52 protein-coding genes, 1 pseudogene and 1 riboswitch (1 of these 54 only partly in view) are annotated in these 57171 nt (G+C 62.8%); of the genes and pseudogenes, 24 read left to right on the top strand and 29 right to left on the bottom strand.

The window, feature by feature from the left end:
- Positions 1-573, bottom strand: the 5' portion of a protein-coding gene (locus I8N66_RS01215; RefSeq protein WP_291148701.1) for an ABC transporter ATP-binding protein. 153 nt of this gene lie to the left of the window's left edge; 573 of the gene's 726 nt are visible here — the first part of the coding sequence; its start codon is at positions 571-573; the stop codon falls past the left edge of the window.
- A gap of 65 nt (positions 574-638) precedes the next feature.
- Here I8N66_RS01215 and I8N66_RS01210 point away from each other — a divergent pair, with 65 nt between their 5' ends.
- Positions 639-1280 carry an arylesterase gene (locus tag I8N66_RS01210; RefSeq protein ID WP_113535360.1) on the top strand — a complete coding sequence of 214 codons (642 nt, stop codon included), beginning with the start codon at positions 639-641 and terminating at the stop codon, positions 1278-1280.
- Positions 1281-1394: 114 nt separating this feature from the next.
- A complete protein-coding gene (thpR, locus tag I8N66_RS01205) occupies positions 1395-1985 on the top strand; it encodes an RNA 2',3'-cyclic phosphodiesterase (RefSeq protein ID WP_113535361.1) in 591 nt (196 codons plus the stop codon).
- On the opposite strand, the gene I8N66_RS01200 is transcribed toward thpR, so the two are convergent.
- Entirely contained in the window at positions 1922-2398 is a 477-nt protein-coding gene (locus I8N66_RS01200) for a low molecular weight protein-tyrosine-phosphatase (RefSeq protein ID WP_291148695.1), read from the bottom strand. The genes thpR and I8N66_RS01200 overlap by 64 nt on opposite strands.
- 129 nt (positions 2399-2527) lie before the next feature.
- On the opposite strand from I8N66_RS01200, the gene I8N66_RS01195 reads away from it, so the two are divergent.
- The 7 genes from I8N66_RS01195 to I8N66_RS01165 all read left to right on the top strand — a co-directional run bounded on the left by I8N66_RS01195 (position 2528) and on the right by I8N66_RS01165 (position 8724).
- Complete coding sequence (locus I8N66_RS01195; protein WP_113535363.1) at positions 2528-2845, top strand: 4a-hydroxytetrahydrobiopterin dehydratase; 318 nt, start codon at positions 2528-2530, stop codon at positions 2843-2845.
- Between the two features lie 150 nt (positions 2846-2995).
- Complete coding sequence (locus tag I8N66_RS01190; protein WP_113535364.1) at positions 2996-3373, top strand: YkvA family protein; 378 nt, start codon at positions 2996-2998, stop codon at positions 3371-3373.
- A 395-nt stretch (positions 3374-3768) separates the two neighbouring features.
- On the top strand, positions 3769-4272 hold the full coding sequence (locus tag I8N66_RS01185; protein WP_113535432.1) for an invasion associated locus B family protein: 504 nt from the start codon (positions 3769-3771) through the stop codon (positions 4270-4272).
- A gap of 233 nt (positions 4273-4505) precedes the next feature.
- Entirely contained in the window at positions 4506-5741 is a 1236-nt protein-coding gene (gene rlmN, locus I8N66_RS01180) for a 23S rRNA (adenine(2503)-C(2))-methyltransferase RlmN (RefSeq protein WP_291148688.1), read from the top strand.
- A 144-nt stretch (positions 5742-5885) separates the two neighbouring features.
- Entirely contained in the window at positions 5886-6839 is a 954-nt protein-coding gene (locus tag I8N66_RS01175) for an ABC transporter substrate-binding protein (RefSeq protein ID WP_113535366.1), read from the top strand.
- A 215-nt stretch (positions 6840-7054) separates the two neighbouring features.
- Complete coding sequence (locus tag I8N66_RS01170; protein WP_291148684.1) at positions 7055-7933, top strand: ABC transporter permease; 879 nt, start codon at positions 7055-7057, stop codon at positions 7931-7933.
- Positions 7930-8724, top strand: a complete 795-nt coding sequence (locus I8N66_RS01165) for an ABC transporter ATP-binding protein (protein WP_113535368.1) — start codon at positions 7930-7932, stop codon at positions 8722-8724. Before I8N66_RS01170 ends, I8N66_RS01165 begins: the two co-directional genes overlap by 4 nt.
- A 58-nt stretch (positions 8725-8782) precedes the next feature.
- Here I8N66_RS01165 and I8N66_RS01160 read toward each other — a convergent pair whose 3' ends face one another.
- Positions 8783-9424, bottom strand: a complete 642-nt coding sequence (locus I8N66_RS01160; protein WP_291148679.1) for a LysE family translocator — start codon at positions 9422-9424, stop codon at positions 8783-8785.
- 171 nt (positions 9425-9595) lie between these two features.
- Between I8N66_RS01160 and I8N66_RS01155 the strand changes: the two genes are divergently transcribed.
- The gene (locus I8N66_RS01155) at positions 9596-10813 is read left to right on the top strand and encodes an argininosuccinate synthase (protein WP_291148677.1); all 1218 of its coding nucleotides are present in this window, start codon (positions 9596-9598) and stop codon (positions 10811-10813) included.
- Between the two features lie 60 nt (positions 10814-10873).
- Here I8N66_RS01155 and I8N66_RS01150 read toward each other — a convergent pair whose 3' ends face one another.
- The 5 genes from I8N66_RS01150 to I8N66_RS01130 all read right to left on the bottom strand — a co-directional run bounded on the left by I8N66_RS01150 (position 10874) and on the right by I8N66_RS01130 (position 15741).
- On the bottom strand, positions 10874-12112 hold the full coding sequence (locus tag I8N66_RS01150) for a multidrug effflux MFS transporter (RefSeq protein WP_291148674.1): 1239 nt from the start codon (positions 12110-12112) through the stop codon (positions 10874-10876).
- On the bottom strand, positions 12109-12612 hold the full coding sequence (locus tag I8N66_RS01145) for a MarR family transcriptional regulator (protein ID WP_113535433.1): 504 nt from the start codon (positions 12610-12612) through the stop codon (positions 12109-12111). The genes I8N66_RS01150 and I8N66_RS01145 overlap by 4 nt, the downstream gene beginning before the upstream one ends.
- A gap of 78 nt (positions 12613-12690) precedes the next feature.
- Complete coding sequence (locus I8N66_RS01140) at positions 12691-14517, bottom strand: ABC-F family ATP-binding cassette domain-containing protein (protein WP_291148668.1); 1827 nt, start codon at positions 14515-14517, stop codon at positions 12691-12693.
- Positions 14518-14520: 3 nt separating this feature from the next.
- Positions 14521-15171: a thiamine diphosphokinase gene (locus tag I8N66_RS01135; protein WP_113535434.1), complete on the bottom strand. Its 651-nt coding sequence runs from the start codon at positions 15169-15171 to the stop codon at positions 14521-14523.
- Positions 15172-15255: 84 nt separating this feature from the next.
- Positions 15256-15741 carry a GNAT family N-acetyltransferase gene (locus I8N66_RS01130; protein ID WP_113535373.1) on the bottom strand — a complete coding sequence of 162 codons (486 nt, stop codon included), beginning with the start codon at positions 15739-15741 and terminating at the stop codon, positions 15256-15258.
- 138 nt (positions 15742-15879) lie between these two features.
- Positions 15880-15997: riboswitch (TPP riboswitch) on the top strand.
- A 49-nt stretch (positions 15998-16046) separates the two neighbouring features.
- Between I8N66_RS01130 and thiB the strand changes: the two genes are divergently transcribed.
- From thiB to I8N66_RS01110, 4 genes are all read left to right on the top strand, one after another.
- On the top strand, positions 16047-17075 hold the full coding sequence (thiB, locus tag I8N66_RS01125) for a thiamine ABC transporter substrate binding subunit (protein ID WP_291148663.1): 1029 nt from the start codon (positions 16047-16049) through the stop codon (positions 17073-17075).
- Between the two features lie 7 nt (positions 17076-17082).
- Positions 17083-18708 carry a thiamine/thiamine pyrophosphate ABC transporter permease ThiP gene (gene thiP, locus I8N66_RS01120; RefSeq protein ID WP_291148660.1) on the top strand — a complete coding sequence of 542 codons (1626 nt, stop codon included), beginning with the start codon at positions 17083-17085 and terminating at the stop codon, positions 18706-18708.
- Positions 18705-19424, top strand: a complete 720-nt coding sequence (gene thiQ, locus I8N66_RS01115) for a thiamine ABC transporter ATP-binding protein (RefSeq protein ID WP_291148657.1) — start codon at positions 18705-18707, stop codon at positions 19422-19424. The genes thiP and thiQ overlap by 4 nt, the downstream gene beginning before the upstream one ends.
- 302 nt (positions 19425-19726) lie before the next feature.
- Positions 19727-21238 carry a M48 family metalloprotease gene (locus I8N66_RS01110; RefSeq protein WP_113535376.1) on the top strand — a complete coding sequence of 504 codons (1512 nt, stop codon included), beginning with the start codon at positions 19727-19729 and terminating at the stop codon, positions 21236-21238.
- A 218-nt stretch (positions 21239-21456) separates the two neighbouring features.
- Here I8N66_RS01110 and I8N66_RS01105 read toward each other — a convergent pair whose 3' ends face one another.
- The 8 genes from I8N66_RS01105 to I8N66_RS01070 form a co-directional block, all read right to left on the bottom strand.
- On the bottom strand, positions 21457-22323 hold the full coding sequence (locus I8N66_RS01105; RefSeq protein ID WP_113535377.1) for an RNA polymerase factor sigma-32: 867 nt from the start codon (positions 22321-22323) through the stop codon (positions 21457-21459).
- Positions 22324-22634: 311 nt separating this feature from the next.
- Positions 22635-23204: a CarD family transcriptional regulator gene (locus I8N66_RS01100; RefSeq protein ID WP_113535378.1), complete on the bottom strand. Its 570-nt coding sequence runs from the start codon at positions 23202-23204 to the stop codon at positions 22635-22637.
- 410 nt (positions 23205-23614) lie between these two features.
- Positions 23615-23953, bottom strand: a complete 339-nt coding sequence (gene fdxA, locus I8N66_RS01095; protein WP_113535379.1) for a ferredoxin FdxA — start codon at positions 23951-23953, stop codon at positions 23615-23617.
- Between the two features lie 306 nt (positions 23954-24259).
- Positions 24260-24673, bottom strand: a complete 414-nt coding sequence (locus I8N66_RS01090) for an RNA-binding S4 domain-containing protein (protein ID WP_291148651.1) — start codon at positions 24671-24673, stop codon at positions 24260-24262.
- An 8-nt stretch (positions 24674-24681) separates the two neighbouring features.
- Positions 24682-27726, bottom strand: a complete 3045-nt coding sequence (locus I8N66_RS01085) for a helicase-related protein (protein WP_291148648.1) — start codon at positions 27724-27726, stop codon at positions 24682-24684.
- A 664-nt stretch (positions 27727-28390) separates the two neighbouring features.
- The gene (locus I8N66_RS01080; protein WP_113535381.1) at positions 28391-29116 is read right to left on the bottom strand and encodes a beta-ketoacyl-ACP reductase; all 726 of its coding nucleotides are present in this window, start codon (positions 29114-29116) and stop codon (positions 28391-28393) included.
- A 17-nt stretch (positions 29117-29133) separates the two neighbouring features.
- Entirely contained in the window at positions 29134-29493 is a 360-nt protein-coding gene (locus I8N66_RS01075; protein ID WP_162768589.1) for a hypothetical protein, read from the bottom strand.
- 13 nt (positions 29494-29506) lie between these two features.
- Positions 29507-30688, bottom strand: a complete 1182-nt coding sequence (locus I8N66_RS01070) for an acetyl-CoA C-acetyltransferase (RefSeq protein WP_113535383.1) — start codon at positions 30686-30688, stop codon at positions 29507-29509.
- A 224-nt stretch (positions 30689-30912) separates the two neighbouring features.
- On the opposite strand from I8N66_RS01070, the gene phaR reads away from it, so the two are divergent.
- On the top strand, positions 30913-31491 hold the full coding sequence (phaR, locus tag I8N66_RS01065) for a polyhydroxyalkanoate synthesis repressor PhaR (RefSeq protein ID WP_113535384.1): 579 nt from the start codon (positions 30913-30915) through the stop codon (positions 31489-31491).
- A 95-nt stretch (positions 31492-31586) separates the two neighbouring features.
- Here phaR and I8N66_RS01060 read toward each other — a convergent pair whose 3' ends face one another.
- From I8N66_RS01060 to mtgA, 5 genes are all read right to left on the bottom strand, one after another.
- Positions 31587-31988 (bottom strand): hypothetical protein, encoded by a 402-nt coding sequence (locus I8N66_RS01060; RefSeq protein WP_113535385.1) that lies wholly within the window; start codon positions 31986-31988, stop codon positions 31587-31589.
- Positions 31989-32235: 247 nt separating this feature from the next.
- Entirely contained in the window at positions 32236-32421 is a 186-nt protein-coding gene (gene rpmF / locus I8N66_RS01055; protein WP_003543812.1) for a 50S ribosomal protein L32, read from the bottom strand.
- Positions 32422-32578: 157 nt separating this feature from the next.
- Positions 32579-33226, bottom strand: a complete 648-nt coding sequence (locus tag I8N66_RS01050) for a glutathione S-transferase family protein (RefSeq protein ID WP_291148640.1) — start codon at positions 33224-33226, stop codon at positions 32579-32581.
- A gap of 13 nt (positions 33227-33239) precedes the next feature.
- Positions 33240-33956 carry a DUF1868 domain-containing protein gene (locus tag I8N66_RS01045; RefSeq protein WP_291148637.1) on the bottom strand — a complete coding sequence of 239 codons (717 nt, stop codon included), beginning with the start codon at positions 33954-33956 and terminating at the stop codon, positions 33240-33242.
- Positions 33957-34059: 103 nt separating this feature from the next.
- Positions 34060-34806 carry a monofunctional biosynthetic peptidoglycan transglycosylase gene (gene mtgA / locus I8N66_RS01040; RefSeq protein ID WP_291148791.1) on the bottom strand — a complete coding sequence of 249 codons (747 nt, stop codon included), beginning with the start codon at positions 34804-34806 and terminating at the stop codon, positions 34060-34062.
- Between the two features lie 172 nt (positions 34807-34978).
- Between mtgA and I8N66_RS01035 the strand changes: the two genes are divergently transcribed.
- The 3 genes from I8N66_RS01035 to I8N66_RS01025 all read left to right on the top strand — a co-directional run bounded on the left by I8N66_RS01035 (position 34979) and on the right by I8N66_RS01025 (position 37678).
- A complete protein-coding gene (locus I8N66_RS01035; RefSeq protein WP_291148634.1) occupies positions 34979-35893 on the top strand; it encodes a polyprenyl synthetase family protein in 915 nt (304 codons plus the stop codon).
- Between the two features lie 4 nt (positions 35894-35897).
- Positions 35898-36953: a histidinol-phosphate transaminase gene (hisC, locus tag I8N66_RS01030; protein WP_291148631.1), complete on the top strand. Its 1056-nt coding sequence runs from the start codon at positions 35898-35900 to the stop codon at positions 36951-36953.
- An 83-nt stretch (positions 36954-37036) separates the two neighbouring features.
- The gene (locus I8N66_RS01025; RefSeq protein ID WP_291148628.1) at positions 37037-37678 is read left to right on the top strand and encodes a LysE family translocator; all 642 of its coding nucleotides are present in this window, start codon (positions 37037-37039) and stop codon (positions 37676-37678) included.
- Between the two features lie 33 nt (positions 37679-37711).
- Here the strand turns inward: I8N66_RS01025 and ispG are convergent, their stop codons facing one another.
- From ispG to I8N66_RS01005, 4 genes are all read right to left on the bottom strand, one after another.
- A complete protein-coding gene (gene ispG / locus I8N66_RS01020; protein ID WP_113535437.1) occupies positions 37712-38965 on the bottom strand; it encodes a flavodoxin-dependent (E)-4-hydroxy-3-methylbut-2-enyl-diphosphate synthase in 1254 nt (417 codons plus the stop codon).
- Positions 38966-39179: 214 nt separating this feature from the next.
- Complete coding sequence (locus tag I8N66_RS01015; RefSeq protein WP_291148622.1) at positions 39180-40367, bottom strand: MFS transporter; 1188 nt, start codon at positions 40365-40367, stop codon at positions 39180-39182.
- A gap of 29 nt (positions 40368-40396) precedes the next feature.
- The gene (locus I8N66_RS01010; RefSeq protein WP_113535392.1) at positions 40397-40780 is read right to left on the bottom strand and encodes a VOC family protein; all 384 of its coding nucleotides are present in this window, start codon (positions 40778-40780) and stop codon (positions 40397-40399) included.
- Positions 40777-41562 (bottom strand): DeoR/GlpR family DNA-binding transcription regulator, encoded by a 786-nt coding sequence (locus tag I8N66_RS01005; RefSeq protein ID WP_291148618.1) that lies wholly within the window; start codon positions 41560-41562, stop codon positions 40777-40779. The genes I8N66_RS01010 and I8N66_RS01005 overlap by 4 nt, the downstream gene beginning before the upstream one ends.
- A 25-nt stretch (positions 41563-41587) precedes the next feature.
- Here I8N66_RS01005 and I8N66_RS01000 point away from each other — a divergent pair, with 25 nt between their 5' ends.
- The 4 genes from I8N66_RS01000 (at position 41588) to I8N66_RS00985 (ending at position 44153) form a co-directional block, all read left to right on the top strand.
- Complete coding sequence (locus I8N66_RS01000; protein ID WP_162768591.1) at positions 41588-41839, top strand: hypothetical protein; 252 nt, start codon at positions 41588-41590, stop codon at positions 41837-41839.
- Positions 41836-42609, top strand: coding sequence for an amino acid ABC transporter substrate-binding protein (locus I8N66_RS00995; RefSeq protein WP_291148612.1), 774 nt, complete (start codon positions 41836-41838; stop codon positions 42607-42609). Before I8N66_RS01000 ends, I8N66_RS00995 begins: the two co-directional genes overlap by 4 nt.
- Positions 42610-42714: 105 nt before the next feature.
- Positions 42715-43395: an amino acid ABC transporter permease gene (locus tag I8N66_RS00990; protein WP_113535395.1), complete on the top strand. Its 681-nt coding sequence runs from the start codon at positions 42715-42717 to the stop codon at positions 43393-43395.
- A complete protein-coding gene (locus tag I8N66_RS00985) occupies positions 43392-44153 on the top strand; it encodes an amino acid ABC transporter ATP-binding protein (protein WP_291148607.1) in 762 nt (253 codons plus the stop codon). The genes I8N66_RS00990 and I8N66_RS00985 overlap by 4 nt, the downstream gene beginning before the upstream one ends.
- Positions 44154-44222: 69 nt before the next feature.
- Here the strand turns inward: I8N66_RS00985 and pyc are convergent, their stop codons facing one another.
- On the bottom strand, positions 44223-47681 hold the full coding sequence (gene pyc / locus I8N66_RS00980; protein ID WP_291148604.1) for a pyruvate carboxylase: 3459 nt from the start codon (positions 47679-47681) through the stop codon (positions 44223-44225).
- A gap of 119 nt (positions 47682-47800) precedes the next feature.
- On the bottom strand, positions 47801-48541 hold the full coding sequence (locus tag I8N66_RS00975) for an autoinducer binding domain-containing protein (RefSeq protein WP_113535398.1): 741 nt from the start codon (positions 48539-48541) through the stop codon (positions 47801-47803).
- Between the two features lie 387 nt (positions 48542-48928).
- Between I8N66_RS00975 and I8N66_RS00970 the strand changes: the two genes are divergently transcribed.
- Together I8N66_RS00970 and I8N66_RS00965 are read left to right on the top strand one after the other, a co-directional pair.
- Positions 48929-50686 (top strand): glucan ABC transporter ATP-binding protein/ permease, encoded by a 1758-nt coding sequence (locus tag I8N66_RS00970; RefSeq protein ID WP_291148600.1) that lies wholly within the window; start codon positions 48929-48931, stop codon positions 50684-50686.
- A 160-nt stretch (positions 50687-50846) separates the two neighbouring features.
- Positions 50847-51479 (top strand): LysE family translocator, encoded by a 633-nt coding sequence (locus I8N66_RS00965; protein ID WP_291148597.1) that lies wholly within the window; start codon positions 50847-50849, stop codon positions 51477-51479.
- 24 nt (positions 51480-51503) lie between these two features.
- Here the strand turns inward: I8N66_RS00965 and opgC are convergent, their stop codons facing one another.
- Together opgC and I8N66_RS00955 are read right to left on the bottom strand one after the other, a co-directional pair.
- Positions 51504-52658 (bottom strand): OpgC domain-containing protein, encoded by a 1155-nt coding sequence (gene opgC / locus I8N66_RS00960; RefSeq protein ID WP_113535400.1) that lies wholly within the window; start codon positions 52656-52658, stop codon positions 51504-51506.
- Positions 52659-53030: 372 nt separating this feature from the next.
- A pseudogene (locus I8N66_RS00955) lies at positions 53031-57171 on the bottom strand (protein ndvB); the annotation flags it as partial.

Here is a 57171-nt window from a genome sequence, read left to right as displayed (position 1 = left end):
ACGCTGTTCGGCGAAAAGCAGATCGGCGATCTGGCGTCCGGTTTCGGCGTCGAGGTTGCCGGTCGGCTCGTCGGCGATCAGCAGTGTCGGCGAAGGCGCCAAGGCGCGAGCGATCGCCACGCGCTGCTGCTCGCCACCGGAGAGCTGGCCGGGATAGTGGCTGAGCCGCTCGCCGAGACCGACGGCGACGAGTTCCTTGCGCGCAATCTCGAAGGCGCCCGAGACATTGGCGAGTTCGAGCGGCACGGCGACGTTCTCGAGCGCGGTCATGTTGGGGATGAGGTGGAAGGACTGGAAGACGATGCCGATGTTGCGCCCGCGAAAGTCCGCCACCCGGTCCTCGTTCAACCGATGCAACGGCGTGCCGTCGATGACGATCTCGCCGCGATCCAGCCGCTCGAGCCCGGCAAGCACCATCAGCAAGGTCGACTTGCCCGAACCCGACGGACCGACGATGCCCACGGACTGGCCGGCATCGATCGTCAGGTTCATGCCCTTCAGCACATGCACCGAGGCCGCCGCCTCCCCAAGGGTCAGATCCGCGTTTTTGAGTTCGATGATGGTGCTGGCCAAGCGAAACAACCCTATATGAACGAAGTGGGGAACAGAAACGGCATTCGGGATTTAGGAACAGGCCCATGGCATTAAAAGGATTTCAACGGGTTTTCTTGGCACTCATGATGACATTTGCGTTATCATCGACAGCACGCGCCGAGACGATCAGCCTCGTGGGGTTCGGCGACAGCCTGATGGCGGGCTACCAGCTCCCGCCGGAGGACGCTTTCCCCGCTCGGCTCGAAAAGGCGCTGAAGGAAAAGGGCCTGGACGTGACGATCACGAACGCCGGCGTTTCCGGCGACACTTCATCCGGCGGCCTTGCCCGCATCGATTGGTCCGTGCCTGACGGCACGAAGGGCGTGATCCTTGAACTCGGCGCCAATGACGCGCTGCGCGGTATCCCGCCGGAAGAGACCCGCAAGAACATCGAGGCGATGATCACCCGCCTCAAGGATCGCGGCATCGCGGTGCTGCTGGCCGGCATGATGGCGCCGCCGAACATGGGCGCCGACTATGCCGCCCGCTTCAACCCGATCTACCCCGAACTCGCTCAGAAATATGGGCTGGAGCTCTATCCATTCTTCCTCGACGGCGTAGTGACCGAGACCAAGCTCAAGCTTGAGGACGGCATGCATCCCAATGGCGATGGCGTCGGTGTCATGGTCGAGAAGGCACTGCCTGTCGTCGAGCGCTTCCTGGCAACACTGAATAAGACGGAGTGATGACACCATCCACAGTTAAGAGAACGTTAATATTCATAAGCGTCAAATAGTAGTTGCCTGCAGACTCGATGCGTGATTCGCTGAGACATCTGCAAGAGATTCGGGGAGCTCGCCATGCCGAGACTATTCACCGCCCTCGAAATTCCGCGCAATGCAGCAATGAGTCTTTCGTTGCTGCGCGGAGGACTTCCCGGAGCTCGCTGGATAGATGTGGAGAACTACCATATCACCTTGCGCTTCATCGGTGACGTCGACTGGCGCACCGCCGACGAGATCATCGACAAGCTCGATCGGATCGAAAGACCGGAATTTCCGCTTCAATTGACCGGCACCGGCGCCTTCGGCTCCAAGAAACCGCATTCGGTCTGGGCCGGCGTCACCAACCAGCCGGAAATGTATGCGCTGCAGGCCGAGATCGAGCGCATCTGCCAGCGGCTCGGATTGCAGCCGGATCCACGCAAGTTCACCCCGCATGTAACGCTCGCCCGGCTGCGTTCCAGCCGCGTCGAGGATGTCGTCGAATACCTTTCCGGGCGCGGAAACTTCATGACCTCGCCCTTCAACGTCTCCCGTTTCGTGCTTCTGTCATCGCGCGATTCGGTCGGCGGTGGACCTTACCTGACGGAAGAAGTCTTCCCGCTTCACGAGGCGCGTTCGCCGAACCTTACGAGCAACGACGAGCATCCGGCGTCGAGCATCTGGTAGAGCGCCTCGAAGGCTTCCGGCCCTTCGTAATAGGGATCCGGCACGTCCTCGCTGCGGCCTGAGGCATAGTCCAGGAAGAGACGCACCTTTTCTGCCGCACCTTCGGGCGCCAGCCGCTTGAGCGTGCGCACATTGTTCTCGTCCATGCCGAAGATCAGATCGAAATTCCGGAAATCTTCCGGGCGAACCTGACGCCCGCGAAGCTCCGAGATATCGATGCCGTGCCGTCGCGCAGCTTCTATCGAGCGGCGGTCTGGCGGATCGCCGATATGCCAGGCACCGGTTCCTGCCGAATCCACCTCTAGTGCCGGTGCCAGCCCCTTTTTCTCCGCCAAGGCGCGCAACACACCCTCGGCGAGCGGCGACCGGCAGATGTTGCCGAGACAAACGAAAAGAAGTCTGACCGGTTTCATGCTATTCAGTAGTCCAAGGTATTGCGGCGACCATCGCGTGTATTGAAAGACGCGCGGCGCTGTGGAGATGAGGCACGTTTATACGCGGCAGTTCGGCCTTCGAACAGGCTGATACGAGGGAGAGAAACGATGACAGCGGAGAAACTCGACGAGGCGACGATTGCCGAAAACCTGCACAAGATGGAAGGCTGGGTGCGGGCCGAAGACGGCAACTCGATCTGGAAGGCGTTCCGCTTCAAGAACTTCGTAGAGGCCTTCGGTTTCATGACCGAGTGCGCGATCGTCGCGGAGAAGCTCAACCATCACCCCGAATGGTTCAACGTCTACAATCGTGTCGACGTGACGCTGACCACCCACGACGCCGGCGGGCTCACGGAGCTCGACTTCAAGCTGGCAGCCCGCATGGACAAGGCAGCAGCCGGCCGCATGCCCGATCATTTGAAATAGAGGGGCCGATCACCATATCAAAGCATGTCGCGCAAAAGTGCGTAGCGGTTTTGCGGTAACGATATGCGAAAAATCAAATGCTTAAAGCGCAAGGAGCGAATCTGAAAGATCTCGGCGCTTTAGGAACGCTGCAACAGCGAAAGCGGGACGATGGACGACATCAAGATTGGCGAAATTCTCTTGCCTGGCGAAGAATCCGAGCAGGAGCGCAGGGAAAAGCGTGTAAAGCGCCGCTTCTGGCCGACCTTCCGCCGTGCCGCACGCCAGATCCCCTTCAGCCGCGATCTCGTCGCCGCCTATTATTGCGCCATCGACCCGCAGACGCCGACGCGCACCCGCGGCATCCTGCTCGCCGCGCTCGCCTATTTCGTGCTGCCGATCGACATCATCCCCGACATGCTGGCCGTGGTCGGCTTTTCCGACGACGTCGCGGTGCTGACTGCGGCCTTCGCCGCCATCAGCGGCCAGATCAAGGAAACCCATTACACCAAGGCCGACGAGACCCTTGCCGACGCTCCGCAAGACTGAACAGAGACCGGCCTTCCGGGTTGTGGCGCCCCATTCCCGCCCGAAAGTCAAACTCTTGCCCGATTCTTTGTGGCATAGACATGCGAATGACGGCGTTCGCGCGCTTTGGTGAGTCCGACGTCATTCAATGGCTTGGGGCAGGAATCCTTCTGGAGCAGCATTCCGAAGCGCGGCGCATCCGGCATCGGCCTCGGTTCGACGATAGTACGAATCACCGGTCGAAAGGCGCCGGGCAATGGAGCAAACCGCTCCGTTTCGGGGCTAAACCGGCGGTTTTCGGCCATCGTTGACGGTTTGGTAACCTGAATTAAGTCAAAACGAATTCAAATGATGACTACGCGTCGCCCGTCTGACCTGTTCGGGTGATCGAAGAGCAAAAAAAGCGGCAGGACCTCATGTTTGTAAGAAAGATCGCAACCGCAATCGCACTCGTTCTGGCGACCGCCAGCATGGCTGCCGCCCAGTCTCCGACGCGCATCCAGCAGTTCAACGCCTGGGGCGCCTATTCCTACAACGCCGGCGGCGGCAAGGTCTGCTACGTGCTCTCGGTTCCCAAGGATAAGAGCCCGGCCGGCGTCGACCACGGCGACATCTTCTTCCTGGTTTCCCAGCGCCCTGGCCAGAACATCAGCTACGAGCCGCAGGCCATGATGGGCTATCCCCTCCAGGAAAACTCCAAGGTCAACGTCGTCATCGACGGCCGCACCTTCGTGATGTTCACCAAGGGCAATTCCGCCTGGGTCGAGAACGCCGCCGAAGAACCGGCGCTCGTTGCCGCGATGAAGAACGGCAAGGCCATGTCGGTCAACGCCAAATCGCGCAAGGGCACGGCAACCTCCTACTCCTACTCGCTCTCGGGCATCTCCGCTGCACTGAAGCAGATCGAGGCCTGCAAGTAATCACGAGACGACACGTCACGTGCAAAGGGCCGGCTGCAAAGCCGGCCTTTTGCGTTCAGGAAGCCTGCCTCGTGACTCCCGGCCAAAACAATGCTAAAGCGCGGCCAACTTGAGAGCCTCCGCGCCACGATTGGCCGCTTTCGATGGCTCGACCGATTTCAATTCGCGCATCAGGACGATTTCCGGACCCGCTCTCCGGACGGCCTCACGCCGTATGACAGGACATCATGAGCATGGCAGCCACTGAAATTCTGAACCGGGTGGAAATCGCCAAGGCGCCGCAGGTGCGCACGGCCGCGCAGGCGGAGAAGCCGTCGCTGATCGGCCTGCTGCGCGAGGACATGGCGAAGGCCCTTGTCGAAAAGGGCGTGCCGGAGCGTCAGGTCAAGATGCGCGTCAGCCAGCTTTGGCATTGGCTCTATGTGCGCGGCGTCTCCGATTTCGACCATATGACGAACGTGTCGAAGGACATGCGCGAGATGCTGAAGCAGCATTTCACGATCGCCCGTCCTGAAATCGTCGAGGAACAGATCTCCGGCGACGGCACCCGCAAGTGGCTGCTGCGTTTCCCGGCTCGCGGCGCCGGCCGCCCGGTCGAAATCGAGACCGTCTACATCCCCGAGGAAGGCCGCGGCACACTCTGCATTTCGAGCCAGGTCGGCTGTACGCTCACCTGCTCCTTCTGTCACACCGGCACCCAGAAGCTCGTGCGCAACCTGACGGCCGAGGAAATCCTGGCACAGCTGCTTCTCGCCCGCGACCGCCTGGGCGATTTCCCCGAGCGCGACACCCCGCAGGGCGCGATCGTGCCGGCCGAGGGCCGCAAGATCACCAACGTCGTCATGATGGGCATGGGCGAGCCGCTCTACAATTTCGAGCAGGTGAAGACCGCGCTTCTGATCGCGTCCGATGGCGAGGGTCTGTCGCTCTCTAAGCGCCGCATCACGCTGTCGACCTCCGGCATCGTGCCCGAGATCTATCGCACCGGCGAGGAAATTGGCGTCATGCTGGCGATCTCCCTGCATGCGGTGCGCGACGACCTGCGCGACCTGCTCGTTCCGATCAACAAGAAGTATCCGCTGAAGGAACTGATGGACGCCTGCCGTGCCTATCCGGGTCTTTCCAACGCCCGCCGCATCACTTTCGAGTATGTGATGCTGAAGGACGTCAACGACAGCCTGGAAGACGCCAAGGAACTGGTGAAGCTGCTCAAGGGCGTGCCGGCGAAGATCAACCTCATCCCCTTCAACCCCTGGCCGGGCACCAACTACCAGTGTTCCGACTGGGAGCAGATCGAGAAGTTCGCCGACTTCATCAATCAGGCCGGCTATGCTTCGCCGATCCGCACGCCCCGCGGCCGCGACATCCTCGCCGCCTGCGGCCAGCTGAAATCGGAATCCGAGCGCATGCGCAAGGTCGACCGTCTCGCCTTCGAAGCGATGATGATCGCCAATCACGGCGAGGACTGAGACGGAGCGCCAGTCTGAAATCCACGGGCTCCTCGGTCCGCCGCCGCGTGATCAATGAAGAACTTTGATGGATGATGCAGATCCTATCGATTGATTTCATGTCACCGGTTTCCTAAGAAGGCGGAAATCAATTCAGGAGGACACATGCGCTCACTTCTCATCGCCCTTGCCGCCACGGTGGCATTCACCCTGCCCGCCCGTGCCGATGAGGTGACCGTTGCCGTGACCGCGATCGTCGAGCATCCGGCGCTCGATGCCGCTCGCGATGGCGTGAAGGATGCGCTGGCCGCCGCCGGTTACAAGGAAGGCGAAAACCTCAAATTCCTCTACGAATCGGCCCAGGGCAACCCGGCAACCGCAGCCCAGATCGCCCGCCAGTTCGCCGGCGAAGCCCCGAACGTGATCGTTCCGATCTCGACGCCGTCGGCCCAGGCGGTCGTTTCCTCGACCCGAGATATCCCGGTTGTCTTCACCGCCGTCTCCGATCCGGTCGGCGCCCAGCTCGTCAAGGACATGGACAAGCCCGGCGGCAATGTCACCGGCCTCTCGGACATGTCGCCGGTTGCCGAGCACGTCGCCCTGATCAAGGAAATCCTGCCGAACGCCAAGTCGATCGGCTACCTCTACAACTCCGGTGAAGCCAACTCCGTTTCGCTGCTCGCGGTGCTGAAGACCGAAGCCGAAAAGGCTGGCCTGACCGTCGTCGAGTCGGCCGCAACCAAGTCGGCTGAAGTCCAGGGTGCGGCCCGCGCGCTCGTCGGCCGCGCCGATGCGATCTACGTCCCGACCGACAACACGATCATCTCCGCGCTCGAAGGTGCCGTCGCCGTCGCCGAGGAAGCCAAGCTGCCGCTCTTTACCGCCGACACGGACTCGGTTGCTCGCGGCTCGCTCGCAGCCCTCGGCTTCAACTACTACGACGTCGGCAAGCAGACCGGCGAAATCGTCGTTCGCATCCTCAAGGGCGAAAACCCGGGTGACATCGCCGTGAAGGTCGCCGCCGGTTCCGACCTGGTGATCAACAAGAAGGCCGCCGAAAAGATGGGCGTCACCCTTCCTGAAAGTGTCGTAAAGCGCGCAACCCGCGTCGTTGAATAACGCTTTCGACCTTTTCAGGTTCAAGTTTGTTGCGTTTTGCCCGCCTCCGTTCCATACGGGGGCGGTTCGCTATGAGGGGCCCGCATCCTTGATTGCCAGGGCCGCTCCAAAGTTCAGAGCCGCACATGCGCCGGCCATCGCGCCCCATGTGCCAAGCGGGAGCGTCGCGCACATAACGACAACCACGCGCGACGGGTAGAAAAGAGGGTCTGGGGTTGAGTCTAATCGCTTTCTGGGGAGCCGTGGAACTGGGGCTGGTCTACGCCTTCGTCGCCCTTGGCGTCTTTCTCGCATTCCGTGTGCTCGATTTCCCCGACCTGACCGTCGACGGATCCTTTCCGCTGGGGGCTGCCGTCACCGCCGTGCTGATCATCGCCGGCGTCAACCCGTGGCTTGCCGCCTGCGTCGCCATGGCGGCGGGTGCCGCAGCCGGTATCGTCACGGCGATGCTCAACGTGCGCTTCAAGATCCTCAATCTGCTCGCTTCGATCCTGACGATGATCGCGCTGTTCTCGGTGAACCTGCGCGTCATGGGCAAGCCGAATGTCGCGCTGATCAATGCCGACACGATGCTGTCGCCCTTCTACGGCCTGGGCCTACGCGATTTCTATGTCCGGCCGCTGTTCATCGGCGTGCTCGTGATCGTCGCCGTCATCGTCGTCTGGCGCTTCCTTGAGAGCGATGCCGGCCTTGCGATGCGCGCCACCGGCGCCAATGCCCGCATGGCCCGCGCCCAAGGCGTCGACACCAACCGCCAGATCTATCTCGGCATGGCGATCTCCAACGCGCTCGTCGCCTTCGGTGGCGCGCTCTTCGCCCAGACCAACGGCTTCGCCGACGTCACCTCGGGCGTCGGCACCATCGTCGTCGGCCTCGCGGCCGTCATCATCGGCGAGACGCTGCTCGGTGCTCGCGGCATCCTGATCGCGCTGATCGGCTGCGTGCTCGGTTCGATCCTCTACCGCATCGCCATCCAGCTGGCGCTGTCGACGGACATGCTGGGGCTGCAGGCTTCCGACCTCAATTTCGTCACCGCGGCGCTCGTCACCTTCGCCCTGGTCCTTCCCCGCCTGCGTCGTGGAGGTGCGGCATGATCAGCGTCAACAACATCCAGGTCATCTTCGGCAAGGGCACCCCGCTGCAGAAGCAGGCACTGAACGGCGTCAGCCTGACGATCGAACAGGGTTCCTTCGTCACCGTCATCGGCTCCAACGGTGCCGGCAAGTCGACGCTTCTCGGCGTGCTCGCCGGCGACGTGCTTCCGAGCGCCGGCCAGGTGATGATCGGCAAGACCGACGTCAGCCGCAAAGGCACCGCCGCCCGCGCTGGCCTCGTCGCGCGCGTCTTCCAGGATCCGCTGACCGGGAGCTGCGGCGCACTCTCGATCGAGGAAAACCTGGCGCTCGCCGCCAAGCGTGGCGAGGCACGCGGCCTCGCCGCCGCCCTCGGGCCGAAGCGTCGCGAGCATTTCCGCGAGCGCATCGCCGAGCTCAATCTCGGCCTCGAAAACCGCATGGGCGACCGCATGGATCTGCTGTCGGGTGGCCAGCGCCAAGCGGTTTCGCTGGTCATGGCGACGCTCGCAGGCTCCGAAGTGCTGCTGCTCGACGAGCATACGGCCGCGCTCGATCCGGGCATGGCCGAGTTCGTGATGAACCTCACGCAGAAGATCGTCTCCGAGCGCAAGCTGACGACGATGATGGTCACCCATTCGATGCGCCAGGCGCTCGACTACGGCCACCGCACCGTCATGCTCCACGGCGGCGAGATCGTGCTCGATGTTGCCGGCGACAGCCGCAAGGAACTGCAGGTCGAGGACCTCATCGCGATGTTCCGCCGCATCCGCGGCCAGACGCTCGACGACGACGCGCTGCTGATCGGCTGAGTACAGATGGCCACTTCAAAACAAGGCCCGGACATCCACGATGTCCGGGCTTTTTTGTCTATCGAGCCGTCGTCATGAAGATCTTCACCGCGAACACCGAGAAGACGCCGGCGAAGCTGAAGTCGAGCGCCCGCATCGCACCCTTGTTGCGCTGCAGCCAGGAGGCGAGCCAGTCGGCGGTGAAGACGACCAGCATGTTCACCGGCATTCCGATGGTGATGAAGAACAGGCCGAGGAACAGAAGCTTGCCGGTGACCGATGGATCGTCGGCGCTGACGAACTGCGGCAGAAAGGTCATGAAGAAGATGATCACCTTGGGGTTCAAGAGGTTCACCCAGAAGCCCGCCGAGATGTTGGCAAGAGCCTTGCCTTCCGTCACTTCTACCTTCTGCACCGAGATGCTGGAGCCGAAGCGGATCGCCTGGATCGCAAGCCACAGCAGATAGGCGGCGCCGCCGGTCTTGAGGATGGTAAAGGCGGTCGGCGAAGCGGTGATCAGCGCCGAGATGCCAAAGGCGACGAGAAGCGTGTGCACGACGATGCCGAAGCTGGTGCCGAGCACGACGAAGAGCGCTGCCCTCTTGCCCTGGGCAAGCGCGCGGCTGATCGAAAGCGTCATGTCCGGGCCGGGTGTGGCCGCCAGAAGCAGCGTTGCGGCCGCGAAGGTCAGGAGGGTCGGCAGGCTGGGAATGAAGTCCATCATCGTTTCCTCGGCGCGGGGGTCGCCTCCAGTAATCCCGCGCCTGCGCTTTTGCCAGCGGATTCGCTCCGTCGGGCGTTCTAGCGCTTGTATCGCCGCAGGTTCTGGCTAAAGTGCCGCAGATTTGCACGCGGCATCGCCGCCCTCCCCAAGACCAGACGGACGGAAACCATGGCATCGCATAAAGACGTGAAAAAGGTCGTTCTCGCCTATTCGGGCGGTCTCGACACCTCGATCATCCTGAAGTGGCTGCAGACCGAACTCGGCGCGGAAGTCGTCACCTTCACCGCCGACCTCGGCCAGGGCGAAGAACTCGAGCCGGCCCGCAAGAAGGCCGAGATGCTCGGCATCAAGGAGATCTACATCGAGGACGTCCGCGAGGAGTTCGTCAAGGATTTCGTCTTCCCGATGTTCCGCGCCAACGCCGTCTACGAAGGCGTCTACCTGCTCGGCACCTCGATCGCCCGCCCGCTGATCTCCAAGCACCTGATCGACATCGCCAAGAAGACCGGCGCCGACGCGATCGCCCATGGCGCCACCGGCAAGGGCAACGACCAGGTCCGCTTCGAGCTTTCGGCCTATGCTCTGAACCCCGATATCAAGATCATCGCCCCCTGGCGCGACTGGTCGTTCAAGAGCCGCACCGACCTGCTCGAATTCGCCGAGAAGCACCAGATTCCGGTTGCCAAGGACAAGAAGGGCGAAGCGCCGTTCTCCGTCGACGCCAACCTGCTGCACTCCTCGTCCGAGGGCAAGGTTCTCGAAGATCCGGCCCAGGAAGCACCGGAATACGTGCACATGCGCACGATCTCGCCGGAAGCAGCTCCCGACAAGGCAACCGTCATCAAGATCGGCTTCGAGCGTGGTGACGCCGTTTCGATCAACGGCGTGCGCCTGTCGCCGGCAAGCCTTCTTGCCAAGCTCAACGAATACGGCCGCGACAACGGCATCGGCCGTCTCGACCTCGTCGAGAACCGCTTCGTCGGCATGAAGTCGCGCGGCGTCTACGAGACCCCTGGCGGCACCATCCTGTTTTCCGCTCACCGCGCGATCGAGAGCATCACGCTCGACCGCGGCGCTGCTCACCTCAAGGACGAGCTGATGCCGCGCTACGCCGAACTGATCTACTACGGCTTCTGGTTCTCGCCGGAGCGCGAGATGCTGCAGGCGGCAATCGACAAGAGCCAGGAACATGTCGAAGGCGAAGTGACGCTGAAGCTCTACAAGGGCAACGTCATGGTCACCGGCCGTGAGAGCGACAAGTCGCTCTACTCCGACAAGCTGGTCACCTTCGAAGACGACCAGGGCGCCTACGACCAGAAGGACGCCGCCGGCTTCATCAAGCTCAACGCGCTGCGCCTGCGCACGCTCGCTGCGCGCAACCGCTAAGCCGATACCCATTGAAAAAAGAAGCCTCCGCGACCCCGTCGCGGAGGCTTTTTCGTGTCCTTACTCCGCCGCTTGCCGCAACGGTTCCTCGCGCTCGGCCAGCGCGACCAGCGGCCGTAACCGAACCGTGCGGCGATACCAGACATAGCTGAGAATGCAGACGAGGCCGAAGCTCGGAATGATCGTACCGAGCGCCAGCGCCGGAACACCGACCACGGCAGCCAGCGCGCCGCCGAGAAGCCCCGATCCCATCTGGATGAAGCCCATCATCGCCGAGGCCGTGCCGGCGATATGCGGAAAGGGCGCCATCGCCGCGGTCATCATATAGGGCATCACGAAGGCAATGCCGAAGGCATAGATACCGATCGGCAACATGACCGAAAGGAAGCTCGGCGAGAGCATGTGCATGGTGTAGGCGAGGATCAGGCTCGCCGCACCGATGAAGACGAGACCGGCCGGCACCAGAGCCTGCGGCGTGAAAACGCGCATCAGCAGGCGCACCACCACCGTACCTGAAAAGAACAGGCCCGACTGCATCAACATGCCGACGCCAAACTCGGTTGGTGTCAGGCCCACCTCGTTGATCAGCACGAAGGGAAGCATCGTCGCCCAGGCATAGAGCGCACCGACCGCGCCGCCGATAACGAGCGTCGAGGACATGAAGCGGCTGTCGCTGACCAATGTGCGATAGGCCGCGACGATCGGCTTCAAGTGCCCCTTGCTCGGGTCCGGCGTTACCGTCTCCGCCATGAAGAATTGCACCGTGATGCAGGCCATGGCAGCGAAGCCGACCATCAGGAAGAAGATCGACTGCCAGCCGAAGAGGCCGAGCGCCAGGCCGCCGAGCGTCGGTGAGACCGCAGGACCGAGTGCCAGCATCATGCCGATCATGTTCATGATGCGCGCCGCTTCGGTCCCGGTGAACTGGTCGCGCACGATCGCACGGGCCACCGTCATGCCGACGGAAGCGCCGATGCCCTGCACCAGGCGCCCGGCCAGAAGCACTGCGATCGAGGGCGCCAAGGCCGCCATCAGGCTGCCGACCAGATAGATTGCCATGAAGATCAACGTGGCACGGCGCCGACCGATGACATCGGAAAGCGTGCCCGACACAAGCTGGGCGAAGGCGAATCCAGCAAAGTAAAGCGACAGCGTCATCTTGATCGCCGCCTCGCTGGACGAGAAGGCGCGCACCAGTTCCGGCATGGCCGGGGTGTAGAGCGCCATGGAAACGGGCCCGAGCGCGACCAGGAAGGCGCCGATGATGCTCGTGCGCCGTTCGCTCATGCGACGCGTCATCGCAAGGCTCCGGCCCGGTCTTCGGATTTTTCCACCATCTCCTTGCCTGCAAGGCAGGGATCGAGCTGGCGCAGGTTGTCGCGCAGGATACGCAGGTTGGAACAGAGAAACGCGCGCGTTTCCTCGTCGAGTCCCGCCGTATAGGCGTTCATCATCTCCCGCAGCCCCGTCATCAGCTCGGAAAGCAGCGGGCCGGCCTTTTCTGTGATGACGACGTTCTTGGCGCGGCGGTCCGCAGGATCCGGAACACGCGCGACAAGCCCGGTCGCCTCCAGTCGGTCGAGATAGGCCGACAGCGTCATCGGCTCGATGCCCATGCGTGTGGCGATCTCGGCCTGCTTGATGCCTTCGGTGAGCGCCACCTGGATCAGCGTGCGCGCCTCGCCGGGCGTGATGCCCAGATCCATGGCATTGACCTTGCGGTCGAACGCCCCGCGCAACAGGCGCGAGACATCGGTCAGAAGCATTCCAATGGTTTCGGATTCGAGTTTGAATGGCATCAGCATCGTTCACAAATGATATAATAAGCTTTACTTACCATATCAATCGACGCCATTCAACGTACCAGTGGCTGTGGCTTAGCCCTCGAGCTCCTCGCGCAGCATTTCGAGTTCCAGCCATTCCTCTTCCATGCGGGCAAGATCCGCACGAAGTTTCTCCAGTTCCTGCGCGAGCTTCGCAAAAGCATTTGGATCTTTTGTGAAAAGATTGGGATCGGCCATCTTTTCTTCGCGCTTGGCGGCCTCGGCCTCCGCCTTGGCAATTTCCTTCGGCAGATTTTCAAGCGCGTATTTCTGCTTGTAGGAAAGCTTGCCCTTGGCCGCCTTCGGCGCTTCGGCGGCAGGCGCAGCTGCGTCAGCCTTGGCCTTTTCCGCCTTTTCGGCCCTGCGCTTCTCCTCGATCGCACCCTTGCGCTGCGTCATCATGTCGGAATAACCGCCGGCATATTCGATCCAGCGTCCGTCCGGTGCATCCGGGTTCGCCGGCGCGATCGTCGAGGTGACGGTGCGGTCGAGAAAGTCACGGTCGTGGCTGACGAGGATGACCGTTCCGGCAAAACCGGCGACAATCTCCTGCAGGAGGTCGAGCGTCTCGATATCGAGGTCGTTGGTCGGTTCGTCGAGGATCAGAAGGTTGGTCGCCCGCGCCAGGATACGCGCCAGCATCAGCCTTGCCCGCTCGCCGCCCGAGAGTTCGCGGATCGGCGTGCGCGCCTGCTCCGGCTGGAACAGGAAATCCTTCATGTAGCCGGTGACGTGGCGCTGCTCGCCATTGACGAGCAGGCTCTCGCCGCGCCCATCCGTCAGGTAGTGCGACAGCGTGTCGTCCAGATTGAGATCTTCGCGTTTCTGGTCGAGCGTCGCCATTTCGAGATTGGTGCCGAGCTTGACCGTGCCCGTATCCGGCTCGATCTGACCGGTCAGCATTTTCAGGAGCGTCGTCTTGCCGGCACCGTTCGGGCCGACGAGACCGATGCGGTCGCCGCGATGCACGCGGATCGAAAAGGGCGCAACGATGGTGCGGTCCCCATAGGCCTTGCTGATCTTCTCGGCCTCGATCACCAGCTTACCCGATTCCTTGGCGTCGGCGGCCGTCGCCTGCACCGTCCCTTGCGGCCCCTTGTGGCCGCGATAGACGGCCCGCATGTTCTGCAGCTCACCGAGGCGGCGCATGTTGCGCTTGCGCCGGGCCGTCACGCCGTAGCGTAGCCAGTGCTCCTCACGCTCGATCGCCTTACCGAGCTTGTGCTGTTCCAGCTCTTCGGCCTCAAGCACCTCGTCGCGCCACGCCTCGAAATGGCCAAAACCGCGATCGAGCCGGCGCGACTGGACGCGATCGAGCCACACGGTGGCGGTCGACACCTTCTCGAGGAAGCGCCGGTCGTGCGAGATCAAGACGAGCGCCGAGCGGCTGCGGGTCAGTTCGTCTTCCAGCCATTCGATCGTCGGCAGATCGAGATGGTTGGTCGGCTCGTCGAGCAGCAGGATATCCGGCTCCGGCGCCATGACGCGGGCGAGCGCTGCCCTGCGCGCCTCGCCGCCCGAGAGCTGCTTCGGATCCTCGTCGCCTGTCAGCCCCAGGTGCTGCAGCAGATAGGCGACGCGATACGGGTCGTCGCTCGGCCCCAGGCCCGCCTCGGCATAGGCCTGCACCGTGTCGTAGCCGTCGAAATCCGGCGCCTGGTGCAGATAGCGGATGGTCGCCGACGGATGACGGAACACCTCGCCCGACTGCGCCTCTGCAAGCCCGGCGGCGATCTTCATCAGCGTCGACTTGCCCGAGCCGTTGCGCCCGACCAGGCAGATGCGGTCACCCGGCTCCACTTGCAGGTTCGCGCCGGCCAGAAGCGGCGTGCCGCCAAAGGTAAGGAAGATATCGTCGAGTTTCAGAATGGGAGGCGCCAAGGCTCAGGCTCCGGAAAGATCATAAGGGCGGGCAAGCACGATGGCGCGACCGCTCTTGAGAGTGAAGCGAAGGGGACCCTCCGCAACGTTGGAAACGGTTCGGGACGAGCCGAACGGCAGGGTGAAATCGTCGAGCGGATAGCGCGCATTGACGATCGAAAGGCCGGTAAGTTCGGTCAGACCTAGCACCGAGAAGAGGCAACCCTTCGGCAGGTCGAGCTCGAGCGGACCGGCAAGCAGCGGATAGGCCTCTTCCTCGCCCGAGGTCATCAGCACCGGAAGCCCACGCTCGGCAAGGGCGACAGCATGCAGCAGATGCATGAAGGCGTGGTCGCTGCGGGTGCCGCCGAGCGCGCCCGCGAAAATCAGCCGATCGGCGCCGCGCGATAGCGCTGCCTCAACCGCGATCTCGCCATCCGTCGCCGCCTTTGCCGCCGGATAGGGCTCGCGTGGAACGGAGGCGAACTCGGAAAGCAACGCGTCTTCGGTCGAATCGAAATCGCCGACCCAGACATCGGGTACGACGCCGAGCAAACGGGCATGGCGCATGCCGCCGTCAGCTGCAACGAAGCGGCTTCCGCTCAGCTGTCGTGTCAGCCGGTCGGTCAGCGAAAGGGCGCCGCCAAGCAGAATGGTGAAGGTCGATCGAGCCATGGCAAAGCCCATAGCGCAAAGGACCGCGGAAGGAAAACGAAGAAAACCGTTGGACGACCGGTTCTCGAAATTTTGCTGAAGCCGTCAGTGCCCTTCCGGCACCGGATCTGGAAACAGCATGCCGGCATAGATGCCCGGGGTCGAATCCGGAATCTCGAACGCACCGGCTACCCGCTCGTAGAACTTCGCCGGTCCGACGCCGCCGATGACTGCATAGCCATAGCCGGCCTCGCGCATCGCCGTCAGGCTGGCGATCAGCAGCGCCTCGCCAATCCCCTGGCCGCGCATGCCTTCATCGACGCCAGTCGGACCGAAGAAGCCGAGCGCGGTCACGTCGTGGCAGGCAAAGCCGACGATCTTTTCCTCGTGCACCGCGACATGCATGCGCGTCGGGGTGGAAGAGAAGGCCGCTTCCGCCTCGCCCGCCCAGCCGGCACCAAAGGTCTTCTCGATCCAGGAGACGACCAGGCGGCGCTCCGGCGCCATGGCACGGCGAATGCTGATACCCGCTCCAAGCCTCGACTGAGGCTGAGACGGCAGGGCGTAAAGTCGAACGAGCATATCTGGCATGGCGTTTCCTCCTCGCTGCAGTGGTGTAGCGCAGTTGGCGGCTTACGCAAATACGAGCCAATGCCCCGCTCCAAGGCGCCACTTTCGGCTCCCCCCAAACATCGCTTGCCATGGAACCAACGTGGCGGTAAATCTTTTGCCGCTCTAACGGGGTGCCTCCCGACCGCATAGCGGCCGGAGGCTGAGAGGCGTGCAACGCCAACCCGCGGAACCTGATCCGGCTCATACCGGCGGAGGGATTAGACGCGATCGGATCGATACGCCCTTTTCCCATGCAACAACGAACTTTGGGAGAGGTGCCTGCCATGTCCAATTTATCGCAACACAAACTGTTTAGCCGGCTAGCTCTGGCTGCTACCGCAAGTCTCGTCTTCGCCCACCATGCAACGGCAGCCGACAAGACGCTGACGGTCTATACCTATGAGAGCTTCATCACCGAATGGGGCCCGGGCGCCAAGGTGGCGGAAGCCTTCGAAAAGACCTGCGAGTGCAAGGTCAATTATGTCGGCGTCGCCGATGGTGTCGAATTGCTCACCCGCCTGAAGCTCGAAGGCGACGCCTCGAAGGCCGACATCGTGCTCGGCCTCGATACCAACCTCGTGGCGGAAGCCAAGGCGACCGGCTTCTTCGCGCCGCACGGCGTCGATGCCAAGGAGCTGAAGGTTCCGGGCGGCTTCTCCGACGATACCTTCCTTCCCTATGATTACGGCCACTTCGCCGTCGTCTACGATACCGAAACGTTGAAGACGCCACCGAAGAGTCTGAAGGAGCTCGTCGAAGGCGACCCGTCACAGAAGATCGTCATCGAGGACCCGCGCACCTCGACGCCGGGCCTCGGCCTGCTGCTCTGGGTCAAGGCCGTCTATGGCGACGAGGCCGGCGCTGCCTGGGCTAAGCTCAAGGACCGCGTTCTGACCGTCACTCCCGGCTGGTCGGAAGCGTACGGCCTCTTCACCAAGGGCGAAGCACCGATGGTGCTCTCCTACACCACCTCGCCGGCCTATCACATGGTCGCGGAAAACAACGAGCGCTACCAGGCGGCGGCCTTCTCCGAAGGCCACTACATCCAGATCGAAGTCGCCGGCATGACCAAGCATGCCAAGGAGCCGGACCTGGCAAAACAGTTCCTGAGCTTCATGACCGGGCCGGAGTTCCAGTCGATCATCCCGACGACCAACTGGATGATGCCGGTCGGCGTCACCAGCGAGCCGCTGCCGGATGCCTTCAACAAGCTGGTCAATCCGGAGAAGACCTTCCTGCTGCCGTCGGAAGAAGTCGCGAAGAACCGCAAGGCCTGGATCGACGAATGGCTTGCCGCCATGAGCAAGAGCTGAGGCCGGATTGTTCGCACTGCGCGAAAACCGCATGACTGTTGTCGCCGGGGCGCTCTGCCTCGGCGCCTTCCTGCTCTTCGTCGGCCTGGCGATCGCAGCCTTGCTCGCCCAGACCGCCGGCACGAACGAAGGCAACCTGTTCGACGCCTATATCTGGCGCGTCACCCGCTTCACGCTGCTGCAGGCAACCCTCTCGACGCTGCTGTCGGTGCTGTTCGCCATTCCCGTGGCGCGGGCACTGGCGCGGCGGCCTCGGTTCTTCGGTCGCATCTGGCTGTTGCGGCTGATGGCGCTGCCGCTCGGCCTGCCCGTTCTCGTCGGCGCGCTCGGTCTGATCGAGATCTGGGGACGCCAGGGCTTCCTCAACTCCGGCCTGCGCTGGCTCGGCCTCGAGCAGCCGATCAGCATCTATGGCCTGTTCGGCATCCTGCTCGCGCATGTCTTCTTCAACATGCCACTGGCAGCACGCCTGTTCCTGGCCGGGCTTGAACGCATTCCCGCCGAATACTGGCGTAGCGCCGCCAATCTCGGCATGCCGTCCCGCGCGCTTTTCCGCTTCATCGAATGGCCTGTCCTGCGTGGCTTGCTGCCGGGCGCGGCCGGCCTCGTCTTCATGCTCTGCGCCACCAGCTTCACGCTCGTGCTGACGCTTGGCGGCGGTCCCGCGGCCAGCACCATCGAGGTCGCGATCTACCAGGCCCTGCGCTTCGACTTCGACCCGCCGCGCGCGATCGCGCTATCCGGCCTGCAGATCGCCATGACCGGCGCACTGCTCCTCATTCTGCGGCGTCTGGCAACGGAGCCGGAAGAGGGCATGACCGGCGGTCGCACGGTTCGCCGCTTCGATGGCGCAAGGCCCGTCGCACGGCTTAACGATAGCGCCTGGATCATTCTCGCATTGCTCTTCCTCATTGCCCCGCTGATCGCGGTCGTCGTCTCGGGCCTGCAGGCCGATCTCCTCAAGCTTGCGCGCGATCCTAACGTGCATCGGGCACTGGTGACGAGCGCTTCGATCGCGCTTGCCTCGGCGCTCGCCTCCGTCGCCGTGGCTGCCGTGATGATTCGTGCTGCGGCCACGGTTACCGCCCCACGCCATACAGGCGCGTTGGCACGCGGCTTTGCCGGTACGATCGGCGCCAGCACCTCGCTGATCCTGCTGGTGCCGCCAGTTGTGCTCGGCGCCGGCTGGTTCCTGCTCCTCCGCCCCTTCGGCGATGTCGCGCGCTTTGCGCCTGTCATCGTCGTGGCGATCAATGCCCTGATGGCCCTTCCCTTCGTCCACCGGATCCTCGCGCCGGCCATGGCCACGCACGCGGCGCGCTCCGAACGGCTGACGGCAAGCCTTGGCATCCGCGGCTTTCATCGCCTGCGATGGATCGATCTTCCCGCCCTTCGCAAACCATTGCTGATGGCGCTCTCCTTTGCCATGGCGCTATCGCTCGGCGATCTCGGCGCGGTGGCCCTCTTCGGCTCCCAGGACATGGTGACGCTTCCCTGGCTGCTCTATAGCCGCATGGGCAGCTACCGCACCGCCGATGCGGCCGGCCTCGCCCTCTTCCTCGGGCTTCTCTGCCTGATCTTCACCATTCTCGGTACGGCGAATGACAGCCGGCGGGAAGGACGCACCGCATGACCGACCCCACCGCCGCCATCGAACTGCGCCATGTCGAGGTTCGTTTCGAAACGGCCGCGCTGCACTTCGATTGCACCATCGCCACCGGCGGCATCGTCGCCGTTGCCGGCGCCTCCGGTTCCGGCAAGTCGACGCTCTTCCACCTGATCGCAGGCTTTGAAGACCCTGACCGCGGCGAGATCCGCATCCTGGGCGAAGAGGCTGCCAGCAAGCCGCCCTCGGAACGGCCGATCTCCATGATCTTCCAGGACAACAATCTCTTCGCCCATCTCGATATCGCGACCAATGTCGGTCTGGGCATCAACCCGGCGCTTGCCCTGACGGACGAAGATCGAACGACGATTGAGGACGCACTTCGGCGCGTTGGGCTTGAAGGCTTCACACGCCGGCTGCCGCCCACGCTTTCCGGCGGCGAGCGCCAGCGTGTCGCACTCGCCCGCGCGCTCGTGCGGCATCGCCCTCTGCTGCTGCTGGACGAACCTTTCGCCGCACTCGACCCCGGCATGCGCGCCGGCATGCGCACGCTGCTCAGCGAGTTGCATGCGGAAGAAGGCAACACCATCCTGATGATCACACACCATCCCGAAGACGTGAAGGCGCTGGCCGATAGCGTGCTTTTTCTCGACCAGGGGCGTATCATTGCACACGATACACTCGACCGCTTCCTGGAGCGGCGTGACAATGCGGCGATCGACCGCTTTCTTGGCAACGCCTGAAGGGGGGCCTGGTTTCTCGTCGGCCCCAGCCGATTGCCACAATTTGACCGCGGCGCCATGCGACGCGCGAATTATCCGGCGAAGGCGTGAATATTCGCGCACCCGTTGCCGTGATACCACGGGGCAACTATTTCTACCGAGACAAACTAGGCAGGTGGCGCTGAAATCAGATACAGCAAGACCAGGGCTGAACAGTCGCGGCGAAGCAACGCTGCCGGACTGAAAAAGTAGGACTTTCAACGCTGTCGCTCCATCGACCCGCCGTATGCGGGCGGAGCGGCAGACGGGAAACGGGCTGAGGCATGGAGAGGCATACAGTCACACACGACCGGTTCCCGCCGAAGCGCGGACGGCTGCGTGCACGCGTCGTGGTTGCATTGCTTGCGACCACGCTTCTCTCCGCATGCCAGTCTGTGATCGAGCAATCCTACGAGCCGACGGTTTCGCCCTCGTCCAATCCGCAGATTGTCGACGAGGTCCAGAAGAACGATCCCCGCGCCAAGATGGGCGCACGTGAACATCCGCGCATCGTTGCGAGCTATGGCGGCGAATACAAGGATGCAAAGACGGAACGGCTGGTCGCCCGCATCGCCGGCGCGCTGACCGCCGTTTCGGAAAACCCGCAGCAGTCCTATCGCATCACCATCTTGAATTCGCCGGCAATCAACGCCTTTGCGCTGCCGGGTGGATATCTCTACGTGACCCGCGGCCTGCTCGCTCTTGCCAACGATGCTTCCGAGGTTGCCGCCGTCCTCTCGCACGAGATGGCGCACGTCACCGCCAACCATGGCATCGAGCGCCAGCAGCGCGAAGAAGCGGAAGTCATCGCCAGCCGCGTGGTCTCCGAAGTGCTGTCCTCCGATCTCGCCGGCAAGCAGGCGCTCGCCCGCGGCAAGCTGAGGCTCGCAGCCTTCTCGCGCAACCAGGAACTCCAGGCCGACGTCATCGGCGTACGCATGCTCGGCGAGGCCGGCTACGATCCCTACGCGGCCGCACGCTTCCTGGATTCGATGGCCGCCTATAGCCGCTTTACCGCCGTCGACCCGGAATCCGACCAGAGCCTCGACTTCCTGTCGAGCCATCCTAACGCGCCGCAGCGCGTCGATCTCGCACGCCGCCACGCCCGTGCCTTCGGGCCGGAAGGCACCAGCGGCGATCGCGGTCGCGACTATTACCTTGCCGGCATCGACGGCCTGCTCTACGGCGACAGCCCGCAGGAAGGCTATGTCCGCGGCCAGACCTTCCTGCATGGCCAGCTCGGCATCCGCTTCGACGTCCCGACCGGCTTCCAGATCGACAACAAGGCGGAAGCGGTTCTGGCGACGGGACCCGGCGATATCGCCGTGCGTTTCGACGGCGTGGCGGACACCGGAGGGCGCAGCCTGACGGACTACATCGCCAGCGGCTGGGTCACCGGCCTGCAGCCAGACACGATCAGACCGATCAGCGTCAACGGTCTCGAAGCCGCGACCGCACGCGCGTCCGCAGATCGCTGGGACTTCGACGTCACGGTCATCCGGATCGATAGCCGCATCTACCGCTTCCTGACCGCGGTTCCCAAGGGTTCGAATGCGCTGGAGCCGACCGCGAACCAGCTGCGCAGCTCGTTCCGTCGCATGACGCAGGGAGAGGCCCAGTCCTTGAAGCCACTGCGCATCCGCGTCGTGACGGTAAGACCTGGCGAAACGATCGCGACGCTTTCCGCCCGCATGATGGGCACGGATCGCAAGCTCGACCTGTTCCGGGTGATCAACGCGATGCAGGTCACCTCGACGGTGAAGCCGGGCGACAAGGTCAAGATCGTTTCTGAATAAGCAAGTGGTCGTGAGAGTAGGCGAGGCGGCCTCACAACGGGCCACCGCGTGCGCCGAGTCTGTGCAGGGCCGCGCCCCGCGAACGCATCACAGGCCGATTTGCGGCGAGGTAGGACGCTATCACTCATGCCGCGCAGGAATGCGGGCGGCTCGCGTTGCGACACGTGAGCAATCAAATAGGAAAAGCGCGGGTTGCGACGGAAAGATCGCGACGCGCTTTAGTGGATACCGGCGGTCAGGGCAGGCGCCTTGGTCGCAAGTGCTGCCCTCAGCTTTTCGAGTGCCCGGGTTTCGATCTGCCGCACCCGTTCCTTGGAAATGCCAAGATCGAGGCCGAGCTCTTCGAGCGTCGCACCATCCTCTGACAGTCGCCGTGCGCGGATGATCCGCATTTCCCTTTCGGTCAAGGCACCCAACGCATCGCGTAGCCACACGCGGGCACGCTCTCCGTCGATCATGTCGCTGACCTGTTCATCCGGCAGCGGCGCATCGCTGGCGAGGAAATCCAGCCGCTCGCCGCCGTCGGAATCGGCGCCGCCGACGGGCGCTTGCAACGAGGTGTCGCTACCGGAAAGCCGGGCATCCATAGTCTGCACATCGGCAATGCTCACACCCAGGGCCGCCGCGATCTCTTCATGCATCGCCTGCGATGTAAGCTGCCGGTCGCCCTGGGCCAGACGCGCGCGCAAGCGCCGCAGATTGAAGAACAGGGCCTTCTGGGCCGAACTCGTTCCGCCCCGCACGATCGACCAATTGCGCAGCACATAGTCCTGCATCGATGCCCGGATCCACCAGGTCGCGTAGGTCGAGAAACGCACTTCGCGGCTCGGCTCGAAGCGGGCGGCCGCTTCCAGCAAGCCGATATGACCTTCCTGGACCAGGTCGCCCATCGGCAGGCCGAAGTTGCGGAATTTCGCGGCCATCGAAATCACCAGCCGCATGTGCGACATGGCGATCTTGTTGCGGGCTTCCTGATCATGGTCGTTTCGCCACGCCTGTGCCAGCGCGTGCTCCTCGTCGCGCTCAAGATAGGGCGCTTCCATTGCGATCTTGATCATCCGCCGGTCTGCAGTGAGAGTCTTCATCGATCACTCCGTGACTGGCGCCGGGCGCCATTGCGCGTGAAGTCCAAAAGGCCAGACGGATGAGGCGTCCGGCAGCAGGGGCGTCTCGCGCCGCGACGTCGAAACTTGAAGAAACGACGCGGCGCCCTAACTTCCAAGTCACGAACCTGAACGGTGATGGATCACAGAACCAAGATCGCCCGGCGCGAAAGCGGCGCATTTCTGCCGGCTAATATAAATGCGCGTTGGCGCGAAAGGTTCCATTCGGTCAAAGAAAAAGCCCGGCACGACGGCCGGGCTTTTTGCAGGTACTGATTTCGGGCGAAACGCGCTTAAGCGGCTTCGTCCTGGGCGTCGTCTTCTTCGATCGACTTGCCACGCTTCGGACCCTTGCTGAGGTTAGCCTCGACGAGGCGAACGGCTTCGGTCTCCGACATCTTGTTGACGGCAGCGATTTCGCGCGCCATGCGGTCGAGGGCAGCTTCATAGAGCTGGCGTTCGGAATAGGACTGTTCCGGCTGGTTTTCGGCGCGATAGAGATCGCGGACGACCTCAGCGATGGAAATCAGGTCGCCGGAATTGATCTTGGCATCGTATTCCTGGGCGCGGCGCGACCACATGGTGCGCTTCACGCGAGCCTTGCCCTGCACAACCTTCAACGCGCGATCGACGAAATCGGTTTCGGACAGCTTACGCATGCCAATGCTGACAGCCTTGGCTACCGGCACCTTCAGACGCATCTTGTCCTTCTCGAAATCGATGACAAAAAGCTCAAGCTTCATGCCGGCGACTTCCTGCTCTTCGATCGCGACGATCTGGCCAACACCGTGGGCCGGATAGACGATCGATTCACCGGTCTTGAAGCCCTGGCGTGTCGAAGATTTTTTCTGCTGGGTCGTCATTCGTTTCAAAAACTCCCTGTTTCGCACCCGGCCATTCTGGCCGGGGCCGGGTCAGTGAGGCCCGGGATAGACGGGGATACCGCCGGGTGGGTACATCCTGGTCCGTCCAAGGAACGCAAACAGCCTCATGAAATGCGGTCACAACAGAGCAAAGCCATGTTGCGTAAAGAGGGAGACCGCGTTTTGGAGATCGTTTGCTTTCGTGATGGTTTTCGGGCGCGCAAAAACACCCTCTGTGGATCAGTAGAAGGAACCTATCACAAAAAAGTGCCGAAATCAATAATTTGCTGCATGGCAGCCATCAAGCCACCATTCTCGCAACTGCGAGCGCAGTGCGTGTTTTCCCCAGGTTTGGCGCACGGGGCCGCTCTCGCTTCGTCAGCCTCGACGAACGATTAAAATCGCTCGTCTCAGTCGCCCTGACCCGGCTCGGCCGAGAAGAACTTGTCGTATTTGCCTTCGACGCCGTCCATCTCCTTGGCTTCCGGCATCGGGTCGCGCTTGACCGTGATGTTCGGCCACTTGCTGGCAAAATCAGCGTTCAATTTCAACCACATATCAAGGCCCGGCTCGGTGTCCGGCTTGATCGCCTCGGCAGGACATTCCGGCTCGCAAACGCCACAGTCGATGCACTCGTCGGGATGAATGACGAGGAAATTCTCACCCTCATAGAAGCAATCCACGGGGCAAACTTCGACACAGTCGGTATATTTGCAGCGAATGCAATTGTCGGTCACGACATACGTCATGAGGTACTCCAGCCAATGCTCACGTTTGATGGCAGACGGCAATCAATGGTGATGCTCGTCGTCCGCGCATGCTAGGAATGTCCGGCGCGCATAGCTGCCGAAGCAAACCCGATGCACCCTACGTGGGTCTGTCAGGTAAAGGCTTTATGGGCCCTTTGCAAGAATATTCAATGCGCGAAACGCCGCGTCAAAGGCAGAGTTTTCTAAAGCATGTCGCGCAAAAGTGCGCCGTGGTTTTTGCGGTGCGATCTGCGAAAAATCAGAACGTGAAGCGCAGGGAGCGGGTCTGAAAGATCGCGACGGACGTCAATCGTCGCGTGGATCGAAATCGGGTTTCAGCCGATCGGTTTCCCGCCGCTCCTTCTTCGTCGGACGCCCCGCCCCTCGGTCGCGCGTAGCGAGATCGAAAGCCGAGAGTTTCTCCTTCGGCTGCTCGGGCGTGAGATCGTCGTAAAGAAGCCGCGCTTCCTCGTAAGGGCCGCGCCGTTCCCCCGGCGCAAGAACGCGCACGATCAGATTGCGCCGGTCGAGAGCGAGCTCGAGCATATCGCCCGCCTTGACCTGAAACGACGACTGCGTCACGCGTTGGTCGTTGACGGCCACGCGGCCATCCTCGATCGCCTTTTGCGCAAGCGATCGAGATTTGATCAGCCGCGTAAAAAACAGCCACTTGTCGAGACGCTGGCGCGATGCCGGGTTGGACGCGGGCTGTTTTTCCATGACCTGCCTTACTTCTTCATCTGCTCCTTGAGCGCAGCGAGCTTGGCGAAGGGCGAATCCGGATCCACCGGCTTCTCGCGACGCGGCGGACGCGCCTCGAACTTGCCCTGGCCCGGCTTGCCACCGCGGTCGTGGCGATCATGACGGTCGCCGCGGTCCTGGCGTGGTCCGCCTTCCGACTTGCCGCCTTCATGACGCTTGCCGCGCGCCGGCTGGCCGCTCTTGCGCCCGCCTTCACGTCCTTCGCCCTGACCCTGGCCTTGACCGTGCCCGTGGCGCTGACCGCCGCGACGCTGGTCGCCCTGGTGGCGGCCGCCGCCCTGGCGCTGGTTGTCCTGGCGGGTGCCCGGACGCCAGAGCAGAACCGGCTTGGCTTCAACCGGTTCCCCGGTCTCGGTGAGTTGACCTTCGGCAGGATGCGCCTCGCTCGTAGCGACTTCGCCTTCAGCCGTTTCAGCCTCGGCGGCAGGTGCCTCTACGGCAGCAGCCTCGACTTCAACCGCGCTGTCACCAGCGTCAGCATCATCGACGACGGCGACCGGCTCGGAAGCGGCAGCCGTTGCAGCCGGTGCACCGTCATGGCTGGCGAGGAAGGCCGCAGCCTCCTCGGCCTTGACGCTGTCGGCGCGATAGCCGAGGCCCTTCAGAATCTCTTCCATATCGTCGGGCGTCGCGCCGAGGATTGAGAGCATCGACGTGGTCGCAGTGAAGCGGCGGCCGTCATAGGCACCTTCCGGACGCGGCTGCGCGCCGGGCTTCCACTGCAGCAACGGCCGGATGAGATCGGCCAGGCGCTCAAGGATGTCGATGCGGACGGCGCGCTTTCCGAGGAAACGGAAACCGGCGAGCTTGTAGAAGGTCCGCTCGAAGGACGGATCGGTGACGACGGACGTGCGACCCGCGGCGAGCATCGGGATGAGGTCGCCGTAGCCCGGCTTGTCGAGGCCGTCGTTCTTCAGTGCCCAGAGCAGCGTGATGAGCTCGGCCGGAGCCGGCTTGAGGAGCGCCGGAAGGAAGATGTGGTAGGCGCCGAAGCGAACGCCGTACTTGCGGATCGAAGCGCGACCGTCCTGGTCCAGCGACTTGACGTCATCGGCGACATCGCGGCGGAAGAGCACGCCGAGGTTTTCGACGAGCTGGAACGCGAGGCCCTTGGCCAGGCCCTCGAGATCCTCTGCACGCGAAATATCGTCGAGCGGCTTCAGCACCGTACCGATGTGATGGTTCACGAAACGCTCGATGCGCGCCAGGACGTGCTCGCGGGCATTCGCCTGGAGCTGATCGTCGGCAAGCAGGATGACGCGCGGGCGCATGACGTGGTCGCTCGCCGCGAGACGGGCGACGGGGTCGCCGAGCCAGCGCACCAGGCCGTCCGACGAAAGCGCCAGGTCGTTGTTGCCCGAGGCGTGCAGACGCGCAGCCCGCGCCTCGAACTCGAGTGCCAGCGCCTTCTGGGCAGCCCCCTGCACGGCCTTGGCATCCGGGCCGTCTCCGCCGGTCGCCAGCGTAAACCGGAAACCGGTTAGTTGTCCTACGTGGTGTCCTTCGACGAAGACATCACCATTCACACTGATTTCAGCTTCCAGCATAGCATTCTCTCTCAGGCGCTTCATGAGCACAGATGTCCTGCGATCAACAAAGCGTTTCGTCAACCGTTCATGTAGTGCGTCGGATAATCGATCTTCAATTTCCCGCGTCTTTTCTTGCCAGTGTGTCGGATCGGCCAGCCATCCCGGTCGGTTCGACACATAGGTCCAGGTTCTGATCTGCGCGATTCGCGCCGAAAGTGTGTCGATCTCGCCGTCGGTATGATCGGCGCGCCGGACCTGTTCGGCCATGAAATCTTCGTTCACCGCCCCCCGGCGAACGAGATCTGCGTAGATCGTCGAGATCAGATCGGCGTGCTGGGCGGGCGTGATGCGCCGATAGTCCGGCAGCGCGCAGGCTTCCCATAGTTTTTCCACGCGCTCGGCATTGGTCGTGATATCGACGACCTCCGGGTAGCGGGTCAAATGTTCGAACGCCTGCTGGTCTACCGCAGGTAGCGCCCGGGCAAGGCCGGGAACCGTCGGCGCTGCTTCGAGGCTCTTCTTCAGGGCGGGAAGCGAAGAGTAGTCGAACGCCTTCGAGCGCCACTGCAGCACCTTCACCGGATCGAACTCGTGCGCCTCGATGCGATGGACCAGCTCGTTGTCGAAAGGATCGACGCGACCCGTCACCCCGAACGTGCCATCACGCAAGTGCCGACCGGCACGGCCGGCGATCTGCGCAAGCTCGGCCGGATTCAAATTGCGGAACTGGTATCCGTCGAATTTGCGGTCCTGTGCGAAGGCGACATGATCGACGTCGAGGTTGAGCCCCATGCCGATCGCGTCGGTCGCGACCAGGTATTCGACATCGCCTTCCTGATAGAGCGCCACCTGGGCATTGCGCGTGCGTGGCGAAAGCGCGCCGAGAACCACCGCGGCACCGCCGCGCTGACGGCGGATCAGCTCGGCGATCGCATAGACCTCGTCGGCCGAGAAGGCGACGATCGCCGAGCGATGCGGCAGGCGGGTGATTTTCTTCGAGCCGGCATAGAGAAGCTGCGACATGCGCGGCCGCTCGACGACAGTGATGCCGGGCAGCAGCTGCTCGAGGATCGGCCGCATCGTTCCGGCGCCCAGGAGCAGCGTCTCGCCGCGTCCTCGCAGATGCAGGATCCGATCGGTGAAGATGTGGCCGCGCTCGAGGTCGCCAGCAAGCTGCACCTCGTCGATTGCGACGAAGGACGCCGTGGTCTCGCGCGGCATCGCTTCGACGGTGCAGACCGAAAAGCGGGCGCGATGTGGCGTGATCTTTTCCTCGCCCGTGATCAGCGCGACATTGTGGTGGCCGACCCTCTCGACAAGGCGCGTATAGACCTCGCGCGCCAAGAGGCGCAGCGGCAGGCCTATGACGCCGCTCTCATGCGCGATCATGCGCTCGATCGCGTAGTGCGTCTTGCCGGTATTGGTTGGCCCGAGCACCGCGGTTACGCCGCGGCCGCTCAGGATCATGGGGTGAACGGACACGTCATCGATCCCGGGCATTCAGAAATTACGGCAGCGCCTTTTCACGCTGGCGGCAAACACATGCCCACGCACCGAGCCAAACGCAAGGGGCGCCGACAACTAAAACCATCGTTCTATGCTCTCAGCCCATTGCACCACCTGTTGTGGTTGGCGCAATCGAGAATCGGAACAGCCATGGAACGAATCGGCGACGAATCGAAGACTCATCGCGATTCACTGTATGTTCACGACTACATATAGATTTCAACACCCAACGTTGCACCACATGCTGAATCTGGTGCTGATTCCACGCCATGAGGCTCACGACTCGCCTCAATCCGGGCTGCGCCATTGCCAGACAGGTCCAAGGATTCCGAATCCAAGACTCTGGAAAGCCTGGAAAATTTTTCACGAAATTCGTCGGAGATTCACCGGATGAGGAGAATGAGAATCGCGCTCCGCTTCCTCGACCAGTGCGAGCGTATCTGACGGCGACTCGTGATCCGCGCATTATTCCGCTTTTGTTCTCCACAAGATATAGTGCTTGCGCCGTGCGCCCACAACACGATCGAGGGCGCAACTTCGCGATTCAAGCCCTCGGGAGAACGGCGCCTGCTTCCTCCACTCCTCATAAGAGCGGCGCCCCGAAGGGCGCCGCTTGAAAAACGCTTGAGAGACCGGAAGGTCAGACGACAAACTGTCCGCCATTCGCCGAAATCGTCGAGCCGGTGATGAAGCCGGCATCGTCGGAGGCCAGGAACACCACGCAGCGGGCGATTTCTTCCGGTTCGCCGAGGCGACCGACGGGGATCTGCGGAATGATCCGCTCGTTCAGCACCTTCTCCGGCACCGCCCGCACCATTTCCGTGCCGATATAGCCCGGGCAGATGGCGTTGACGGTGATGCCCTTGGCGGCCCCTTCCTGGGCGAGCGACTTCGTGAAGCCGAGATCGCCAGCCTTGGCGGCCGAATAGTTGGCCTGGCCCATCTGGCCCTTCTGGCCGTTGATCGACGAGATGTTGATGACGCGGCCGAAACCGCGGTCGCGCATGGCGGACCAGAGCGGGTGCGTCATGTTGAAGAGACCGGTAAGGTTGGTGCCGATCACCTCGCCCCATTGCTCGGGCGTCATCTTGTGGAACATCGCGTCGCGGGTGATGCCCGCATTGTTGACCAGCACCTCGACCGGGCCGAGATCGGCCTCGACCTTGGCGATCCCCTCGGCGCAGGCCTGATAACTGGAAACGTCCCACTTGTAGACCGGGATGCCGGTTTCTTGCTTGAAGGCCTGGGCCTTCTCGTCATTGCCGGCATAGTTGGCAGCCACCTTGTAGCCGGCATTCTTGAGTGCGATGGAAATTGCAGCGCCAATGCCGCGCGACCCACCCGTGACCAATGCTACCCTGCTCATGCACGCCTCCCACTTGATCAGTTCAGTTTCTCAAAGGCCTTCTTCATCAGCTTTTCGCCGATCTGTTGCCCGTAGAGCCCGGCGGCCGCCTGAAACTGCGGCGTCGCGAGCATAGGCATTCCCACCTCGCACTTGGTGAGCGCGAGTTCCATCATCAGTGTACTGAGTTGTTCCAGCGACGCCTTCAGCGCACCACTGTCATCGTTCAAGGCGGCAACCATCACGTCCTTGAACACGCCCTCCTCGTCAGAAGTCGTATGTTCCAGCATGCACTGAACCAACCGCGCCTCGTCGAGAGGCGCGGGATTGGCATGTGCAGAAACGATCGGCGAACCGGCCAGCAAGAGGGAAAACGGAACCCACCTGGCGCTGTTCATGCCGCCAAACCGACTAGAGCCGTTCGACGCACATGGCGACGCCCATACCGCCGCCGATGCAGAGCGTTGCAAGCCCCTTGGAAACGCCACGGCGCTTCATTTCGAAGAGCAGCGTGTTGAGCACGCGGGCGCCGGACGCACCGATCGGATGGCCGATGGCGATCGCGCCGCCGTTGACGTTGACGATCGACGGATCCCAGCCGAGGTCCTTGTTGACCGCGCAGGCCTGGGCGGCGAAGGCCTCGTTGGCCTCGACCAGCTCGACATCGCCGATCGCCCAGCCGGCTTTAGCCAGCGCCTTGCGCGAAGCCGGGATCGGGCCGGTGCCCATGACCTGCGGATCGACGCCGGCCGTTGCCCAGGAAACGATGCGGGCAAGCGGCTGGATGCCGCGCTTGGAAGCCTGCGCTTCGGTCATCAGAAGCGTGGCAGCGGCGCCGTCATTGAGGCCGGAGGCGTTGCCCGCGGTGACCGTGCCTTCCTTGTCGAACGCCGGACGAAGTTTCGTCATCTGGTCGAGCGTTGCACCGTGGCGGATGTATTCGTCCTGGTCGACGGTGACGTCGCCCTTGCGGCCCTTGACGATGAACGGAATGATCTCGTCGGCAAAGCGCCCGGCCTTCTGGGCGGCTTCTGCCTTGTTCTGTGAAGCGAGCGCAAAGGTGTCCTGCTCTTCACGGCTGAGCTGCCACTGGCGGGCGACGTTCTCGGCGGTGATACCCATGTGATAGCCGTAGAAGGCGTCGGTCAGGCCGTCCTTGATCATCGTGTCGATCATCTTGAAGTCGCCCATCTTCACGCCGCCGCGAAGATGCGAGCAATGCGGCGCCATCGACATCGACTCCATGCCGCCTGCGACGATGATATCCGCATCACCGGTTGCAATCTGCTGCATGCCGAGCGCGACGGCACGAAGGCCGGAACCGCAGAGCTGGTTCATGCCCCAGGCGGTCTTTTCCTGTGGGACACCCGCCTTCATCGCTGCCTGGCGCGCCGGGTTCTGGCCCTCGCCGGCCTGCAGAACCTGGCCGAGGATCACTTCGTCGACTTCGCCCGCTTCGACACCTGCGCGCTCGAGCACGCCCTTGATGACGGCGGCGCCAAGCTCATGTGCCGGGGTGTTGCCGAACGCTCCGTTGAAGGATCCGACCGCGGTGCGGCCGGCGCTGGCGATCACGATGGAGGGATTGCTCATGGGACGTTTCCTCAGATCTTTCTTGCCTAATGAAAGCAGACTGGCAAAGCGCGCGACGCAAGTCAAACGCCTTGATGCAGTGCCACAAAACCGTCACTCAAGACGCAGCCGCAAGATTTCGCACTTGCGTCGTCGCAACGCACAAAGACATTGTCAGCGGAGCTCTTTTGCGGATACTCTGAAAAACGCAATAAAGACGGGATGATGGGTGAGAGGAGACCCTGATGGCGAAGCACGAAGGCCAGATCGTTATAAAAAAATATGCGAACCGGCGGCTCTACAACACCGGGACCAGCACCTATGTCACGCTCGACGACCTGGCTGTCATGGTGAAGAAGGGCGAAGATTTCATCGTCCAGGACGCGAAGTCCGGAGAGGACATCACCCATTCCGTGCTGACGCAGATCATCTTCGAGCAGGAATCCAAGACCGGCAATACGCTTTTGCCGATCTCGTTCCTGCGCCAGTTGATCTCGTTCTACGGCGACCAGATGCAGATGGTGGTACCGAGCTATCTCGAGCACTCGATGCAGGCTTTCACCGAACAGCAGTCGCAGATGCGCGAGCAGATCAACAAGGCCTTTGGCGACACGCCGCTCGGCAAGAACCTGCAGGCTCCGCTGCAACTTGTCGAAGAGCAGGTCCGCCGCAATACCGAGATGTTTCATCAGGCGATGCAGATGTTCTCGCCCTTCATCACCGCCCCGCCGGTGAAGGAAACCAAGAAGGCCGAGGCCAAGGATATCGACGAGCTCAAGGAGCAGCTTCGCGCGCTCCAGACCAAGCTCGACAATCTCGGCTAGCACGCCCTTTTCGCAAAGGCGGGTGAACCACCCGCCTCATTCCCTTGCGCTCGTACGTCTTCTGGACTGGGTTATACCCAGGATAAGGCCGGTTCCTAAAGGCCGATCGACACGTCGCGGCCGGCCGAACGCATCGAGACGGCAAAACCGGCGATGACATCGATGAAGCTGATCGTCATCAGGATGAAGAAGAGCTGGGTGGCCGCCGGCGCCAGCAACAGGAATTCGATCAAAAAGACTATGAACAGGATCATCGACAACAGGTGATCCATCAGCGCACGCGTGCTCGTGCGGGTCGCCTTCAGCAATTCGACGAAGAGCAACAGCAGTGCAACGACGATCAGGAGGTCGCCGAAGCGCATCGTCCAGGTCGCGCCCGACAGCATGGACAGCGACAGCATCTCGGCATTCAGTCCGGCAATACCGCCGAACATTCCGATCATCGCGAGATTGTAGATAACGAAAGGCAGGATCAGCAGCGGCACGGCAGCGAGCATCGGGCACGAACTCCTTTGCCGCGTCTTGCGGCGTCTTCAGGCCTAGAGCGCTGTGCGGTCGTATGAACGCACCAGGGACGCTCTAGCACTTAGGGTGTAGAGCATCTCTCCGCTTCCAGTGACTTCACTTTGCAGCGTGATGCTCCAGCGCCTGCGCATAGCACAGGGTCCAAGCGAGAAAATGTCAGACGCAAAACAAAAGGGCCGGCAGAGCCAGCCCTTTGAACCATTCCACGAACGGAAACGCTTATGCGCTTTCCTTCGGGGTCAGAACCTGACGGCCACGGTACATGCCGGTCTTCAGGTCGATGTGGTGCGGACGGCGCAATTCGCCCGAGTTCTTGTCTTCGACGTAGGTCGGAGCCTTGAGGGCGTCAGCGGAACGGCGCATGCCACGCTTGGACGGGCTCGTTTTTCTTTTAGGTACAGCCATTTCATTCTCCACTTATCGGGCAAACACTGTTCAGCAGCCGAAATGGCCGTGTTAAACAGATGTCAATCACGGAAATTTGGCGCGCTTATACATGGCCAACTCCCGTTTGACCAGTCCCCAGCCGCAATTTTTCGACTCAAGATCTGGCGGAACCGATTCAGACCTCGTCTTCGGGAACGACCCACGGCTCGGCGCGGGCCGCCTCTTCCCACTTTCGGTAGGCGGGATGCGCCTTCATCCGTTGCATGTATCCGAGCGATTCCTGATCCGCAACGAGATCATAGACGTCGAAACGGCTAACCACAGGAGCGTACATCGCGTCTGCTGCACCGAAGGCGCCGAAGAGGAACGGGCCGCCGGATCGGGCAAGCGCTTGCTTCCAGATTTGCTCGATGCGGGCGACATCGGCGCGAACGTCGGCATCCACCTCAAGAGCCTGCTTCTCCCGGCGGACATTCATCGGGCAGGCACCGCGTAACGCCCGGAAACCGGAGAGCATCTCCATGGAATAGCTGCGCGCCCGGGCGCGGGCCTCGCGATCCGCGGGCCAGAGCCCGGCATTGGGAAAGAGCTCGGCGACGTATTCGATGATCGCCAGCGACTCCCAGACAAGCAATTCTCCATGCCGTAGCAACGGCACACGTCCCGTCGGCGACACCGCGCGGATATCGGGATTGCCCGCAGCAAAGTCGAAGGGAATGACCACGTCCTCGAAATCGATGCCCGCGGCGGTCATCGCCATCCAGGGCCGCATCGACCAGGACGAATAGTTCTTGTTGCCGACGTAAAGGGTAAGTCCGGTCATTTCTGTTCCTTGGCTAAGGTCTGTCCGAGAAAACGATCAGTTCCTCGAAATGGTTCATGTCCTCGAAGGAGCAGAAAGCCGGCGGATCGAGCTCGATCACCGGCACCCGGTCCCTGAGATAGGCAAGTTGTTCGCTCAACATCTCCTGCCAGCGCGGCAGTGCCGTGTCATCGAGCCAGTCGATGACATAGGCGAAGGTGATATGAAACGCGTAGTCGTCATGATCCGGATGCCGATAGCCGAAGACTGCGGCGAAAGCATCGCGCCAAGCCTTGAGGCAAGCGCGATCGGCAGCGCTGTCTCCCTCGAGCGCGAGACCGGTCGGCGTCACATCCGTCACCCGCGCCCGGAAGGGCTGCTGCGGCGCAAAATTCTTGAGCCGTGCGCAGTAGTGCTCCGTCATCGCATCGATCGACGTGTCGAAGGGCATGTCAACGGGCCAATAGGGCAGCCTGCGGCGATATTCGATGATGCCCTGGAAGATCGTCATGTGCAGGCTCGACGGATGGGTGAAGGCGAATTGCTCTGCCTCGGGCATCGCCAGCAGACGATCGCGCACTGCGAGCACGGCAACCTCTGACGCCGATCCGGCCGTGACGTGGGAGACGACCGTGTTGCCCGGTTCGCGCAAGAAACAGCCGTCAGAGCCGTAGCGGGTTCCGAGATGTTTCGGTGGAGCATCATTGGCGCTGCGGCCGAAGGCGAAAAGCGAGGGAGAGATCGAAATCATGGGAGAGACGGGGCCTTTCAAACGGAGAGAGGCCCAGATGGCAGAACTCTACTACGCGAGCATGACATCGCCCGGCGAGCCCATCCAATGAAAAGGTCTGATCCTAATCATAAAGGCAGGTGATGTAGCCGCCGGAGCGGCTGGCACGGCGCTCGATCAGGTTCGCCAGGCGCTTGAGCCCGCGGCCCGGCTTGCCGGCGTTGCGCTCCTTCGGGTTGGGCAGCGAAACCGCGAGCAGTGCGGCCTGCCGGCGCGAAAGCTTCGACGCGGAAACTCCGAAATGGTGGCGAGCCGCAGCTTCGATACCGTAGATCCCGTCACCCCATTCGGCGATGTTCAGGTAGATCTCCATCATCCGCCGCTTGCTCCAGACGAAATCGGCGGCGACAGCCAGCGGCAATTCCATGCCTTTGCGCAGGAAGGAGCGACCGTTCCAGAGGTAGAGGTTCTTGACCGTCTGCATCGGAATGGTGCTGGCGCCGCGGGTCGATTCTCCTTCGAGCGCATCTTGGACCACGCCGCGCATCTGGCCCCAGTCGACGCCGTCATGGGCGCAGAACTGGCCGTCCTCCGACATCATCACCGATTGCACCAGCACCGGGGCGATGTTGTCGAATTCGACCCATTGACGATCGTAGCCGCGAAGCAGGACGAGATCGCGCAGCATCAGCGTCGAAACCGGGTGGATGAACTCGACAAGGTAGAGAATGATCAGCACATAGGGCAAGGCGACAAAGCCAAGGACGGCCAGGATGATCTGGCGGCGTCTCGTGCGTAACGTGCGGCGAAGCGAAGACCAGCGACTGGACGGCACTTCGCCCTCCTCGCGCGCTTCCGGAACGACGTTCACGGCCTGACTGTTCACCTCGCTGTCCATCCGCTTCTCTTAGTGCATGCGCCGGCAGAGTTGAACGGGCTTTATGGCAAAAGGCAAGGCGCCCACACAACTGTCCCAGGGAAAGCGCGCGGCTGCGACACGAATCCCCGTTGAAAGCCCTCTTCGCCCGTGCCAAAGAGCGCGCATGAGCCAGGAAACATCGCCTTTCATCCTCCGTCTCGCCGGCAATGCCCGCGCTGTCGAAGCTCTGCTCGAGCGCCTGCTCGGCCCGACGACGGAGGCGGACGAGATCACGCGACCGGCCAACCTGCTCGCCGCCATGCGCCACGGGGTGCTGAACGGCGGAAAGCGGCTTCGCCCCTTCCTGGTGATCGAATGCGCCGATCTCCTGGGTGGCAATGCCGATGTGTCCGTGCGCGTCGGTGCAGCACTCGAATGTGTGCACTGCTATTCCCTCGTCCATGACGACCTGCCGGCGATGGACGACGACGACATGCGCCGCGGTCAGCCGACCGTGCACAAGGCCTACGACGAGGCGACGGCGATCCTTGCCGGCGACAGCCTGCTGACTTTCGCCTTCGACATCATCGCAGCACCCGAGACATCGCTTTCGGATGCGCAGAAGGTGGAACTGGTTCTGGCGCTCGGACGCGCCGCCGGACACGGCGGCATGGCTGGCGGACAGGCGCTCGACCTGGCCGCGGAAAAGTCGCCGCCTGACGAGGCCGGCATCGTCACGCTGCAGGCAATGAAGACGGGCGCCCTCATCCGCTTTGCCTGCGAGGCCGGCGCCATCGTCGCCGGAGCGTCGAAAAACGACCGCGCCCAGCTCCGTGCCTTCGGCGAAAAGATCGGCCTTGCTTTCCAGCTTGCCGACGACCTGCTCGACCTTACCGCCGATGCAGAGACTATGGGCAAGGCAACCGGCAAGGATGCTGCCCGTGGCAAGGGCACGCTGGTTGCGCTGCACGGCCAGGCCTGGGCGGAAGACCGGCTGGAGCAACTGGTCACAGAGGCCGAAGCCCTGCTTGAGCCCTATGGCGAGCGCTCGGCCATTCTCGTCGAAACCGCCCGCTTCATCGCCAACCGCAGGAGCTAGCTCCATGAGCAAGTACTGGTCGCCGATCGTCTCCAAGCTGAAGCCCTATGTGCCTGGCGAACAGCCGCGCATCGCCAATCTGGTGAAGCTCAACACCAATGAATGCCCCTATGGCCCCTCTGGGAAGGTGCTCGACGCGATCGGCGCTGCAGCGAGCAGCGACCTCCGCCTTTATCCCGACCCGCTGGCGCTGAAGCTGCGCCAGGCGATTGCCACGCGCTATGGCGTGACGGCGGACGAAGTCTTTGTCGGCAACGGCTCGGACGAGGTATTGGCGCACATTTTCGCCGGCCTGCTCAAGCATGACGCGCCGCTGCTCTACCCGGATATTTCCTACAGCTTCTATTCGACCTATGCGCGGCTCTTCGAGATCGACACGGTCGAGATGCCGCTCAGCGAGCGCTTCGCGATCGATATTGCCGGCTATGACCGGCCCTGCGGCGCGATCATCCTGCCGAACCCCAATGCGCCGACCGGCATCGCCCTGCCGCTCGCCGAGATCGAGCGGCTCGTCGCGGCGCACCCGGATCAGCCCGTCGTCATCGACGAAGCTTATGTCGACTTCGGTGGAGAGTCCGCTGCAACGCTGGTTTCGAAATACGAGAACCTGTTGGTCGTTCAGACCTTCTCCAAGTCGCGCGCGCTTGCGGGCCTGCGCGTCGGCTTCGCCATCGGTCAGCGCCCGCTGATCGAGGCGTTGGAGCGGGTGAAGGACAGCTTCAATTCCTATCCGCTCGGCCGTCCGGCCCAAGCCGGCGCCATCGCCGCGATCGAGGATGAAACCTGGTTCGAGGAGACCCGCGCCAAGATCATCGCGTCGCGTGAGCGCCTCACGGCCGATCTGACGACGCGCGGCTTCGAGGTTCTGCCTTCGTCGGCAAACTTCGTTTTCGCCTGCCATCCGAACCATAACGGTGAAACGCTGATGAAGGCGCTGCGCGAGCGTGCCGTGCTGGTGCGCCATTTCGCCAAGCCGCGCATTTCCGATTTCCTGCGCATCACCATCGGCACCGATCAGGAATGCGCCCGTCTGATCGAGGCGCTCGACGAGATCGTCTGACATCTTGTCTCGGTGACATTTCGCTGTTTCAAACCGGTGATGAACTGATCTAGCCTCCGGCAACCGAGCCGGAGTTCTTTCGCATGTTCGACCCGACGCCCTATCTGCCACAGCTTCTCGTCGCCTGGACCGCCTATCTGATCGCGACCGCCTCGCCGGGTCCGGCGATCCTCGCGATCATCACCACCTCGGTCAGCCAGGGACGGAAAGCGGGCCTGGCGCTTGCCCTCGGCGTACTCACCGGAAGCTACACCTGGGCGATGCTGACCGCCTCAGGTCTCTCGGCGCTGATCCGCGCCTATGGCAATGCGATCATCGTGCTCAAGATCGCCGGTGCCTGCTATCTCTTCTGGCTCGCCTACAACGCGCTGCGCGCCGCCATGCGCAGCGACAGAAGCGCGATCGTGCCGACGGCAAAGGTTCAGACCTCGCTGAAGCGGCTCTACCTCAAGGGGCTCGGCATCCACCTGACCAACCCCAAGGCGATTTTCTCCTGGATCATGCTGGTTTCGCTCGGCATGCCCGAAGGTGCGACCGTCGGCGTCACGGCCACCTTTATCGGCGGCTGTATGGTTCTGGGCTTGATGACCTTCTGCGGCTTTGCGATCGTCTTCTCGCTGTCACCGGTCCACCGCGCCTATCTCAGGTCCAAGCGGGCGATCGAGAGCCTGATGGCCGGCTTCTTCGCCTTTGCGGGGCTGAAGCTGCTGACGTCGCGGCTTTAGGTCTGAGGCCGTCCAGTCTCGGACTGCACCCGTTTACTCAGCAGCGGCCTGGCCACGGCCGTAGCGCTTCTCGATATAGTCGGACACGAGCGTCTCGAAGTCACCGGCGATGTTGGGACCACGAAGCGTCATCGCCTTCTCACCATCGATGAAGACGGGGGCGGCCGGCATTTCGCCGGTGCCCGGCAGCGAGATGCCGATATCGGCATGTTTGCTTTCGCCGGGGCCATTGACGATGCAGCCCATGACCGCGACCTTCAGACCCTCGACACCCGGATACTTCTCGCGCCAGACCGGCATGTTGCGGCGGATGTCGTCCTGGATCTTCTGGGCGAGTTCCTGGAATACCGTGGACGTGGTGCGGCCGCAGCCGGGACAAGCCGCAACGACGGGAATGAACTGGCGGAAGCCCATGACCTGCAGCAGTTCCTGCGCCACCTGCACCTCGCGGGTGCGGTCGCCGCCGGGCTCCGGCGTCAGCGAAATGCGGATCGTATCGCCGATGCCCTGCTGCATGAGGATGCCGAGCGAGGCCGACGAGGCGACGATGCCCTTGGTGCCCATGCCGGCTTCGGTAAGCCCGAGATGCAGCGCATGGTCTGAACGGGCCGACAGCATGGCGTAGACGGCGATCAGGTCCTGAACGCCCGAGACCTTGGCCGAGAGGATGATGCGGTTGCGCGGCAAGCCGATCTCTTCGGCAAGTTCAGCCGACAGCAACGCCGATTGCACGATCGTTTCGCGCGTCACTTCTTGGGCGGTCAGCGGAAAGCCGTTAGCCTTGTTCTCGTCCATCAGCCGCGTCAGCAGCTCCTGGTCGAGCGAACCCCAATTGACGCCGATGCGCACCGGCTTGTCGTAGCGGATCGCCATCTCGACGATCTCGGCGAACTGCTTGTCCTTCTTGTCCTTGAAGCCGACATTGCCCGGATTGATGCGGTATTTCGCCAGCGCCTCGGCGCAGGCCGGATGGTCGGAAAGCAGCTTGTGGCCGATATAGTGGAAATCGCCGACGAGCGGGACATCCAGGCCGAGGCGCTCGAGCCGCTCGCGGATCTTCGGCACGGCGGCAGCGCTTTCGTCACGGTCGACGGTGATGCGCACCAGTTCCGAGCCGGCCTTGTGGAGCGCGGCCACCTGGGCCACGGTCGCATCGATATCGGCCGTGTCGGTGTTGGTCATCGACTGGACCACGACCGGCGCCCCGCCCCCGACGATGACACCACCGACGTCGACGGCAACGGAGGCGCGGCGGGGCTGCGGGTCGTAATCGAAGGCGGAAGACATGAAGGCCTCTTCGTAGGTCACTAAGCCGGGCGCGGATGCGGGTACAACCCACATGGACTTTCCTCAACCCGCCCTGGCTATTTGCCTTTCAGGTGGATGAGGAAAGCCTGATTGTCAACGGCGACATCATGCCCTGACGGCGATTTGATGGCGGCCTTGCGCTGGAGGCGCGCTTGCGACCCGCGCAGAACAAGCACGTCCGCGGCCCAATAGATCATTCGTGCCCCTTGGCGTGATCGGCATGCACCGCATGGTGCGACAGCAAAAGCACCACGATGAAGAGCAGCGGCACCGATGCGAAGATGATGGCAAAGCCCGTATGCTCGGCGACGAAGCCGATCAGCGACGGCGCGAACAGCATGCCGGAATAACCCATGAAGGTCGCGACCGAGAGGCCGATGCCCGGCTGCAGACCCGGCATGTTGCCGGCGGCCGAGAACGCGATCGGCACCATGTTGGAGATGCCGATGCCGGCGATGGCAAAGCCGAGGATGGCGACATAGGCATTGGGTGCGGTGCCCGCGATGACCATGCCGACGAGGGCCGTCACCGTGCAGATGCGCAAGGTGCGCTTGGCGCCGAAGCGGTCCCGGACGAAATCGCCGGCAAAACGCATGGTCGCCATGGTGGCGGAGAAGGCGGCAAAGCCGAAGCCGGAAAGCTCCACCGAAGCGCCAAGTTCGTTGCGCAGGTAAAGCGCACCCCAATCGAGCACCGTGCCCTCCGGTACCATCGAGAACAGCGCCATGATGCCGATCAGCCAGGGAAGCGGCGTCATTGGCAGGCGCAGTTTTTCCTTGGCAGCACCCGGATGCGGCTTGTCGGCCAGGATCATCGGCCAGGCGGCGACGATCAGTGCCAGGCAGATCGCAGTGACGACGAGGACATGCGGCAGCACGCCGAAGCGGGCCATCAGGAAGCCGCCGATACCGGCACCGATCAGACCGCCGAGGCTCCAATAGGCATGACAGGACGACATGATCGCCCGGCGCATGGATTTTTCGACCTCGACCGCATTGGCATTCATCGCGACGTCCATGGCGCCAGCAAAGCCACCAAGCAGGAACATGGCGACGGCGGCCGTCCAGACATCGGGGACAAGCGTCAAGAGCAGAAGCAACGGCGACAGAATGATGGCGGTGACCTTGGCGACTTTCTGAGACCCCACACGGGCGATATAGCCGCCGGCAATCGGCATCAGCACCAGCGAGCCGATACCGAACATCAGGATCAGCAGGCCGAGCACGCTTTCACTGATGCCGAGCCGGTCCTTGAATTCGGGGATCTTCGGCGCCCAGCTGCCGATGACGAAGCCGTTCAGCAGGAAGAGCAGCGAAACCGCCAGCCGGTTGCGGGTCATGTAGCCCTGGCGGACGGGTGCGGTGGGAGAACGTTGGTCCATGGTCTTGCCTCTGTGCCGGATCGTCCGGCTCAAACTGTGATTTCGATCAGATTTCCGTCGGGGTCGCGCAGGACCGCCTCATAGAAGCCGTCGCCGGTAAAGCGCGGCTTCGCAACGAGGATGCCCTCGGCCTCGGCACGCGCCGCCATCACGTCGACCGCCTGCTCGCTGCCGAGCGACAGTGCCACATGGGCAAGGCCGCTACGCTCCTGCGCGGGATCGCCGGGCGTAACCCAAGGACCCTCCATGATCTCGACCGCGGGCCCATCACCGAGCCTCAGGAAACGCGAACGGAAGCCCGGACGGCGCCGGCTCTCGTAGATTTCGCCGACGGAGGCGCCGAAGAAGGACGACCAGAAACCGGCAATGCCCTCGAGGTCGCGGGTCCACAGCGCCACATGGGTAATCGTCATTGCTCAGGCCCTCCCCCCATCAGAATATCTGCGCCCGTCGCCTTGAACGCCGCATAATGCTCAGCCGGAGCATCCTCTTCCAGCACCAACGTCGCCCTCTCGTCGATGCTGGCGATGGTGTGGGGGGCTGCGGTCCCGAGTTTGTCGCTGGTGATGGCGACGACGAGACGCCGGCTGCGCTGGGCGACGAGCCGCTTGAACTCCGCATCCTCGAAATAGATTGCCGTCAGGCCGGCGACAGCGTCGGCGCCGCAGGTGCCGAGATAGCAGAGGTCGGGCCGGAGCAATTCCGCATCGCGTTGCGCCCGCGCACTGATCGCCGCCCCAACTGCCCGGTTGAGCGGTCCGCCGAGCAGGATGAGATCCACCCCTGGCTTTTCCATGAGGGCCGCGGCAATCAGCGGCGTATTGGTAACGACGGTCACCTGCAGGTCCGGCTCGATCAGTTGCGCGATCGCAAGATTGGTCGAACCGGCGTCGAGAAACACGGTCATGCCCGGCTTGATCAGCCCGGCGGCCGCACGGGCAAGGGCGGCCTTGCGCTCCGGCGCCATCGCCACCCGCTCCCTCAAAGTGCTGTGCGCCGCCGGAACGACCGGGAGCGCACCACCGTAAACGCGCTCGCAGAGACCGGCCGCCGCCATTTCCCGGAGGTCACGGCGAATGGTGTCTTCGGAGACATTGAGCTCAGCGGCAAGATCGACAGCCAGCACCCGGCCATTGGCCTTCAGCCGCTCCTGGATCAGCGTCTTTCGTTCACGAAGAAGGAGTTCGCCCGACATTTTCACCAATCGTGTACAAACGTGCATGAATCGCTACAAATGTGCATATCCAATTTTGAAACCGATTTCAAGTCGCGAAAACCAGCCAAATCGCGAAGGACCTGAAAATCCGCAAACCGAGCTCTTTGCGCGCAAACGGCACCATTTCGAAGAAAATTCTTCATCAAAACACCCGGGAATTGGTGTTTTATACGCTCAGATCGCCGATCTTTTATGCGATTGTCCGCTCAATCCGGACGACGGGCCGGGCCAGAAAAAAGATGGAAAATCACGATGAAACTCCTCCCCACGCTGTTTGCCGCCGCTCTGATGCAGGTTGCCGCGCTTGGCTCCGCTGAAGCCGGCGAGAACCTCAACGCGATCAAATCTGCCGGTGTGCTGAAAATCGGCACCGAGGGCACCTATGCGCCCTTCACCTACCACGACGCCTCCGGCGCGCTGGTCGGCTTCGACGTCGAGATCGGCCAGGCTGTCGCCGAAAAGCTCGGCGTGAAGGCCGAATTCCTCGAAGGCAAGTGGGACGGCCTGATCGCCGGCCTTGACGCCAACCGTTACGACACGGTCATCAACCAGGTCGGCATCACCGAAGAGCGCAAGAAGAAGTACGACTTCTCCGAGCCCTACATCGCCTCCAAGGCCGTGCTGATCGTCAAGTCGGACAACGAGGAGATCAAGGGCTTCGATAGCCTCAAGGGCAAGAAGTCGGCCCAGTCGCTGACCAGCAACTTCGGCAAGATCGCAACCGCGTCCGGCGCCGAACTTGTCGGCACCGACGGCTTCGACCAGTCGATCCAGCTCGTCTTGACCGGCCGCGCCGATGCGACGATCAACGACAGCCTCTCCTTCCTCGACTTCAAGAAGAAGAAGCCCGACGCCCCGGTGAAGATCGCCGCCGAGCAGGCCGACGCCGACTTCTCCGGCATCATCATCCGCAAGGGCGAGCCCGAACTCCTGGAAGCGATCAACAAGGCGCTGGTCGATATCAAGGCCGACGGCACCTACGACAAGATCTCGCAGAAGTACTTCGGCGCCGACGTCTCGAAGTAACCTCCGACCGACGTTGCGGCCGGTTTCTCAGCCGGCCAATCTCGGCTATGAAAAGCGATCCGTTCCGGCCTCCGGGGCGGATCGCGCTTTTTGAAAGGCCCGCCCTTGACCACCTGGCTCCCCCTGATGCTGGAATCCCTGCCGTCCCTGCTCTGGGCCGGCCTGACATTCACCATCCCGCTGACGCTGCTTTCCTTCGTTTTCGGTCTGATCCTCGGTCTCGTCACCGCCGTTGCCCGGCTTTTCGGGCCGGCGCCGGTCGCCTTGATCGCGCGCTTCTACGTGTGGGTGATCCGCGGCACGCCGCTGCTCGTGCAGCTGTTCGTGATCTTCTACGGCCTGCCGAGCGCCGGCATCCTGCTCGATGCCTTCACCGCTGCCCTCATCGGCTTCTCGCTGAATGTCGGCGCCTACACGTCCGAGATCATTCGCGCCGTGATTTCCTCGGTTCCGCGCGGGCAATGGGAGGCGGCCTATTCCATCGGCATGAGCTGGAGCCAGGCGATGCGCCGCACCATCCTGCCACAGGCGACGCGCGTCGCCGTGCCGCCGCTGTCGAACACCTTCATCTCGCTAGTGAAGGACACCTCGCTTGCCGCCGCCATCACCGTGCCCGAGATGTTCCAGACGGCGCAACGCATCGTCGCCACCACCTACGAGCCGCTGATCCTCTACATCGAGGCGGCGCTGATCTATCTCGCCATGAGCTCCGTGCTTTCCGCCCTGCAGGTCAGGCTGGAACGACGCTTCGCCCGCTATGGCGGTTTCCTGGAGGCACGCACATGATCGAGCTCTCCCAAATCGAAAAGCGCTTCGGCGACAATCTCGTGCTGAAGGATATCTCGGTCGCGCTCGCCGAGGGTACGGTGACCGCGCTGGTCGGCCCGTCCGGCGGCGGCAAGAGCACGCTGCTGCGCTGCATCAACCTGTTGGAGATCCCGACCTCCGGATCGATCAAGCTCGGTGACGAGAAGCTCGAATTTGCCCCCGGCCGCAAGATCGGCTGGGCGGCGGTCCAGCGGCTGCGCCGGCAGACCGGCATGGTGTTCCAGAATTTCCAGCTCTTCCCGCACCAGACAGCACTCGGCAACGTCATGGAAGGCTTGGTCACCGTCCTGAAGTGGCCGGCCGACAGGGCGAAGTCCCGGGCAATGGAGCTTCTCGAAAAGGTCGGCATGGCGCACAAGGCCGATGCCTGGCCGGCCACCCTTTCCGGCGGCCAGCAGCAGCGCGTGGCGATTGCCCGTGCGCTTGCCCCGTCACCGCGCGTGCTTCTCTGCGACGAGCCGACCTCGGCGCTCGATCCGGAACTTGCGGAAGAAGTGGTCGAAGTCCTGAGCCGGCTCGCGCGCGAAGGCACGACCATGGTCATGGCGACGCACGATCTCCGCCTTGCCTCTCGCGTTGCCGACAAGGTGATCTTCCTCGACGGCGGTGTCATCGTCGAAAGCGGCGCCCCGAAGACGATCTTCTCGGCGCCCGAGCGCGAGCGAACCAAGAAGTTCATCGCCTCGCTAAGCGCCCCGCACGACTACGAGATCTGAGACGCCGAAAAGCACAAACGGAAACGGCCGAACTCGCATCCGGCCGTTTCTCTATGTCTGAACGGAGCCTTAGGCGCCGAAGACGATCAGCAGGTCCTTGGCGTCGATCTGATCGCCGGCGCGTACCAGCACCTCGGAAACCGTGCCGTCCTTCTCCGCGTGCAGTGCCGTTTCCATCTTCATCGCCTCGATCGAGAGCAGCACGTCGCCGGCCTTGACCGCCTGACCGGCGGCAACGGCAACGGTCGAGATGACGCCCGGCATCGGCGCGCCGAGTTGGGCTGCATTGCCGCCTTCGGCCTTGCGGCGCACGGCGCTTGCGGCACTGCGATTGCGATCAGGAACCTTGATCAGGCGCGGCTGGCCGTTGAGTTCGAAGAACACCTTGACCATGCCCTTCTCGTCCGGCTCGCTCTTGGCCTGGTGCAGGATGACCAGCGACTTGCCTCGCTCGATTTCCGGCTGCAACTCTTCGCCCGGTCCAAGCCCGTAGAAATACGCCGGGGTCGGCAGCACGCTGACCGGACCATAGGTGTCGGCGGCGACCGCATAATCGGTGAAGACCTTTGGGTACATCAGGTAGGAGGCAAACTCGAAGTCGTCGACCTTGCGCTCGAGCTTGTCCTCGATGCTTTTACGTTCAGCATCGAGATTGGCCGGCGGCAACAGCGAACCCGGAACGGCGGTGTAGGCCTTCTCGCCCTTCAACGCCTTCTTCTGCAGCGCTTCCGGCCAGCCGCCCGGGGGCTGGCCGAGATCGCCCTTCAGCATCGATACGACCGAATCCGGGAAGGCGATGTCCTTGGCCGGGTTCTCGACATCGGCAACCGTCAGATCCTGGGAAACCATCATCAGCGCCATGTCGCCCACCACCTTGGAGGACGGCGTCACCTTGACGATGTCGCCGAACATCTGGTTGGCGTCGGCATAGGCCTGAGCAACGCGGTGCCACTTGGTTTCCAGCCCGAGCGAACGGGCCTGTTCCTTGAGGTTGGTGAACTGGCCGCCCGGCATTTCGTGCAGGTAGACTTCCGACGCCGGTCCCTTGAGATCGCTTTCGAAGGCGGCGTACTGGTAACGCACCGCTTCCCAATAGAAGGAGATGCGGCGGATCCATTCGGGGTCGAGGCCCGGATCACGCTCCGAGCCGCGCAGCGCCTCGACGATCGAACCGAGGCAGGGCTGCGAGGTGTTGCCGGAGAGCGCGTCCATTGCCGCATCGACCACATCGACGCCGCTATCGACGGCGGCAAGCACGGTCGCAGCCGCGATGCCCGAGGTGTCGTGCGTGTGGAAATGGATCGGCAGATCCGTCGCTTCGCGCAGCGCCTTGAAGAGCACGCGCGCGGCCGCCGGCTTCAACAGGCCCGCCATGTCCTTGACGGCGATCATGTGCGCGCCGGCCTTTTCCAACTCGGCCGCCAGCGCCGTGTAGTACTTGAGATCGTACTTCGGACGCGCCGAGTTGAGGATGTCGCCGGTATAGCAGATCGCCGCCTCGCAGATGCGGTTCTCCTCGGCAACAGCCTCCATCGACACGCGCATGTTGTCGACCCAGTTGAGGCAGTCAAAGACACGGAAGACATCGATGCCGCCCTTCGCCGCCTGGCGCACGAAGTATTTGACGACATTGTCGGGGTAGTTCTTGTAGCCGACGCCATTGGCGCCGCGCAGCAGCATCTGCAGCAGTAGGTTCGGCGCGTCCTCGCGGATGCGGGCGAGGCGATCCCACGGGTCTTCCGTGAGGAAGCGCATGGAAACGTCGAAGGTCGCGCCACCCCAGCATTCGAGCGAGAAGAGCTGCGGCAATGCACGGGCATAGGTGCCGGCGACACGGGCGATGTCATGCGTGCGCATGCGGGTCGCCAACAGCGACTGATGGCCGTCGCGCATCGTCGTATCGGTCAGGAAAACCTGCTTTTCGCCGCGCACCCACTCGGCAAATTTCTTCGGGCCGAGTTCGTCGAGCTTCTGCTTGGTGCCGGCCGGAATGTCCCCTTGAATGAACGGCACGACGGGCTTGGCTGCATCCGCCGGCGGCTTCGGGCGCCCTTTTGCTTCCGGATGACCGTTGACGGTGACGTCGGCGAGGTAGGTCAAGAGCTTCGTCGCACGGTCCTGGCGCCTGACCTGCTGGAAAAGCTCCGGCGTCGTGTCGATGAAGCGGGTGGTGTAGGTGTTGTTGCGGAACTGCTCGTGGCCGATGATCGCCTCGAGGAAGGTGAGGTTGGTGGCGACGCCGCGGATGCGGAATTCGCGCAGCGCACGATCCATGCGGCTGATCGCTTCCTGAGGCGTGCTGCCTGAAGCCGTGACCTTGACCAGCAGCGGATCGTAGTAGCGGGTGATGTAGGCGCCGGTGTAGGCCGTGCCGCCGTCGAGACGGATGCCGAAACCGGCCGCCGAGCGATAGCCGGTGATGCGGCCGTAGTCGGGAATGAAGTTCTGTTCCGGATCCTCGGTGGTGATGCGGCACTGCAGCGCGTGGCCGTTGAGGCGGATGTTCGCCTGGTCAGGCACACCCGATTCCGGCGTGCCGATCGCCTCGCCGTCGAGAATGTGGATCTGCGCCTTGACGATGTCGATGCCGGTCACCACTTCGGTAACGGTGTGCTCGACCTGGATGCGCGGGTTTACTTCGATGAAGTAGAATTTGCCGGTACTGACGTCCATCAGATACTCGACCGTGCCGGCGCCGACATAGTTGGTCGCCTTGGCGATCTTCAGCGAATAGTCGGCCAGTTCCTGGCGCTGCGCATCCGAGAGATAGGGCGCCGGCGCGCGCTCGACGACCTTCTGGTTGCGGCGCTGGATCGAGCAATCACGCTCGAAGAGGTGCACGACATTGCCGTGGGTATCGCCGAGGATCTGGCTTTCGACGTGGCGGGCGCGTTCGACCAGCTTTTCGAGATAGACCTCGTCCTTGCCGAAGGCGGCCTTGGCCTCGCGCTTGGCTTCGGTCACCTCGCGGATCAGGTCCTTCGGGTCGCGAATGGCGCGCATGCCGCGTCCGCCGCCGCCCCAGGAGGCCTTGAGCATGACCGGATAGCCGATCTCGGCGGCAAGGCGATGGATTTCCTTTTCGTCTTCCGGCAGCGGATCGGTGGCCGGCACGACCGGCACGCCGACGGAAATGGCGAGGTTGCGCGCCGCGACCTTGTTGCCGAGCTGGCGCATGGTCGCCGGGCGCGGACCGATGAAGATGATGCCGGCGGCGTCACAGGCATCGACGAATTCGGGGTTTTCCGAAAGCAGGCCGTAACCCGGATGGATGGCGTCGGCGCCCGAGAGCTTGGCGACGCGGATCACCTCGTCGATCGACAGATAGCTTTCGATCGGGCCGAGGTCGCGGCCAAGGTGCGGCCCGCGGCCGATCTGATAACTTTCGTCCGCCTTGAAGCGGTGCAGCGCCAGTTTATCTTCTTCCGCCCATATCGCGACCGTTTTCAGACCGAGTTCGTTTGCAGCGCGGAAAACGCGGATGGCAATTTCAGAACGGTTGGCAACAAGGATCTTCGAGATAGGCAAGTCGGTCTCCTCAATGACTTGAAATTGCGGGAAATGCTGCACCCGCGAAATAAAGTATTAGCGGGTCACTGAGCGGAGCGCAATTTCAGATGCGACAGGAAACCGAAAGCCTTTGACTCCTAGGAGATGAGCCCGAGCCGGAAGGCAATCGCTACGACGTGATGGCGGTTCTTGCCCTTCAGCTTCTCTTGGATGCCGTTCATGTACCAGTCGACCGTGTGGCTCGAAATATCGAGCACCTTGCCGATGTCGTTGGACGTCATGCCGTCGGCCAGATAGTTGAGCGCCTCCATTTCGCGCCGCGTCATCTGCACCTCGACGCGCGAGCCGAGCTCGGCCGAAACCTCGGGATCGGTCAGGTCCAGGAGCTTCCAGAACAACCGCTTGGCGATGGCGTCAAAGAGGCTGATCTCGACCGGGCTGAGATCGACGACGCGGCCGCCGACCGTAAGGTTGCCGAGCAGGCCGCGCCGGCCGTGAACCGGGAAGATATAGCCGTCGTAGAGACCGTGATTGCGGGCCTCGATCATCATGCTTTCCATGCGCTTGCGATGCGGATCGGAGCGGAAGGCAAAGAGTGTGTCGCGCCAGCGGAAGCCGCGCTGCGCATGGCCGAGGTAGCGGATGGTCGGGTCGATCACCACGAACTTCTTGCGGATGTAGATCTGCGGCCAGCCTTCCGGCCAGCGACCGGCGAGAAGCAGCCTGAGCGGATTGTCATGCGGCTTGGGCTGGCGAACGACGCCGTAGAAATCGAAGCCGCAGCGATCAAGCAGGCGCTCGAACTCCGGGATGATTTCCTCGCGTGTCTTCATCTCCTCCAGAAGCGCGAGAAACTGTACGAGCAGCGTAATGTTCATGGATCACCTTCCAGGTAGATGCATATGGTCGCATTTCCGAATCCGGACATAAAGGCACCGTTCAGCGACCATTCATGTTGCACCCGCGATAATCCGTCATACCACGCCCGGTCTTATGCGAAATATGCAAGAAATCGGAGTTGGCACGACAGATAGCAGACTATGGAGTTTCTCGCCAAGCTCACTCTCGAGCGAAACGGGAAAACGAGAGTGGCTGTCCATGCGTCCGGCTACGGCTTCCCTGTGCCGCCAAAGACCGTCTCAGCGCGGCTGCGTAGCCTGAAGAGCGGAGCTTATTGCCCGCCAAAACAGGTTTCGAGGTCGCGGGTGCATCCGCCGCAGAAGGTCTGTGGCGCGTCAAATCCGATACCCGGAAGGGGTGAGACAGTGTCATTGTTCCAGGTGTATGCAAGAGCGCTCCAGTATCTTGCGGTTCACAAGTTCCGTGTCTCGGCGATCGTTCTTGCCAACGTCGTTCTGGCAGCCATCACGATTGCCGAACCGATCCTGTTCGGTCGCATCATCGACGCCATTTCGTCGAAGGGCGAAGTCACGCCGATGCTGCTCATGTGGGCCGGCCTCGGCGTCTTCAACACCGTCGCTTTCGTGCTTGTCGCCCGCGAGGCGGACAGGCTGGCGCATGGCCGCCGCGCAACGCTCCTGACGGAAGCCTTCGGCCGTATCGTTTCCATGCCGCTCGCCTGGCATAGCCAGCGCGGCACGTCGAACGCGCTGCACACGCTGCTGCGCGCCTGCGAAACTCTCTTCGGCCTCTGGCTCGAATTCATGCGTCAGCACCTGGCGACGGCCGTCGCCCTCATGCTGCTCGTGCCAACCGCCTTCGCCATGGATGTGCGCCTGTCGCTCGTTCTCGTCGTGCTCGGCGCGCTCTATGTGCTGATCAGCAAGGTGGTGATGAGCCGCACCAAGGAAGGGCAGGCTTCGGTCGAGAACCACTACCACACGGTTTTCTCGCACGTTTCCGACGCCATCAGCAACGTTTCGGTGGTGCACAGCTACAACCGCATCGAGGCTGAAACCCGCGAGCTGAAGAAGTTCACCGAACGCCTGATCTCCGCCCAGTTCCCGGTACTCGACTGGTGGGCGCTGGCAAGCGGGCTGAACCGCGTCGCCTCCACCATTTCGATGATGGCGATCCTCGTCATCGGCACCGTACTGGTGCAGCGCGGCGAACTCGGCGTCGGCGAAGTCATCGCCTTCATCGGTTTTGCCAACCTGTTGATCGGCCGCCTCGACCAGATGAAGGCCTTCGTGACGCAGATCTTCGAAGCCCGTGCCAAGCTTGAGGACTTCTTCCAGCTCGAGGATGCCGTCCGCGAGCGGGATGAGCCGGCAGGTGCGACCGAACTGCCGACCGTTGCCGGCGAAGTCGAGTTCCGCAATGTCTCCTTCGACTTTGCCAACACGAACCAGGGCGTGCACAACGTCTCGTTCACGGCAAAGGCCGGCCAGACGATCGCCATCGTCGGCCCGACGGGTGCCGGCAAGACGACGCTCGTCAACCTGCTGCAGCGCGTCCACGACCCGCGTGACGGCCAGATCCTGATCGACGGCAACGATATCGCGAAGGTGACGCGCAAGTCGCTGCGCCGCTCGATCGCCACCGTCTTCCAGGATGCGGGCCTGATGAACCGCTCGATCTCGGACAACATCCGCCTCGGCCGTGACGATGCGACGATCGAGGAAGTCATGGCCGCCGCGGAAGCTGCCGCCGCCTGCGACTTCATCGAGGGCCGCACGACCGGTTACGACACTGTGGTCGGGGAACGCGGCAACCGCCTGTCGGGCGGCGAACGCCAGCGTGTGGCCATCGCCCGCGCCATCCTCAAGAACGCACCGATCCTGGTGCTCGACGAGGCGACCAGCGCGCTCGACGTCGAAACCGAGGCCCGCGTGAAGGATGCGATCGACGCGCTGCGCAAGAACCGCACGACCTTCATCATCGCCCACCGCCTGTCGACGGTGCGCGAGGCCGACCTGGTGATCTTCATGGATCAGGGCCGGGTCGTCGAAATGGGCGGCTTCAACGAACTCAGCCAGAGCAACGGCCGCTTCGCAGCCCTGCTCCGTGCCAGCGGCATCCTGACGGACGAGGACGTCCGCGCGAGCCACACGGCAGCTTAAGACGCTCGCGTCAAGCCAAGCGAACGATCTTCAGACCACCCGCAGCCAACTGCGGGTGGTTTTTGTTTTCGGCATTCCGACAACGTCCCATCAGGTGGGCTTGTCATTCTGAGGATTGCTGATAGACGGGAATTCCGGCTTCAATTCCAAAGGAATCATCATGCCGGATATCTCCACTCTCGCAGTTTTCGCCGCGGCAAGCCTCGTGCTGACCGCCACGCCCGGTCCCGACATGCTGCTCATCGCTTCTCGCAGCGTGAGCCAGGGGCGCGCAGCCGGGTTCCTGACCTATGCAGGTATCGCAGCGGGCACCTATTGCCACGCGTTGGCCGCGGCACTCGGCCTTTCCCAGCTTTTCGTAACCGTGCCTGTTGCCTATGAGATCGTGCGCTGGGCGGGCTGCGCCTATTTGCTCTATCTCGCCTACAAGACCATCCGGTCGGACGCGTCGAGCGCATCACCGCTTTCGACGCTCAAGCGGCTTTCCAACAGGCGGATCTTCGGGGAGGGGTTGATGACCAACCTGCTCAATCCGAAGATGGCGCTCTTCGTATTGGCGCTGTTCCCACAGTTCGTGGACCCGAAGAGTGGGTCGATGGCCGCGCAGATGCTTCTTCTGGCGACCGTGTTGAACGGGATCGGCCTCCTGGTGAACGGCTCGGTGATCCTGGTCGGCAGTCATCTGCGCGCGCGGCTTTCTGGCTTCCGGCGTTTCCCGAAGCTGCCGCAATACCTTCTCGCCACCGTATTCACGGCGCTTGCCTGCCGGCTTGCCCTTGGCGCCAGGAACTAGAGGCCCGGCAAGGGCGGCGTATTCTTACGCCGCCCGCAGCGGCTTTGCCGTAGCGATGCCGCGCAGCCATTCGAGATAATAGGCGTAGGCGAAATGCAGTCCTATGCCGGCGAGCACGAAGAGGCTGCCGAAGATCGGATTTCGCCCGGTGACGAACAGCAATACCTGGCCGGACATCGCCAGGATCGTGCCGAATATGAAGATCGGCAGGGAGTGACGCCCGACGACGGAGAGCGGATGATCGCTGTCGAGTTTGGCGAGGTTGCTGAGCCGGGGCGTCACCGCAATGATATAGGCGAGCGCCAGCACGTGCAGCAGCCGGGGCCCCGACAGGAAGGTCTTGTCGAAGCCGGTCAGGACCGCTGGAAGACCGAAGGAGAGGTCGATGCTCCAGAGGGAGAAGAGCACCCAGACGGCGGAAACCGCGAGATAGGCGCCCGACAGGACGATCAGCCAGGGCCATCGTGGCAGCTGTCCGCCATTGCGAACATAGGTCATCAGGACGATGCCGATGACGAACAGAAACTGCCAGGACCAGGGATTGAGGAACCAATAGCCCTCGTCGAGGAAGTTCGACGGCACGAATTTGAAGATGCCTGCGGTCAGCCACAGCGCGGCCGAGAGCAAGAGCAGCAATTTCTTGCTGACGCCGTTCAGCCAGAGAATGCCCGGCAACATCAGGAACAGCGCCGCATACATCGACAGGATGTTGTTATAGCCGAGCTGATGCCCGAGCAGCACCATGGCGACGATGCCCTGTTCCGTTCGTTCCACCATCGGACGAATGTTGATCTCGCTGATCAGATCCTGCCGGCCGAAATAGATCGCACCGGCCGCAAAGATCGCCAGCGTCACGATGCTGGTCATGATGTGGGCGATATAGAGCGCCAGCGCCCGGCGCCAGATCTTCAGCGTCATCGCCAGCCGTCCGCCGGCAGCGAACTTGCCGCCATAGGCAATCCCGACCGAGAGGCCGGAAATCAGCACGAAGGCTTCTGCGGAATCGGAGAAGCCGAAGTTCTTGTGCGTCAGATATTCGAGATATTGTCCCGGAACGTGGTTGACGAAGATCGTCAACAGACACAGCGCCCTGAACACGTCCAGGCGTGTGTCACGCTCCTTGGGAACCATTCGGGCGGACGTCGGGTTGACACCACCCTGAAAAGTCTTTTGCAGCATGCGGTCCGTTTTCCAGGATTTGGCGCCCCTGCCCCATCCCTGTTGAAACGGGCACCGACAACCCGCACAGTCTTTCAAACGCGGGATAGCCGGCACCATGAACTGAAGTGGGATGAGGAATATGTTGCGGCTCTCCGCCCGCATCCCGCTCCGGTGATTTAGAGCACCCCGCCTTCAAGTGAAGTCACTGGAAGCGGATAAGATGCTCTGGCTTCAAAGTGTTAGAGCAGCTGGTGCGCAGATCTGAGCACACGGCACTCCGAGACACGACGCTCAGCCGTCGAGGTCGTGCCGCCGGCGTCTCCGCAAAGAAAAACCGGCTTTGCCCTTGCGGGAACAAAGCCGGTTTCATCCTGTCTTCAATGCCGGCCGTTACAGCAAAATGCCTTCATGCGCGTTTTTTGTGACACTATTGTTTATGCTGACGATCGGCTCGCCACTTTTCTGGTCGCGCTTCACCGAAATCTTGTGCCGCGCGCCGTTGAGGGTCACTTCGGCAGAGTAGCCGTCCCAGGCCGCCGGCAGGACCGGCCGGATGACCAGCTTGTCGCCCTGTCTGCGGATTCCGAGAATGCCTTCGACGCCGACGCGGTAGAGCCAGCCAGCCGAACCGGTGTACCAGGTCCAGCCACCGCGTCCCGACAGATCGCCTTCGCCGTAGATATCGGCGGCGACGACATAGGGCTCGACGCGGTAGTGCTCCGCCGCCTCGCGGCTTTCGGCATGCGAGACGGGGTTCAGCATCTGGAAAACGCGCCAGGCCTCTTCTGCCCTGCCCTGTTCGGCAAAGGCCAGCGCCACCCAGGTGGCCGCATGGGTATATTGCCCGCCATTCTCGCGCACGCCCGGCGGATAGGCCTTGATGTAGCCCGGATCCTGCGACGTCCGTTCGAGCGGCGGCGTGAACAGCCGCACGATGTGCTGGTCCGGATCGACCAGTTCGGCCATCACTGCGTCCATAGCCTTCAGCGAGCGCTGCTCGTCGCCTTCACCTGACAAGACGCTCCAGGACTGGCCGATCGAATCGATCCGGCACTCCAGCGCCTCGCTCGTGCCGAGCGGCGTGCCGTCGTCGTAGTAGCCACGGCGGTAGTAGTCGCCGTCCCAGCCTGCGGTGTCGAGCGCCTTCTTCAGGGCTTCGAGATGAGCCTCCCAGCGGGTGACGCGGGACTGGTCCTTACGCTCGCGAGCGTAGGGCAGGAAGCCTCGCAGGGTGCCCGCAAGGAACCAGCCAAGCCAGGTGCTGGTGCCCTTGCCGGCAGCACCGACACGGTTCATGCCATCGTTCCAGTCACCGCCGAGGATCAGCGGCAGGCCGTTCTCGCCGGTCCGCTTGATCGCGAGATCGAGCGCGCGAGCGCAATGCTCGTAGACGTCGGCGACCTCCTCGGAGATTTCCGGCTTGTAGAAGGCATCGTGCTGGCCCTCTTCGAGCGCCGGACCGCTGATGAAAGCGATCTGCTCACCCAGGATGTCGAAGGTCCCGGTCACCGAGCAGTAATGCGTTACGGCATGGGCGAGCCAGACGACGTCGTCGGAGATCATCGTGCGCACGCCGGCGCCGGTTCCCGGCAGCCACCAATGCTGTACGTCACCCTCGACGAACTGGCGGGCCGCGGCGTTCAGGATCTGCGCCCGGGCAAGCTCCGGCCGGTGGATCAGGAAGGCCAGCGTGTCCTGCAGCTGGTCACGGAAGCCGAAGGCACCACTTGCCTGATAGAAGGCGGAGCGCGCCATGATACGGCAACCGAGGCTCTGGTAGGGCAGCCAGTTGTTGATCATGGCGTCGAAGGCCGGATCCGGCGTTTCCACCTTCACGATATCGGTGAAATCGCGCCAGAACGTCTTTGCGGACTGAAGGACCGTGTCGAATGCGGTCTCGCGCAGTTCGCCGATCACGGCACGAAGCTGATCTTCATTGTCGGCATCACCGAGAATGAAGACGATCTGCTGCTCGGCACCGGGTTCGATGGTCAGATCGGACGCGATGACGGCGCAGGGATCACCGTCGACCTCGACGGAGCCCGAGAGTTCGGTGCCCGATAGCACCGCCTGCGGCACGAGGATGCCGCCCAGTGAGCCCAGGAATTCCCGCCGGCTCGCAGTGTAGCCGGCAGCCTGTCCACCATCGACCGTGAAGAACGCCGAGCGGCCGGCATAGTCGATGCTGTAGGGGTTGGTCGCAACCAGCGCCGTTGTCTCCTCATCCCACTTCGAGAGGATGAAAGGCGCCGAGCGGGCGCGGTTGTTGCCGAGCACCCACTCGTTGTAGCCGTAGAGCCTCAGCCGCCGCGCCGTCGCCGCACGATTGCGGATCGAGACGCGGATAAGCTTTGCCGGCAGGCTCCGGTGCACCGTATGGGTCGCCTCGATCTCGAGATCGTCCTGGGTGCTGCGGAAGCTCGAATAGCCGAGCCCGTGCGCCGTTTCGAACACGACCGAGCGGCGACGCGAGAGCGACGCATAGGGCGTCGACACAGAACCGCTCTCCATGTCGCGGATGAAGATCGCCTCGCCCGGACGGTTGATGACCGTGTCGTTGGTCCACGGCGTCAGCTGGTAATCACGCGAGTTGCGGCTCCAGGAGAAGGCAGCACCTTCCGCCGAAACGTGGAAGCCGAACTGCTCGTTGGAGATGACGTTGATCCAGGGCTGCGGCGTCGCTTCGCCGCCACGCAGGCGCACGACATATTCGCGGCCGCCTTCGGCAAAGCCGCCGAAGCCGTTCCAGAATGACAGGCCATCACCCTTGATTTCCGCCGGGGCAACGTCCGCCTTCTCCTGCGGCGCCGCCAGCAGCGGCCCGACAAACTCACCGCTCTTCTCGGCCCCCTTCACCGGTGCCGGCGAATAGAGCGAGTTGGCGCGGGCGATCTGGTCGGAGATCGTGCCGTTGCGGGCATGGAAGACGGCGCGCGAGGCCGACAGCAGGGTCGACCACGTTTCCGCCTCCATCAGGTCACGCCGCACCGAGAAGATGTGCTGACGCGGACCATCCGAAAGGCCGCGAAGCCTCAGGTTCTCGCACATGGAATCGAGCGCATGCTGCATGTCCTGCGCATAGGACGAGGCCCGTTCGTTGATGATCACGAGATCGGCGGTGATGCCACGGGCGCGCAGGTATTCCTGGGCGCGCAGCGCTTCGCGGGCAATGCCGAGATCACCGTCGTCGTTGATGCGCAGGCAGAAGATCGGGTAGTCGCCCGAGATCGCCAGCGGCCAGAGCTTCGACTGGGAGTCGAGGCCGGCCTGCACCGTCGCCGTATCGGCACGCAGGTGCATGTCCGGATAGACGAGGTAACGGCCAAGCATCTGGAAGCTCGCAGCCTCCTGCGACGTGACGCCGACGTGGCGCATCTGCACCTGGCTGCGGGTCCAGGCGTGGATGAGCTCCTGGTTGAAGGTCTCCGGATGGCGATAGCGGTCGATCGCCCGATCGACCTCCTCGCGGCTCGGCGCGGCGATCGTCCAGAAGACGACACTAACCTTCTTGCCGGCGGGCACGCGCACGACGCGGCGCAGCGACATGATCGGATCGAGCGTGAACCCATCGGTTCCCGAAAGCACCGCATCCGTGTCGAAGGCGGCCGCTTCGGCAAGCGTCCGGCCCGGGCCGATGAAGCGGCGACGATCCGTCTCCGCCTCCGTGTGGCGGTCGCTGCCGGCATTGTCGGTAACGAGATGCGCCACTTCCATGTCCGGATCGCTGGAACTGCGCTTGTTGCGGCTGACGCGGATGACGTCGCCGCGGCGGCTGATTTCCGTGCGCACGAACATCTTCGAGAAGGCCGGGTGGGCGCTGTCGGCCTCATCGGTCGAAAGCACAGGCTCGGCATAGGAGGTCACTTCGATGAAGCGATCCTGCGTGCCGGTATTGAGCAGGATGACACGACGGCCTTCGGCATCGTGTTCGGTGGCGACGATGCACTCGACCTCGCTGGTGAGATCGCCGACGGTCTTGACGAATTCCGCCTTGTCGTCGCCGAAGCGGGTCAGCATCTTTTCACCCGCGGCGCGCCGCGGCTCCGCGGTCGCCGACCACCAGTCGCCGGTCGTCGTGTCGCGCAGGAAGATGAAGGTACCGCTGCGGTCCTCCACCGGATCCGGCTTCCAGCGGGTGACGGACTGGCCGTTCCAGCGGGCGTAACCGGCGCCGTTGGCCGTCAGCATCACCGAGTAGTGGCCGTTGGAGAGAAACACGGTCTCGCGGTCCTGCGAAAGCGGGTTCTCGATGATGCGGACCTCAGGGCGCAGCAGATCGTCCTGGCCCTTGCCGACCGATTCCGGCTCGCGCTTGGCATTCATGATCGGAATGTCGCGCGGCGCCTTTTCCTGCAGCAGCAGTTCGGCAGCTTCGATCACCGGATCGGCGTGGAACCACTCGCGCAGGCGGCCGTTGAAGACGACGTTGGCGACAGCCGCAATCGACATGCCATGGTGGTGCGCATAGTAGTTGCGCACGACCGCGCACTTCTGGCCCTCAGGCACGCGCGTCGGCGTGAAGTCGACGGCA

This window comes from Ensifer sp. SSB1, assembly GCF_016652895.1.
Classification (GTDB): domain Bacteria; phylum Pseudomonadota; class Alphaproteobacteria; order Rhizobiales; family Rhizobiaceae; genus Ensifer.
Note: the sequence above shows the minus strand (reverse complement) of the source record. Positions and strands in the feature narration are given on the sequence as shown.

Bases quoted from the DNA above. Each gene is read 5' to 3' on its own strand.
- I8N66_RS01210 (WP_113535360.1), top strand. From the start codon at position 639: ATGGCATTAAAAGGATTTCAACGGGTTTTCTTGGCACTCATGATGACA.
- thpR (WP_113535361.1), top strand. From the start codon at position 1,395: ATGCCGAGACTATTCACCGCCCTCGAAATTCCGCGCAATGCAGCAATG.
- I8N66_RS01200 (WP_291148695.1), bottom strand. From the start codon at position 2,398: ATGAAACCGGTCAGACTTCTTTTCGTTTGTCTCGGCAACATCTGCCGG.
- I8N66_RS01195 (WP_113535363.1), top strand. From the start codon at position 2,528: ATGACAGCGGAGAAACTCGACGAGGCGACGATTGCCGAAAACCTGCAC.
- I8N66_RS01190 (WP_113535364.1), top strand. From the start codon at position 2,996: ATGGACGACATCAAGATTGGCGAAATTCTCTTGCCTGGCGAAGAATCC.
- I8N66_RS01185 (WP_113535432.1), top strand. From the start codon at position 3,769: ATGTTTGTAAGAAAGATCGCAACCGCAATCGCACTCGTTCTGGCGACC.
- rlmN (WP_291148688.1), top strand. From the start codon at position 4,506: ATGGCAGCCACTGAAATTCTGAACCGGGTGGAAATCGCCAAGGCGCCG.
- I8N66_RS01175 (WP_113535366.1), top strand. From the start codon at position 5,886: ATGCGCTCACTTCTCATCGCCCTTGCCGCCACGGTGGCATTCACCCTG.
- I8N66_RS01165 (WP_113535368.1), top strand. From the start codon at position 7,930: ATGATCAGCGTCAACAACATCCAGGTCATCTTCGGCAAGGGCACCCCG.
- I8N66_RS01160 (WP_291148679.1), bottom strand. From the start codon at position 9,424: ATGGACTTCATTCCCAGCCTGCCGACCCTCCTGACCTTCGCGGCCGCA.
- I8N66_RS01155 (WP_291148677.1), top strand. From the start codon at position 9,596: ATGGCATCGCATAAAGACGTGAAAAAGGTCGTTCTCGCCTATTCGGGC.
- I8N66_RS01150 (WP_291148674.1), bottom strand. From the start codon at position 12,112: ATGACGCGTCGCATGAGCGAACGGCGCACGAGCATCATCGGCGCCTTC.
- I8N66_RS01145 (WP_113535433.1), bottom strand. From the start codon at position 12,612: ATGCCATTCAAACTCGAATCCGAAACCATTGGAATGCTTCTGACCGAT.
- I8N66_RS01135 (WP_113535434.1), bottom strand. From the start codon at position 15,171: ATGGCTCGATCGACCTTCACCATTCTGCTTGGCGGCGCCCTTTCGCTG.
- I8N66_RS01130 (WP_113535373.1), bottom strand. From the start codon at position 15,741: ATGCCAGATATGCTCGTTCGACTTTACGCCCTGCCGTCTCAGCCTCAG.
- thiB (WP_291148663.1), top strand. From the start codon at position 16,047: ATGTCCAATTTATCGCAACACAAACTGTTTAGCCGGCTAGCTCTGGCT.
- thiQ (WP_291148657.1), top strand. From the start codon at position 18,705: ATGACCGACCCCACCGCCGCCATCGAACTGCGCCATGTCGAGGTTCGT.
- I8N66_RS01110 (WP_113535376.1), top strand. From the start codon at position 19,727: ATGGAGAGGCATACAGTCACACACGACCGGTTCCCGCCGAAGCGCGGA.
- I8N66_RS01105 (WP_113535377.1), bottom strand. From the start codon at position 22,323: ATGAAGACTCTCACTGCAGACCGGCGGATGATCAAGATCGCAATGGAA.
- I8N66_RS01100 (WP_113535378.1), bottom strand. From the start codon at position 23,204: ATGACGACCCAGCAGAAAAAATCTTCGACACGCCAGGGCTTCAAGACC.
- fdxA (WP_113535379.1), bottom strand. From the start codon at position 23,953: ATGACGTATGTCGTGACCGACAATTGCATTCGCTGCAAATATACCGAC.
- I8N66_RS01090 (WP_291148651.1), bottom strand. From the start codon at position 24,673: ATGGAAAAACAGCCCGCGTCCAACCCGGCATCGCGCCAGCGTCTCGAC.
- I8N66_RS01080 (WP_113535381.1), bottom strand. From the start codon at position 29,116: ATGAGCAGGGTAGCATTGGTCACGGGTGGGTCGCGCGGCATTGGCGCT.
- I8N66_RS01075 (WP_162768589.1), bottom strand. From the start codon at position 29,493: ATGAACAGCGCCAGGTGGGTTCCGTTTTCCCTCTTGCTGGCCGGTTCG.
- I8N66_RS01070 (WP_113535383.1), bottom strand. From the start codon at position 30,688: ATGAGCAATCCCTCCATCGTGATCGCCAGCGCCGGCCGCACCGCGGTC.
- phaR (WP_113535384.1), top strand. From the start codon at position 30,913: ATGGCGAAGCACGAAGGCCAGATCGTTATAAAAAAATATGCGAACCGG.
- I8N66_RS01060 (WP_113535385.1), bottom strand. From the start codon at position 31,988: ATGCTCGCTGCCGTGCCGCTGCTGATCCTGCCTTTCGTTATCTACAAT.
- rpmF (WP_003543812.1), bottom strand. From the start codon at position 32,421: ATGGCTGTACCTAAAAGAAAAACGAGCCCGTCCAAGCGTGGCATGCGC.
- I8N66_RS01050 (WP_291148640.1), bottom strand. From the start codon at position 33,226: ATGACCGGACTTACCCTTTACGTCGGCAACAAGAACTATTCGTCCTGG.
- I8N66_RS01045 (WP_291148637.1), bottom strand. From the start codon at position 33,956: ATGATTTCGATCTCTCCCTCGCTTTTCGCCTTCGGCCGCAGCGCCAAT.
- I8N66_RS01035 (WP_291148634.1), top strand. From the start codon at position 34,979: ATGAGCCAGGAAACATCGCCTTTCATCCTCCGTCTCGCCGGCAATGCC.
- hisC (WP_291148631.1), top strand. From the start codon at position 35,898: ATGAGCAAGTACTGGTCGCCGATCGTCTCCAAGCTGAAGCCCTATGTG.
- I8N66_RS01025 (WP_291148628.1), top strand. From the start codon at position 37,037: ATGTTCGACCCGACGCCCTATCTGCCACAGCTTCTCGTCGCCTGGACC.
- ispG (WP_113535437.1), bottom strand. From the start codon at position 38,965: ATGTCTTCCGCCTTCGATTACGACCCGCAGCCCCGCCGCGCCTCCGTT.
- I8N66_RS01015 (WP_291148622.1), bottom strand. From the start codon at position 40,367: ATGGACCAACGTTCTCCCACCGCACCCGTCCGCCAGGGCTACATGACC.
- I8N66_RS01010 (WP_113535392.1), bottom strand. From the start codon at position 40,780: ATGACGATTACCCATGTGGCGCTGTGGACCCGCGACCTCGAGGGCATT.
- I8N66_RS01005 (WP_291148618.1), bottom strand. From the start codon at position 41,562: ATGTCGGGCGAACTCCTTCTTCGTGAACGAAAGACGCTGATCCAGGAG.
- I8N66_RS01000 (WP_162768591.1), top strand. From the start codon at position 41,588: ATGAATCGCTACAAATGTGCATATCCAATTTTGAAACCGATTTCAAGT.
- I8N66_RS00995 (WP_291148612.1), top strand. From the start codon at position 41,836: ATGAAACTCCTCCCCACGCTGTTTGCCGCCGCTCTGATGCAGGTTGCC.
- I8N66_RS00985 (WP_291148607.1), top strand. From the start codon at position 43,392: ATGATCGAGCTCTCCCAAATCGAAAAGCGCTTCGGCGACAATCTCGTG.
- I8N66_RS00975 (WP_113535398.1), bottom strand. From the start codon at position 48,541: ATGAACATTACGCTGCTCGTACAGTTTCTCGCGCTTCTGGAGGAGATG.
- I8N66_RS00965 (WP_291148597.1), top strand. From the start codon at position 50,847: ATGCCGGATATCTCCACTCTCGCAGTTTTCGCCGCGGCAAGCCTCGTG.
- opgC (WP_113535400.1), bottom strand. From the start codon at position 52,658: ATGCTGCAAAAGACTTTTCAGGGTGGTGTCAACCCGACGTCCGCCCGA.